The organism is Armatimonadota bacterium (genome assembly GCA_013359125.1).
Lineage (GTDB): Bacteria > Armatimonadota > Fimbriimonadia > Fimbriimonadales > GBS-DC > JABWCR01.
Window position 1 is genome coordinate 56720 of the sequence record JABWCR010000005.1, and the last position, 56164, is coordinate 112883.

Annotated in this window: 58 protein-coding genes (2 of these 58 cut by a window edge); 33 read left to right on the forward strand and 25 right to left on the reverse strand. The window is 58.2% G+C overall.

Annotated features, from left to right (window positions below; translation table 11 throughout):
• Positions 1-368 carry the 5' portion of a hypothetical protein gene (locus tag HUU60_04010; protein ID NUL81874.1) on the reverse strand. 106 nt of this gene lie to the left of the window's left edge, so 368 of the gene's 474 nt are visible here — the first part of the coding sequence; it begins with the start codon at positions 366-368; the stop codon falls past the left edge of the window.
• A gap of 8 nt (positions 369-376) precedes the next feature.
• Positions 377-2380 (reverse strand): NAD-dependent DNA ligase LigA, encoded by a 2004-nt coding sequence (ligA, locus tag HUU60_04015; protein ID NUL81875.1) that lies wholly within the window; start codon positions 2378-2380, stop codon positions 377-379.
• Positions 2381-2459: 79 nt separating this feature from the next.
• Between ligA and HUU60_04020 the strand changes: the two genes are divergently transcribed.
• The 5 genes from HUU60_04020 to HUU60_04040 all read left to right on the forward strand — a co-directional run bounded on the left by HUU60_04020 (position 2460) and on the right by HUU60_04040 (position 7971).
• Positions 2460-3197 carry a nucleotidyl transferase AbiEii/AbiGii toxin family protein gene (locus HUU60_04020; protein ID NUL81876.1) on the forward strand — a complete coding sequence of 246 codons (738 nt, stop codon included), beginning with the start codon at positions 2460-2462 and terminating at the stop codon, positions 3195-3197.
• Positions 3190-3537, forward strand: coding sequence for a hypothetical protein (locus tag HUU60_04025; protein NUL81877.1), 348 nt, complete (start codon positions 3190-3192; stop codon positions 3535-3537). Before HUU60_04020 ends, HUU60_04025 begins: the two co-directional genes overlap by 8 nt.
• A gap of 90 nt (positions 3538-3627) precedes the next feature.
• The gene (locus tag HUU60_04030) at positions 3628-5337 is read left to right on the forward strand and encodes an SBBP repeat-containing protein (GenBank protein NUL81878.1); all 1710 of its coding nucleotides are present in this window, start codon (positions 3628-3630) and stop codon (positions 5335-5337) included.
• A 59-nt stretch (positions 5338-5396) separates the two neighbouring features.
• Positions 5397-6950 (forward strand): hypothetical protein, encoded by a 1554-nt coding sequence (locus HUU60_04035; protein NUL81879.1) that lies wholly within the window; start codon positions 5397-5399, stop codon positions 6948-6950.
• Positions 6951-7032: 82 nt separating this feature from the next.
• Complete coding sequence (locus HUU60_04040) at positions 7033-7971, forward strand: hypothetical protein (GenBank protein ID NUL81880.1); 939 nt, start codon at positions 7033-7035, stop codon at positions 7969-7971.
• Here HUU60_04040 and sucD read toward each other — a convergent pair.
• The gene (sucD, locus tag HUU60_04045; GenBank protein ID NUL81881.1) at positions 7957-8835 is read right to left on the reverse strand and encodes a succinate--CoA ligase subunit alpha; all 879 of its coding nucleotides are present in this window, start codon (positions 8833-8835) and stop codon (positions 7957-7959) included. The two genes, HUU60_04040 and sucD, sit on opposite strands and share 15 nt — an antisense overlap.
• 66 nt (positions 8836-8901) lie before the next feature.
• Between sucD and HUU60_04050 the strand changes: the two genes are divergently transcribed.
• Positions 8902-10242, forward strand: a complete 1341-nt coding sequence (locus tag HUU60_04050; GenBank protein ID NUL81882.1) for an MATE family efflux transporter — start codon at positions 8902-8904, stop codon at positions 10240-10242.
• Here HUU60_04050 and HUU60_04055 read toward each other — a convergent pair.
• Genes HUU60_04055 through HUU60_04065 form a run of 3 tightly spaced genes read right to left on the reverse strand, consistent with a single transcriptional unit; the run spans position 10232 to position 12262 of the window.
• Positions 10232-10777, reverse strand: coding sequence for a hypothetical protein (locus HUU60_04055; protein ID NUL81883.1), 546 nt, complete (start codon positions 10775-10777; stop codon positions 10232-10234). The genes HUU60_04050 and HUU60_04055 overlap by 11 nt on opposite strands.
• Positions 10767-11204 carry a hypothetical protein gene (locus HUU60_04060; protein ID NUL81884.1) on the reverse strand — a complete coding sequence of 146 codons (438 nt, stop codon included), beginning with the start codon at positions 11202-11204 and terminating at the stop codon, positions 10767-10769. Before HUU60_04060 ends, HUU60_04055 begins: the two co-directional genes overlap by 11 nt.
• On the reverse strand, positions 11201-12262 hold the full coding sequence (locus tag HUU60_04065; GenBank protein NUL81885.1) for a M42 family metallopeptidase: 1062 nt from the start codon (positions 12260-12262) through the stop codon (positions 11201-11203). Before HUU60_04065 ends, HUU60_04060 begins: the two co-directional genes overlap by 4 nt.
• A gap of 69 nt (positions 12263-12331) precedes the next feature.
• Between HUU60_04065 and HUU60_04070 the strand changes: the two genes are divergently transcribed.
• Both HUU60_04070 and HUU60_04075 read left to right on the forward strand, forming a co-directional pair.
• Positions 12332-13153 carry a GTP cyclohydrolase I FolE2 gene (locus HUU60_04070; protein ID NUL81886.1) on the forward strand — a complete coding sequence of 274 codons (822 nt, stop codon included), beginning with the start codon at positions 12332-12334 and terminating at the stop codon, positions 13151-13153.
• Between the two features lie 14 nt (positions 13154-13167).
• The gene (locus HUU60_04075; protein ID NUL81887.1) at positions 13168-14676 is read left to right on the forward strand and encodes a carboxypeptidase M32; all 1509 of its coding nucleotides are present in this window, start codon (positions 13168-13170) and stop codon (positions 14674-14676) included.
• Here HUU60_04075 and rsmA read toward each other — a convergent pair.
• Positions 14664-15533 carry a 16S rRNA (adenine(1518)-N(6)/adenine(1519)-N(6))-dimethyltransferase RsmA gene (gene rsmA, locus HUU60_04080; protein ID NUL81888.1) on the reverse strand — a complete coding sequence of 290 codons (870 nt, stop codon included), beginning with the start codon at positions 15531-15533 and terminating at the stop codon, positions 14664-14666. The two genes, HUU60_04075 and rsmA, sit on opposite strands and share 13 nt — an antisense overlap.
• 27 nt (positions 15534-15560) lie before the next feature.
• Between rsmA and argB the strand changes: the two genes are divergently transcribed.
• Genes argB through HUU60_04165 form a run of 17 tightly spaced genes read left to right on the forward strand, consistent with a single transcriptional unit; the run spans position 15561 to position 30925 of the window.
• Positions 15561-16415, forward strand: coding sequence for an acetylglutamate kinase (argB, locus tag HUU60_04085; GenBank protein NUL81889.1), 855 nt, complete (start codon positions 15561-15563; stop codon positions 16413-16415).
• A 48-nt stretch (positions 16416-16463) separates the two neighbouring features.
• The gene (locus HUU60_04090; GenBank protein ID NUL81890.1) at positions 16464-17033 is read left to right on the forward strand and encodes an NYN domain-containing protein; all 570 of its coding nucleotides are present in this window, start codon (positions 16464-16466) and stop codon (positions 17031-17033) included.
• Between the two features lie 9 nt (positions 17034-17042).
• Positions 17043-19391 (forward strand): primosomal protein N', encoded by a 2349-nt coding sequence (gene priA, locus HUU60_04095; protein NUL81891.1) that lies wholly within the window; start codon positions 17043-17045, stop codon positions 19389-19391.
• Between the two features lie 22 nt (positions 19392-19413).
• Positions 19414-20352 carry an LD-carboxypeptidase gene (locus HUU60_04100; GenBank protein NUL81892.1) on the forward strand — a complete coding sequence of 313 codons (939 nt, stop codon included), beginning with the start codon at positions 19414-19416 and terminating at the stop codon, positions 20350-20352.
• A complete protein-coding gene (locus tag HUU60_04105; protein ID NUL81893.1) occupies positions 20349-21746 on the forward strand; it encodes a phosphodiester glycosidase family protein in 1398 nt (465 codons plus the stop codon). The genes HUU60_04100 and HUU60_04105 overlap by 4 nt, the downstream gene beginning before the upstream one ends.
• Entirely contained in the window at positions 21743-23194 is a 1452-nt protein-coding gene (lnt, locus tag HUU60_04110; GenBank protein NUL81894.1) for an apolipoprotein N-acyltransferase, read from the forward strand. The genes HUU60_04105 and lnt overlap by 4 nt, the downstream gene beginning before the upstream one ends.
• Positions 23178-24500, forward strand: coding sequence for a signal recognition particle protein (gene ffh, locus HUU60_04115; GenBank protein ID NUL81895.1), 1323 nt, complete (start codon positions 23178-23180; stop codon positions 24498-24500). The genes lnt and ffh overlap by 17 nt, the downstream gene beginning before the upstream one ends.
• Positions 24501-24549: 49 nt before the next feature.
• Positions 24550-24816: a 30S ribosomal protein S16 gene (rpsP, locus tag HUU60_04120; GenBank protein ID NUL81896.1), complete on the forward strand. Its 267-nt coding sequence runs from the start codon at positions 24550-24552 to the stop codon at positions 24814-24816.
• On the forward strand, positions 24816-25076 hold the full coding sequence (locus tag HUU60_04125; protein NUL81897.1) for a KH domain-containing protein: 261 nt from the start codon (positions 24816-24818) through the stop codon (positions 25074-25076). The genes rpsP and HUU60_04125 overlap by 1 nt, the downstream gene beginning before the upstream one ends.
• Positions 25063-25605 (forward strand): 16S rRNA processing protein RimM, encoded by a 543-nt coding sequence (gene rimM, locus HUU60_04130; GenBank protein NUL81898.1) that lies wholly within the window; start codon positions 25063-25065, stop codon positions 25603-25605. Before HUU60_04125 ends, rimM begins: the two co-directional genes overlap by 14 nt.
• Positions 25595-26350 (forward strand): tRNA (guanosine(37)-N1)-methyltransferase TrmD, encoded by a 756-nt coding sequence (gene trmD / locus HUU60_04135; GenBank protein ID NUL81899.1) that lies wholly within the window; start codon positions 25595-25597, stop codon positions 26348-26350. The genes rimM and trmD overlap by 11 nt, the downstream gene beginning before the upstream one ends.
• Positions 26347-26715 (forward strand): 50S ribosomal protein L19, encoded by a 369-nt coding sequence (rplS, locus tag HUU60_04140; GenBank protein NUL81900.1) that lies wholly within the window; start codon positions 26347-26349, stop codon positions 26713-26715. Before trmD ends, rplS begins: the two co-directional genes overlap by 4 nt.
• Before the next feature lie 5 nt (positions 26716-26720).
• The gene (gene lepB / locus HUU60_04145) at positions 26721-27485 is read left to right on the forward strand and encodes a signal peptidase I (protein ID NUL81901.1); all 765 of its coding nucleotides are present in this window, start codon (positions 26721-26723) and stop codon (positions 27483-27485) included.
• Between the two features lie 2 nt (positions 27486-27487).
• Entirely contained in the window at positions 27488-28222 is a 735-nt protein-coding gene (gene rph, locus HUU60_04150; GenBank protein NUL81902.1) for a ribonuclease PH, read from the forward strand.
• Entirely contained in the window at positions 28219-28821 is a 603-nt protein-coding gene (gene rdgB, locus HUU60_04155; protein ID NUL81903.1) for an RdgB/HAM1 family non-canonical purine NTP pyrophosphatase, read from the forward strand. The genes rph and rdgB overlap by 4 nt, the downstream gene beginning before the upstream one ends.
• 28 nt (positions 28822-28849) lie before the next feature.
• Positions 28850-30094 carry a hypothetical protein gene (locus HUU60_04160; GenBank protein NUL81904.1) on the forward strand — a complete coding sequence of 415 codons (1245 nt, stop codon included), beginning with the start codon at positions 28850-28852 and terminating at the stop codon, positions 30092-30094.
• Between the two features lie 60 nt (positions 30095-30154).
• On the forward strand, positions 30155-30925 hold the full coding sequence (locus HUU60_04165) for a prepilin-type N-terminal cleavage/methylation domain-containing protein (protein ID NUL81905.1): 771 nt from the start codon (positions 30155-30157) through the stop codon (positions 30923-30925).
• A gap of 201 nt (positions 30926-31126) precedes the next feature.
• Here the strand turns inward: HUU60_04165 and HUU60_04170 are convergent, their stop codons facing one another.
• From HUU60_04170 to HUU60_04210, 9 genes are all read right to left on the reverse strand, one after another.
• The gene (locus tag HUU60_04170) at positions 31127-34249 is read right to left on the reverse strand and encodes a hypothetical protein (GenBank protein NUL81906.1); all 3123 of its coding nucleotides are present in this window, start codon (positions 34247-34249) and stop codon (positions 31127-31129) included.
• A 174-nt stretch (positions 34250-34423) separates the two neighbouring features.
• Positions 34424-35800, reverse strand: coding sequence for a sugar ABC transporter substrate-binding protein (locus HUU60_04175; GenBank protein NUL81907.1), 1377 nt, complete (start codon positions 35798-35800; stop codon positions 34424-34426).
• A 4-nt stretch (positions 35801-35804) separates the two neighbouring features.
• Positions 35805-36164 (reverse strand): phosphoribosyl-AMP cyclohydrolase, encoded by a 360-nt coding sequence (gene hisI, locus HUU60_04180; GenBank protein ID NUL81908.1) that lies wholly within the window; start codon positions 36162-36164, stop codon positions 35805-35807.
• Positions 36165-36167: 3 nt separating this feature from the next.
• Positions 36168-37028 (reverse strand): PKD domain-containing protein, encoded by an 861-nt coding sequence (locus tag HUU60_04185; protein NUL81909.1) that lies wholly within the window; start codon positions 37026-37028, stop codon positions 36168-36170.
• Between the two features lie 59 nt (positions 37029-37087).
• Complete coding sequence (locus HUU60_04190) at positions 37088-37420, reverse strand: hypothetical protein (protein NUL81910.1); 333 nt, start codon at positions 37418-37420, stop codon at positions 37088-37090.
• A 1-nt stretch (position 37421) separates the two neighbouring features.
• Positions 37422-37934 carry a CHAP domain-containing protein gene (locus HUU60_04195; GenBank protein ID NUL81911.1) on the reverse strand — a complete coding sequence of 171 codons (513 nt, stop codon included), beginning with the start codon at positions 37932-37934 and terminating at the stop codon, positions 37422-37424.
• A gap of 13 nt (positions 37935-37947) precedes the next feature.
• Positions 37948-39507: a calcineurin-like phosphoesterase C-terminal domain-containing protein gene (locus HUU60_04200; GenBank protein ID NUL81912.1), complete on the reverse strand. Its 1560-nt coding sequence runs from the start codon at positions 39505-39507 to the stop codon at positions 37948-37950.
• Between the two features lie 113 nt (positions 39508-39620).
• Positions 39621-40508 carry a PEP-CTERM sorting domain-containing protein gene (locus HUU60_04205; GenBank protein ID NUL81913.1) on the reverse strand — a complete coding sequence of 296 codons (888 nt, stop codon included), beginning with the start codon at positions 40506-40508 and terminating at the stop codon, positions 39621-39623.
• Positions 40509-40591: 83 nt separating this feature from the next.
• The gene (locus tag HUU60_04210) at positions 40592-41581 is read right to left on the reverse strand and encodes a hypothetical protein (GenBank protein ID NUL81914.1); all 990 of its coding nucleotides are present in this window, start codon (positions 41579-41581) and stop codon (positions 40592-40594) included.
• Between the two features lie 87 nt (positions 41582-41668).
• Here HUU60_04210 and HUU60_04215 point away from each other — a divergent pair, with 87 nt between their 5' ends.
• Positions 41669-42400, forward strand: coding sequence for a class I SAM-dependent methyltransferase (locus HUU60_04215; GenBank protein NUL81915.1), 732 nt, complete (start codon positions 41669-41671; stop codon positions 42398-42400).
• 105 nt (positions 42401-42505) lie between these two features.
• On the opposite strand, the gene HUU60_04220 is transcribed toward HUU60_04215, so the two are convergent.
• The 4 genes from HUU60_04220 to HUU60_04235 form a co-directional block, all read right to left on the reverse strand.
• Complete coding sequence (locus HUU60_04220; protein NUL81916.1) at positions 42506-43000, reverse strand: hypothetical protein; 495 nt, start codon at positions 42998-43000, stop codon at positions 42506-42508.
• A 1-nt stretch (position 43001) separates the two neighbouring features.
• The gene (locus HUU60_04225; protein ID NUL81917.1) at positions 43002-43337 is read right to left on the reverse strand and encodes a VOC family protein; all 336 of its coding nucleotides are present in this window, start codon (positions 43335-43337) and stop codon (positions 43002-43004) included.
• Between the two features lie 8 nt (positions 43338-43345).
• Complete coding sequence (locus HUU60_04230; protein ID NUL81918.1) at positions 43346-44794, reverse strand: hypothetical protein; 1449 nt, start codon at positions 44792-44794, stop codon at positions 43346-43348.
• A gap of 412 nt (positions 44795-45206) precedes the next feature.
• Positions 45207-47960 (reverse strand): valine--tRNA ligase, encoded by a 2754-nt coding sequence (locus tag HUU60_04235; protein ID NUL81919.1) that lies wholly within the window; start codon positions 47958-47960, stop codon positions 45207-45209.
• A gap of 114 nt (positions 47961-48074) precedes the next feature.
• Between HUU60_04235 and HUU60_04240 the strand changes: the two genes are divergently transcribed.
• The 5 genes from HUU60_04240 to HUU60_04260 all read left to right on the forward strand — a co-directional run bounded on the left by HUU60_04240 (position 48075) and on the right by HUU60_04260 (position 51832).
• Positions 48075-49715: a CTP synthase gene (locus tag HUU60_04240; protein NUL81920.1), complete on the forward strand. Its 1641-nt coding sequence runs from the start codon at positions 48075-48077 to the stop codon at positions 49713-49715.
• Positions 49712-50836, forward strand: coding sequence for a radical SAM family heme chaperone HemW (hemW, locus tag HUU60_04245; protein ID NUL81921.1), 1125 nt, complete (start codon positions 49712-49714; stop codon positions 50834-50836). Before HUU60_04240 ends, hemW begins: the two co-directional genes overlap by 4 nt.
• Before the next feature lie 46 nt (positions 50837-50882).
• Positions 50883-51035, forward strand: coding sequence for a hypothetical protein (locus tag HUU60_04250; GenBank protein NUL81922.1), 153 nt, complete (start codon positions 50883-50885; stop codon positions 51033-51035).
• Between the two features lie 24 nt (positions 51036-51059).
• On the forward strand, positions 51060-51395 hold the full coding sequence (locus tag HUU60_04255; GenBank protein NUL81923.1) for a hypothetical protein: 336 nt from the start codon (positions 51060-51062) through the stop codon (positions 51393-51395).
• 98 nt (positions 51396-51493) lie between these two features.
• Positions 51494-51832, forward strand: a complete 339-nt coding sequence (locus HUU60_04260) for a helix-turn-helix transcriptional regulator (protein ID NUL81924.1) — start codon at positions 51494-51496, stop codon at positions 51830-51832.
• Here the strand turns inward: HUU60_04260 and HUU60_04265 are convergent.
• The 3 genes from HUU60_04265 to HUU60_04275 are packed head-to-tail and all read right to left on the reverse strand — an operon-like array spanning position 51823 to position 54848.
• A complete protein-coding gene (locus tag HUU60_04265; protein NUL81925.1) occupies positions 51823-52929 on the reverse strand; it encodes an anhydro-N-acetylmuramic acid kinase in 1107 nt (368 codons plus the stop codon). The two genes, HUU60_04260 and HUU60_04265, sit on opposite strands and share 10 nt — an antisense overlap.
• A complete protein-coding gene (locus tag HUU60_04270) occupies positions 52913-53896 on the reverse strand; it encodes an NAD(P)-dependent glycerol-3-phosphate dehydrogenase (GenBank protein NUL81926.1) in 984 nt (327 codons plus the stop codon). Before HUU60_04270 ends, HUU60_04265 begins: the two co-directional genes overlap by 17 nt.
• On the reverse strand, positions 53889-54848 hold the full coding sequence (locus HUU60_04275) for a stage 0 sporulation protein (protein ID NUL81927.1): 960 nt from the start codon (positions 54846-54848) through the stop codon (positions 53889-53891). Before HUU60_04275 ends, HUU60_04270 begins: the two co-directional genes overlap by 8 nt.
• A 47-nt stretch (positions 54849-54895) precedes the next feature.
• On the opposite strand from HUU60_04275, the gene HUU60_04280 reads away from it, so the two are divergent.
• Positions 54896-55276, forward strand: coding sequence for a hypothetical protein (locus HUU60_04280; GenBank protein NUL81928.1), 381 nt, complete (start codon positions 54896-54898; stop codon positions 55274-55276).
• Positions 55273-55902, forward strand: a complete 630-nt coding sequence (locus HUU60_04285; GenBank protein ID NUL81929.1) for a protein-L-isoaspartate(D-aspartate) O-methyltransferase — start codon at positions 55273-55275, stop codon at positions 55900-55902. Before HUU60_04280 ends, HUU60_04285 begins: the two co-directional genes overlap by 4 nt.
• Here HUU60_04285 and HUU60_04290 read toward each other — a convergent pair.
• Together HUU60_04290 and miaB are read right to left on the reverse strand one after the other, a co-directional pair.
• Positions 55899-56081 carry a hypothetical protein gene (locus HUU60_04290; GenBank protein ID NUL81930.1) on the reverse strand — a complete coding sequence of 61 codons (183 nt, stop codon included), beginning with the start codon at positions 56079-56081 and terminating at the stop codon, positions 55899-55901. The two genes, HUU60_04285 and HUU60_04290, sit on opposite strands and share 4 nt — an antisense overlap.
• A gap of 62 nt (positions 56082-56143) precedes the next feature.
• On the reverse strand, positions 56144-56164 hold the 3' end of the coding sequence (gene miaB, locus HUU60_04295; protein ID NUL81931.1) for a tRNA (N6-isopentenyl adenosine(37)-C2)-methylthiotransferase MiaB. 1311 nt of this gene lie beyond the right edge of the window; 21 of the gene's 1332 nt are visible here — the last part of the coding sequence; its start codon lies off the right edge, out of view; its stop codon occupies positions 56144-56146.

A 56164-nucleotide genomic window follows, 5' to 3' on the forward strand; every position in this document is an offset into this window, starting at 1 on the left:
TTGGCGTCCTCCGTCCGCATCAGCGCGGCATCGAAGATGATCGGAGCGCCGGAGACCTCTACAACGTGGGAGGGCCAAGAGGCCGAGGGCAGCGAAACGTCGCGAATTGCAGCATAGGGCAGGAACTCTCTGGGTTGGTTGGCGCCCTCGAGGATCAAGCCGAAATCGAGAAACCGCGCCTCCCAATAGGGCGAATCGGGCGACGGACCAAGGCCATACACGAACCACAGCCTCTGGCCGTCCGGCGCATAGAGGCGCACATCGGGCGCGGCATAAAAGGCGGCGTATCGTCGGCACGACGGCTCGCACCAGCGGTAGAACTTCTGGCGCAAATGGCACAGTACCGATCGCCACGGGTGATGCCGCATACCCTTTATTATAAGCCGATCATGGCGAAGAACTCCTGCTCGGTCAGCACGGGCACGCCCAATTCTTGGGCTTTGAGAAGCTTGCTGCCCGCGCCCGGCCCGGCCACCAGATGGGTCGTGTTCTTGCTGACGCTGCCAGTCGTCTTGGCACCGTATCGTCTGGCCAGTTCCTCGGCCTCTTCTCTGTCCATGCGCTCCAACGTGCCTGTGAAGACGAAGGTCAAGCCTTCTAACTGGTTGCCTGCCGGTTCGGGCTTGCTTGAAATTCCCACAACACCATGCCGCATAAGCCTTTGGACGAACTCCTGGTTGCGATAGTCGGCAAAGTAGGCGGTGATCTCGCGCGCGGTCTCGGGGCCAACGCCGTCGATGGCGATCAACTCTTCTTCGCGCGCTTGCATCAGGCGATCCAAGGATCCGAAGGCCTGCGCCAATAGCCGCCCGCCCTGTTCGCCCACCATGGGGATGCCCAGCGCCATGATCAGCCTTTCCAACGGCGCGGTTTTCGACTCTTCTATGTTCGTTAGCAGGCGGTCGGCCAGTTTGTCGCCCATGCGATCCAAGGAGATTATTTGATCGCGCTTCTCGCTCAGCGCATACAGGTCGGCGGCGTCTCGGATCAGGCCTTCTTCGAACAGGCGTTTGATCCACTTGGCGCCAAAGCCCTCGATATTCATCGCGTTGCGGCCGACAAAGTGATGGATGCGCTCCACGGCTTGGGCCGGGCAGTCGCGATTGGGGCATTTGACCACCGCGTATTGCGGATCGCGCTGAACCGGCGTATCGCATACCGGGCAGTTGGGCGGGGTTCTGACGGGCTGTTCTTGTCCGGTGCGGGCGGAGAGGACGACCTCGACGACTTCTGGAATCACCTCGCCCGCGCGCTGGACGACCACCGTATCGCCGACTCGGATGTCCTTGCGGCGGATCTCGTCCTCGTTGTGCAGGGTCGCCCTAGAGACGACGACGCCGCGCACCTCGACCGGTTCCATCTCGGCCACAGGCGTCAAGGCGCCGGTTCGTCCCACTTGCCAGGTTACCTCTCGAATGCGCGTTGTAACTTGCTCGCTGGGATATTTGAAGGCTACCGCCCAACGAGGAGCGCGGTTGGTAAAGCCCAACTCGCGTTGTAGCCCACGGTTGTTGACTTTGATCACGACGCCGTCGGTCTCGTAATCCAGCTCGTGCCGCCGATCCTGCCAGGCGCGGCAATAGTCCAAAGCGCCCGAGATGTCGGTTACTATTTGGCTGTGCGGATTGACCGGGAAGCCCAGAGCCCGCGCATGCTCCAACATCGCCATGTGCGTGGCAAACTGGTCGCCTCCCGCGATCCCATAGGTCCAGAATCGCAACTGTCGCCGTGCAGTAATCCGGCTGTCCAGCTGGCGCAAGGAGCCTGCCGCACAGTTGCGCGGATTGGCGAAAGGCGGCTCGCCCGCCTCCTCTCGCTCTCGGTTGATGCGCCTGAACTCCGAACGGCTTAGATAGACCTCGCCCCGCACCTCCAGCATCGCGGCCTCATTGATGTGGAGCGGAATCTGTCGAATGGTCTTGATGTTGGGCGTTACGTCCTCGCCCTGCTCGCCGTCGCCCCTTGTCGCGCCGACCGCCAATGCGCCCTCTTGATAGGTGAGCGATATGGCCAGGCCGTCGATCTTCAGCTCGCACAGGTATTCGATCGGCTGCTCGGTCGGCATCGACAAGAAGCGGCGAACGCGCTGATCGAAGGCGACAAGCTCCTCCTCTCCAAAGGCGTTGTCCAGGCTGAGCATGGCCTCCCGATGCCGATGGGTGGCAAAAGCCTTTAGCGGCGGCGCGCCGATGCGCTGGGTGGGCGAATTGGGAGAGGCGAGATCGGGATGCTCGGCTTCGAGCTCGGCCAGTTCGCGAAACATCCGGTCGTACTCGGCGTCGGGGATTTCGGGCCGGTCGAGCACATGATATAGATAATTGTGCCGTTCGATCTCTTTGGAGAGTTCTTCGATGCGAATCTTGGCCGCCTCTCGATCCATCGGTGGATATTCAGGTTCGTGGGCGGGGCGGGGAATCCTGTCGTACCAATTGCGGTACCATTCAAGCTGGCTGGCAACTATGAAGAACTCTTCCGACAACGATAAAAGGCCGGACCCAACGCGACCTGCTAGCCTGCCACCGATCGCCGAGGCCATTTTGCAGGAACTCGCGCGCTTGATTGCTTCCGACAACATCGTTATCGGCGGCGGCATCGCGCTCAAACACTACGTCGATCATCGGCCAACACAGGACATCGACGCATGGTGGAAGTCCGCACGAGAGGAAAACGACTTGAACCTTGTTCGCGAAGCGATGAAGCGAACGGCAAAAGCGCACAACTTGTCGTTGCGCGAGAAGCGGTTCGGCGCTACCGATTCCATCGAACTCGTCGACGACAAGAGCCGCAAGGTCTTCAGCTTTCAGATCGCCGTTCGAGACAAGGCTCTCGACGAGCCTATAGACAGCGCCTGGCCCCCGCTTAAGATCGAGACTCTGAGAGACAACATTGGGTCTAAAATGAACGCCCTGGTGCAACGAGGCGCGCCAAGAGACTTTGTGGACATCTACGAATTGGTCGCCTCCGGACTAACGACCGCAACCGAGTGCTGGGAGTTGTGGGCCATGAAGAACGATGAAGCGAACATCGAAAGCGCTAAAGCTCTTGTCGCCGCGCACCTGCGTCGGTTGGAGGGCCGAAGGCCCCTCGATTCGATTCTTAACGACGCAGAACGATCCAAGGCAGGATTAGTAAGACGATGGTTCAGCGATGCGTTCTTGCGCATCGATCCGAACAGTTCGGGATGCCAGAATGCTTGACCAGTATATCGACGGATCGCTCTATCCAGACGTCGAGGATCCGTCCCAGGTTCCAACCCGTTTGGAAACGGACGAGGAGAAGGCAGACTATTTGGAGCGGGTCTGCGGGGCGTTCGATTTCGACATTCTGCCGGACAAGGAGACCTTTGAGATGCTAAGAGGCTGGAAAGACATCTTCGATCGGTTTCCGCTGCCTCACTCTCCGGCCTATCACGCCTTCAGGCTTATTTTTGGCTGGGATCCGGTCGAACAAACTCCGAACCCCTCTATTCGATTGACCTGGGAGATCCTCGACCGGCTGGAAGAGAGAGACTTCGACCCGTGTTTTTATCAGATGTAACTTTGCCTGGAACTTTTGCCCGACATTTGCCGTCTCATAGATCGGCGGATGCGGTTCCCTCACATCTCGTATAATACAGGAAGTCTCGCCATGAGCCAGTATGCTTGCGGTTCGGTCGTCTATCGATGCTCACGGGGGGGTAGAATCGTCCTCACCGCCTCGACCTTCGCAGTCTCCTTAGTCTTCGCTTGGACACAGTCCTGCAATCCGCCGACAGCTTCCGCGCGATTTGCATGGGACAAGACCGATGCGACGGCTTACAACGATCTTGCGGCCAAAGCAGCCGTGGACAGCCAACGGAACGTCTACATCGTTGGAACCGACGTAAAGGACGGCGAATCGGACATCGTCGTGACTAAGTACGACAAGGCCGGCACCCAGCAGTGGAGGGCGGCGTTCAACGGCAACTCCTCCAACCCCGGCGTGGACAAGGGGTACGGCATCGCGGTAGACGGTCTGGGCGCGGTCTATGTGTGCGGCGCGGCTACGCGCTCCAGCGGCATCGGCCTAGACTACGTCGTTGTCAAGTATCCGTACAACTATCAATCTGGAAACCCAGCATGGGTTCGATACTTCGACGGCGGACACGGAGACGACGAAGCGCGCGCGATCGCGCTGGACAGTCAGCAAAATGTGTATGTTACAGGCCGATCGCTGGCCTCTAACGACAAGTTTGATGTGATTACGCTCCGATTAAACGGAAACGATGGGGAATTCAGCAATACCTGGGCAGAGCTGAACGAGAATAATCCCGTAGGCACGCGCCGGTACAACAACAACGCCAGCGGCCACGACGAGGGACTCTCCATCACGGTAGACGCAGATGGAGATCCCATACTTACAGGCAGAGCTCAAATCTCCGTATCGCCAAGCAACTATGATGTACTGACCGTAAAGTATGTTGGAGATGGCGGATCAGTAGACTTTGCCGAGGTCTTCGATGCCAGTTCCAGCACGACTGATTCAGCCGGAGTATCGGTAACGACGGACCCCTCTAAGAACGTCTACGTGGCGGGCCGCTTTGCCGGCCAAAACTCGACCGGCGCCCTCATCAAGTATCTGCCCGACGGCACGCTCTGTTGGTACGACGACCCCTATATCGGTAAGTCCGAGTTGGAGCAAGTCGTCTACGACTCGAACGGATTTGTCGTTGCTGCAGGCTACTGTGTGCCTCAAGGCGAGGATAAGGAGGCCTACTTTGTCGCAAAGTACCATCGGAATTTTCGTGCAACGGGCGTTGACCCGGAGAACGAGCGCTCCATTGCCGATCCGCCGCAGCTGATCGCTCTTCCCATCTGGGAAAATGCATACGATGGCGGAGGCGATGGCGATGCAAAGGATTTTGCGCGCAGCCTTGCGGTCGATTCACACGGCTACATCTTTGTAACAGGCGAATCGGACGGCAATGAAGGGGAGGAGGATTTTTGGACCCTCAGTCTGCGCCCTAACGATGGCGCTATTTGCTGGCAAGCGCGCTACAAGGGCAACCTGACAGGCGACGACATTGAGAAGGGCGTTTGGATGGCCATGGACAGCGGCGGCAACCTCGCCATCGTCGGCACGGCCACCGGCGCCGAAACGGGCACAGACATTGCCGTGATCCGGTATTGCAGGCTTCCCGGCGACGTCAACTCCGACGGCGTTGTCGACGATACCGATCTGGCGATCGTGCTGGAATGCTTCGGCAACAGCGCCGATGCCTGTTCGACGCTCGATCTTGACCGTTCCGGAACAGTCGACGACCCGGATCTTGCCATTGTGCTGGAGAATTTTGGCAAGTATTGCGGTACAGACTGGTAGCGATCGACAAGTCCGGCGGGCGACACTGAGTCCGCCGGACATCTTGAGGAGTTACGAAAATGTCATTGCCCATTGTTCGAATGTGTCTCATCGCAGTAATGATCGGCTCTACTTTCAGTCTGGCGTTCTGCCAGAGAGCCACGATGGACTGGTGGCGACGATTTGACGGCCCCTTTCACGGTAGCGACATTCTGACAGACATGAAACTGCATCCGTCGGGCATCGTTTTGACTGGCCGATGGTCTGGCAATCCTGCTGGTTCCGATACGGGCACAATACTCTATCGGCCCAACGGTCAGATCGCCTGGATCGCTCACAAACCGCCGCTGAACTGTTGCCTCAATCATGCTATCGCGCTCGATGTGGACGACGCGGGCCGAGTCCTGGTCGCCGGGTATCAGGACAACGCAGACCGCGTCAGCGACCTGTTCATCGTGTCCTACGATGCCGAAGGCCGAGAGGAATGGCGGACCGTTTATGATTCGCCCTACGGCTTTCACGAGGTCGTCCACGACCTTGCGCTCGATTCTTCGGGCGCCGTCTATGTGGCGGGCGAAGCCTACTACGACATCGAGGGTCGCCGCGCCTGGCTGGTGGCCAAGTTCGACCGGCAGGGGCGGTTGCTTTGGGAGCAGATCCGTCTGCCGTCGCCGCCAGTTACTATTAGCTCGAACGCAATGCAGCTAGCTGTGGATAAGGTTCGGGACAGAGTCTACGTCTCCGGCTCTTTCACCAACGGATTTGACGACGAGTTTGTCGCACAAGGGCGCACGCTCTCCGTCGTCCGCATCGACCCGAGCAACGGTAGCATTATCTGGGAGAACCGCGATGCTGGGCCGACCGGTCGGGGCGGAAGCCCTTTCAGAATTGCAGTTGCGAAGGACGGCTCGCTTTATGGCTGGACGAGCATTTTCGTAATCTACAACAACGGATGGCAAAGAACTGGCGGTCTTGCCACACGCTGGACCGCCGAAGGAGATACCGTTTTCTACCGTCTTGACCAATCCGAAGATCCTCGACGACATTCAATAGGCTACCCAAACGCGACTCTATCAGAACAAGGTTCGTTAGTATTAGGAGGATTTCACAGAAACGATACGCTGGTTTCAAAAATTGATCAATCTGGCGTTTTTAGTTGGAGAAACATATACTACTTCAGCACGTCGGACAATTACTGTCAAAGCGTCGCTACCGACATCGCCGGCAACGCCTTCATTGCAATCAACGTCCACTCCGACGAAGAGATCGACGCCGGCGCCGCTCGACTTTATCCGGACGGACGTCTGGCCTGGTACCGCGTCTACCGCGGCGCCGCCCGCAACGTCGACAATGCGAATCAAGTCGTCATCGACGGCAAAGGCGGCGTCTACATCGGCGGCTCCACAGTGCACCAGTGGTCTAGCATCAGCGATTGGCTACTCATCCGATACTGTGATCCCATCGCAGACGCGGACGGCAACGGCCTAGTCGATATGCGCGACTTGGAGATCGTGCTCGAGACTTTCGGCACTGCGGACGCGCGGGCAGACCTGAACCAAGACGGCATCGTGGACGACCTCGACCTCTCATGGGCGCTCGCCTTCTTCGGATCGCATTGCGTTCCTGAAAACTGACGGATCGGCGCCAATCCGGGACTTTAGTCCCTTGTCTTTTGGGGCGCGACGACCGTAGATTATATTGAGGAACCCCGCCCCATTGAGCAAGACAACCAACGCCCGCGAACGATGCAACCTGGTCGCCGTGCAGATGGCCTGGCAACTAGAGGATTACGCCTCGCCGGAAGCCTTTTGCGCCCGCATCGACGCGCTGGGCGAACAGATCGCCAGAAGCGCGGCCCAAAAAGCGATCGTGGTCTTCCCCGAAGACGTCGGCCTTGGCCTTGCGTTCACCCAACACTTTGATCTGGTCAAATCAGCCTCCAGCGCGATGGAAGCAGGCTCGCGCATGATCGAAGCCGAGCAGGAGAGGATCCAGCCGCTACTGTTGCAGGGCGATCCGCCCGTGCGGGCGATGCTGCGACTGCTTTCGCCGTTCATCCGGCAACACTACGAAGCGGCTTTCTCTCGTTTAGCCGCTCGGCATGGTTGGTGGGTTGTCGCCGGCAGCGCGCCCATCAATCTCTTCGGTTCGGTCTACAATGCCTCCTTTGTATATGATTCCAGCGGCGAACTTGTACAGATTCAATGCAAAACGCGCCTGGTGGACGAGGAGAGGGAGATCGGTCTACAACTGTCCGAAGCGCCGCTGGACAGCCTTGGCGCTGTCGATACGCCTTATGGCGTTTTGGGCACGATGATCTGCTACGACGCCTTTCACGAGGAAGTCAGTCGCCTCATCACCGATAAGCTTCACGCCACGATCTTGGCTCAGCCTTCGTGCAACCTGCCGCCATGGACGCCGCAGGAAGCCGCTGGATGGCGATTGGGGTTGGCCAAAGTCGTCGAGAACGCTCGCGGCGCAGTCGGGATCAACCCGATGATGGTCGGGAAACTGTTCGATCTAACGCCTCAAGGGCGCAGCACAATCTTGGCGCACAGCGATTTTGCCGGGCAAGACAACGTTCTGGCAGCCGCCAATAGCCACGATCAGGAAGAGATCGTCGTCTACGAGTACGATCCGTCAGAGTTTCGATAAAGCCTGCCGCACCAGATCGGGGATCTCGGACGGCGTATCGGCCACGGGCGCTCCCGCATCTTTGAGCGCGGAGACCTTTGAATCGGCGCCGCCCTTTCCGCCCGTAATGATCGCGCCCGCGTGTCCCATGCGCTTGCCAGGGGGCGCAGTGCGGCCCGAGATAAACCCAACGACCGGCTTCTTCATCTCGCGCTTGATGTAATCCGCCGCGATCTCTTCGTCGGCTCCGCCGATCTCGCCCACCATCACCACGACTTTGGTCTCTGGATCGGCTTCAAAAAGCGGCAGCACGTCGATGAAGGTCGTGCCGATGATCGGGTCGCCGCCGATGCCGACGCAAGTGGTCTGGCCGATGCCCGCTTGGGTGAGTCCGTGAACGATTTCGTAAGTGAGCGTGCCGCTGCGGGAGACCAATCCGACGCTACCCGGCGAAAACAGCATGGCGGGCATGATGCCGACTTTGCACTGCCCCGCCGTGGTCAAACCGGGACAGTTAGGGCCGATCAGCCGGGCTTTGGTGTGCCGCTTGATATAGTTGACCGTGCGGATCATGTCCTGTACGGGGATGCCCTCGGTGATGCAGACGATCAGCTCGCATCCGGCTGCACCGGCTTCCAAAACGGCGTCGGCGGCGAAAGGCGCGGGCACAAAGATGCAGGAGACGTTCGCGCCGGTCTTATCGACAGCCTCGGCGACTGAGTCGAACACGGGCACGCCCAGAGTCTCAGCGCCGCCTTTTCCGGGCGTTACCCCTGCGACGACTTGGGTGCCGTATTCCAGCATCTGTTGGGTATGAAACTCGCCCTCGCGACCCGTGATTCCTTGTACGACGACGCGAGACGAAGCATTGACTAAGATGGCCATCCGTGAGCTCCCTGCCGATTCATGAGGCGGCTCATTATACCTTCCGAGTATAATCTGACCCTTCCTATGACCGTCGCGCCCGAGCCCTCGATCTCCAGCCGGATTTGGCAGATCGCATGGCCCGCGATGGTGATGTCCGCGCTCCAGACGGTCAACGTCTTTATCGACCGCAAGTTCATCGGCATGTTGGGCACCGATCAATTAGCGGCTGCTTCGCCCGGCAGCCAGATGATCTTTTTGATGGTAACCGTGGCGATGTCGATTTCGATGGGCACGACGGCGATCGTCGCTCGCATGGTCGGCGCTCGGCAGTGGGATCAGGTGATCAAGTCCTCGCGCCAATCGATCGGGTTGGCCTGCCTCTTGGCGATAGGCGGCACCGCGCTAGCCTATGTCGCTTTGCCGCTGTTGGTCGGATGGTACCAGTTAGAGCCAGCGCCCGAAAAGTATGCGCGGGAGTTCTTGGCCGCATCTCTCTTTGGCGCCCCGGCTATCTTCCTGGGCAATATAGTCGGCGGCGTGTTTAGAGGCTTAGGCAAGACGAAGCCGACGATGTACGCGATGATCGTGATGAACGTCGTGCACGTGCTGTTTGCTTGGTTGCTGATCTTTGGTCATCTTGGCTTTCCACGCTTGGGCATGTTCGGCGCGGGACTGGCGTTTGCGATCTCGGTTTGGGCGATGGCTGTGCTGCAGTGGTGGTTCCTGCGCCAATCGGAGCTTCCCGAATGCGGCGACCCCGAGATGCCGGAAAAGGAGTGGACGCTGCGCACTCTTCGTATCGGCATTCCCGCATCCATGCGGAGTCTGATCTATGTGGGCGGCAGCGCGATTTTTGCGCGTTTGTTAGCAGGCACGCCGGAAGGCACGGCCGCTATGGCGGCGCTACCGATTGGCATGACCTCGGAATCGATCGCCTTTATGCCGGGGTTTGCCTTTGCGATCTCTGCGTCGGCTTTGGTGGGTCAATATTTAGGCGCAAAGGACGAAACCCGCGCCGAGAGGAGCGGCTGGATCGCGTCCGCGCAGGCATGCGCGGTCATGACGACGATGGCTGTCGTCTTCTACGTCTTTGCCGACCAGTTTGCGGGCTACTTTACTTCTGATCCCGAGGTCAAGCGATTGGCTGCCAATTACCTGCGCATCAACGCGATCACGGAGCCGCTTTTGGCCTTTGGCATGACCTTAGCGGGCGCATTGCAGGGCGCCGGATACACGATACAGACGGCGCTGAGCGCGGCGTTCACCCAGTTGGTTCTGCGGGCTCCGGTTACTCTGTTGCTAGCCTACTCCCTCGGCATGGGAGCGAACGGCGCATGGTGGGCGATGGCGCTCTCGTCCGGCTGTTCCGGCCTGGTGATGATCGCCATCTTCCGCCACGGCGGTTGGAAAAAGGCTAAGGTTTGACATCGACAGCGCCCTTGACCTTGCCTCGACTTTGCTCGAAGGGCTGATCTTGCACGACCCGCGTGTATCGCCTTCCATCTTTCTTGAAGATGAGAATGTGCGTTTGGCTGAATCCTTCCACGCCGAATCCGATGTTGATATCGAGCGACATACCAGGCTCGGATCGAATTACAACGGTTTCGTCTGGATCGGTCGGCTTGGGTTGAACATAGACCATCTTGATGGGCTTGCCCGGCTCAATTTCGATCGGCTTTAGTTCTTCAGGCTTCAGGTATTTGGGCGCCAGATCGGCCAGCTGCTTAGGAAACTCGCCGTTGTGTTCGCTTCGATAGGACGAGATAGCGTCCGTTACCGACACAAAGTAAGTATGGACCGGTTGGAACTTCTCAGCTTCCTCGCCGATCTTGCCCATTTTCTCGGCCAACGGCTTCAAGAACACTGCCGCCAGCACCACGCCCAAAATCGCGACGCCCAGACAGCCTAAACCGCCCACTAGCCAACAGGACGTTTTTCCAGCCAGTCGTCTATTTGCCATCCTTTCCCCCTCGGCGGACTTTGCCGTCAGCGTCCATGCTTACAGAGACTTTGCGATTGCCGACTGCGTGCCGCTCGCACTGCAACAAAATTGTACCTGGCTGATACTCGTAACTGAACCTTGCGCCGCTCTCATCGAGCGGACATTTTTTGATCGCTTTCTCTTGGAGAAAATCGGGCACGAGGTCGTCCAATGCCTTTGGATAGTCGTCGTGCCGCACTCGATACCGCTGTATAGCCTCGAAGATTGGTTTCATACCCTCTTCGGCGCACTGTGAGATCAGCGCGCGCTGTTGCCGGACTGATTGAAACTCCTGTGTGCGCGAGAGGCGGTAGGCAAAGATGCCCACGGTCGTCATCACGCCGATAGTCAGCGCGACCAAAGCGGTCAGCGCCCATCGCCACGGCATCGGCACGGCCTTGTTCATCTTGGGATGAAGTCCGTTTCCTCGGTAACCGTCCTACAAAACGCGGCGATCAGTTGGGCCGATTGCTCCACATCGGACAGTTGAAGCACCTCGCACGGCGTATGCATATAGCGCAGAGCGACAGAGACCAATCCGGTGGCCACGCCCGCCCGGGCGGCATGGATCGCGTCGGCATCGGTACCCGTCCCGCCGCCCGCGACTTCGATCTGAAACGGGATGTTCTCCTTCTGAGCGGCGTCGATCAGCATCTTGAACACTTGGTGATTGATTTTGGAGCCGCGGCAGATAACAGGGCCTCCGCCCAGCTTCATGTCGCCGACGCGCTTTTTGCTGATGTCGGGGTAGTCGGCCGCTTGGGTAACGTCGGTCGCTACGGCCACCTGGGGGTCGATGCCAAACGCGCCGGTCGCCGCGCCGAACAGTCCGATTTCTTCTTGCACGGTCGCCACGGCATAGACGGCAGCCCTCGGCCGATTCTCGGACAAGAGGCGCGCTGCCTCGGCAACGATGAACGCGCCCATTTTGTTGTCAAAGCTCTTGGCGGCCGCTCGTCCATTGTGCAGGGCTTCGTACTGATCGGCATAGGTGATCGGGTCGCCCAGGCTGACCAACTTTTCGGCTTCGTCCTTGTCCTTTGCGCCGACATCGACCCAAAGATCGTGCAGTTTGGGCGCTTTTCCCCGGTCGTCAGGGTCGATCAGATGGATCGGTTTGCGGCCGATAACGCCTGGGATCAGGCCCTGATGAGTGCGAATCGTAACGCGCTGACCGGCCGGGATCACGGGGTCGTGGCCACCGATCGGGCCAAAAAAGATCAACCCTTCTTCCGAGATATATCGAACGATAAAGCCGATCTCGTCCACATGGCCGGAGAGCATGATTCGGGGCGAGCCGCCAGGATTGACAACGGCGGCGACGTTGCCGATCACGTCGCGCATGACATCGTCGGAAAAGGGCGAAACGTAATCGACAAAGAGGGACGAAGCGGGCGCCTCGTAGCCCGAAGGCGAAGAGGCATTGACGAGGCGGATCAAAAAGTCGAGCGATTCTGAACGCATGAATGCAACTCCTTAGAGATGAATGCGACCGAAGGGCCGCCCTTGCGGGGTCTGGGGTATCTTACATCGGTGAGCGTAATGAAGGACATTTCTAGACAAGACCCAGCGGGATTGCCCGATGTGGCCATGGACGAGGACGCTAGGGGCATTGCCCTGCAAGCAGTCGGCATCCGAGGCCTACGGTTTCCCGCTCGTTTATTGAATAATACCGGAAACGAGCAATCGGTAGTGATGACTGCCGATCTGTCCATTGGGCTTCATGCCGATCGGCGTGGAGCGCACATGAGTCGACTGGTCGAGGACCTTTACGACTGGGGGGCGATGCCGCGTCGTCCAGCGGACGCATTGGGCCTGCTCCAAACCGCGGCGGATCGGCAGGAGTGCGACGAAGCGCAGGCGATTTTGCGGTTCGACTGGTTTCTGGCTCAGCCGGCGCCTGTAACCGGCGCATTCGCAGTGCTCGACATCGAGGTCGAATGGCACGGCCAGTTGTCGATCGACGGCGCGGCCTATACGACTGTGCTGACTCTGCCAGCCATGACGCTGTGCCCTTGCAGCAAGGCAATCTCGGACTTTGGAGCGCACAATCAAAGGGCTTATTTGCGTTTGGAGTTGGAAAGCCGATCTGGCGAACCGCTCTTGCCGGACGATTACCTGCCTTTGGTCAACGCAGCCTCCTCCATGCCGGTTTTCCCTGTTCTGAAGCGGCCGGACGAACGCGCCGTAACAGAGGGTTCCTACGAGAATCCTCGTTTTGTCGAGGATGTTGTGCGGGAGTTGGCGCTGGCTTTGCGCGAGCGACCGGAATTGGCCTACTTTAAGATCGATTGCGAATCGGTGGAGTCGATTCACAACCACAACGCCTTTGCAACCTACGAAGAATCTCGATAGGTATACTTGCCCCCATGACGGCACGAGAGGCGTATGATCAACTAAGAACCCACCATCGCGAGGCTGTGCTGTTCGGCTCGATGGGCGCATTGATGGGCTGGGACCAGCGGGTGATGATGCCCAAGAACGGCAGCAAGTTTCGCGCCGAACAGATGGCGACGCTGGCCGGGTTCCTGCACGATAAAGAGACCGACCCCCGTTTGGGCGATTGGCTGGCGCGATGCGAAGGCAGCGAACTGACGACCGACCCGACATCGGTCGAAGCGGTCAATATCCGATGGTGGCGCAGAGAGTTCGACCAAGCCACCAAGATTCCCAAGTCGCTAGCGGTCGAAATGGCGCGCGTTACTTCGTTGGCCGAAGACGAGTGGGCCGAATCGCGAGCGCAGTCCGACTTTAAGCGGTTTGAGCCGTGGCTGTCGCAGATCGTCGACCTGACCAAACAGGCTGCCGAGTGTCTGGGTTACGAGGACGAGCCTTACGACGCGCTGTTAGACCGGTTTGAGCCGGGGATGACGGCGAAGGAGATTGAACGGCTCTTCCAGCCGTTGCGCGAGTACACGCCCAAACTTGTTCAGCGCATCCAGGACGCCCCTAAGAAGCCCAACACATCAATCCTTAACAGACACTTCCCTGTTCAGGATCAAGTGCAATTTTCGAGAGAGGCGGCCGCGGCGCTCGGGTTCGATTTCGATTCGGGTCGGCTCGATCCGACGGTGCATCCCTTTGCTTGCCGCGTAACACCGGGCGACACGCGAATCACAACTCGATATTATGAGGATCAGTTTAATCCCAGTTTCTTTGGCACCATTCACGAGACGGGGCACGCGCTCTACGAGATGGGGCTGCTTGAGGATCACTTTGGCGAGCCGATGGGCGAATCGGTTTCTCTGGGCATTCACGAAAGTCAATCGAGAATGTGGGAGAACGTGGTGGCTCGAAGCCGGCCGTTTTGGGAGAAGTTTTTCCCAATCGCTCAACAGAGGTTTTCCGCTCTGTCCGATGTCTCTCTCGACGACTTTGTGTTCGCCGTCAACGCCGTCAAGCCGAGCGCTATTCGAGTCGAGGCGGACGAGGTTACCTATAATCTCCACATCATGCTTCGTTTTGAGTTGGAAGTTGCCTTGATCCGCGGCGACATCGCGGCAAGAGACATGGCCGAAGCCTGGAAGGACAAGTTCGAAACCTACATGGGCTTCAGGCCGCCGAACGACAAGGAAGGCGCGCTGCAAGACGTGCACTGGTCGGGCGGCATGATCGGCTACTTCCCCACCTATTCGCTGGGCAATCTCTATGGAGCGATGTTCTACAACCAGGCATTAGAAGACCTGGGCGATCTCGATTCGATGTATCGCAGGGGCGAGTTTTCTCCGTTGCTGGATTGGCTTCGCAAAAAGATACACAACCAGGGCTGTCGATACGACGCCAAAAAGTTGGTCGAGCATGTTACAGGCAAGCCGCTCTCGCCCCAGCCCTTGATCGATTATATGGAAGCGAAGTTTTCGGCGCTTTACGGACTGTAAGGCGGTCGGCTTAATTGCCGGCCGCTGAGGGCCTTGGCCAAGCGTTTGTATTCGGCCAAGGTGAGCGTTTCGCCGCGCCTTGCCGGGTCAATGTCTTGCGATCTCAAAAAAGCCGCGGCCCTATCGGGATCGCCGATCAAGCCCGCTAGATTGTTGCGCAGATTCTTGCGCCGCATTGAGAAAGCCGCCTTGATCAGTTTGAACATGCGCCGTTCGACGCTAGGCGACAGATCCGACTCTTTAGGCGTCAGTTTGACGATGGCCGAATCGACTTCGGGCACAGGATAGAACGCGCGATTAGCCACCCGCCCACAGTATTTAACGTCCGCGTGGTACTGGACAAAGAGGCTTAGAGAGCCGTACTCGGGCGTATCGGCATCCGCGCTCAACCGTTGCGCGACTTCCTTCTGGATCATCAAAAGAATTGTCGAGAAGCGATCTTTATGGTTCAGAATCTTGGTTATCAGCGGCGAGGTGATGACATAGGGCACGTTCGAGATCAGTTTGCCGACCGGCTCGTCTTGCAACAAATCGTCGATCGAGAGGTCCAGGACGCTCGCGCTGATCAATCGGACGTTCGGCTTTCTCTCAAATCTCAGCTGTAGCGAGGCCATCAACCGCGTATCGACCTCGACCGCAGTCAGGGTACGGCACTGCTCGGCCAGTTCGATCGTCAACGCGCCAAAGCCAGGTCCGATCTCGACTGCTGCATCGTCCGGGTTTAATTCCAAAAGATCGATCATTCGCTTCCGAATGCTCTTGTCGACCAGAAAGTTTTGCCCTCGCCTCTTGGACGGGATTAGCCCAAACTCCTGGATCAGTTGCTTGACGGCAGAGGTGGAAACGGGATCGATCATGGCGGATTCGGGTAGATTCGTAGTCGCATGAGCATACCCGACCCGCAGATTCAGGCCGAAATTCTGGCGCAAGCCTTGCCCTATATACAGCGCTGGCACGGTCGCGCAATCGTGATCAAATATGGCGGCGCCGCCATGACCGACGACGACCTTTGCGGCAAGGTGATGCAAGACATCGTGCTGATGCAGTTTGTGGGCATCCGGCCGATCGTCGTGCACGGCGGCGGGCCAGAGATCAACGAAGCCATGAAAAAATTGGGCAAGGAGCCCGTCTTTCACAACGGCCTCCGCGTTACCGATGCCGAGACGATGGAGATCGTCGAGATGGTGCTATCGGGCAAGACGAACAAGCGATTGGTGGGCGAAATCGGGCGATTAGGCGGAAAAGCAGTCGGTCTGAGCGGAAAGGACGGCCTTACGATCCTCGCACGGCAGCTATCGCCCGAATTGGGATTGGTGGGAGAAATTTTGCGCGTCGATGCAGGACTTTTGGAAGTCTTGACGAATTCGGGGTATATTCCTGTTATAAGCACGATCGCAGCAGGAGAATCGGGCGAGACGTATAATCTAAATGCAGACCACGCGGCAGGCAGCGTGGCGGCCGCGATTGGAGCGGCCAAACTGATCGTGCTGACCGATGTGCCCGGAGTACTTGCGGATTCCGACGATCCGAGCAGTTTGATAACAGAATTTAGCCGCGACGAAGCGGCGCGAGTGGTTGCGGAAGGCCATGCCAAGGGTGGCATGATTCCCAAAATAGAAGCCTGTCTAACGGCTTTGGACGGAGGAGTAGAGCGCGCGCATATCATTGACGGACGCGCCCCCCGTTCGCTGTTGATCGAGTGCTTCACGGATCACGGGATCGGCACAATGGTTCGATAGCCCCGCAACGCACGAGCGCCGCGCATTGCGCCCGCTCAGGAGGCGATAATGGATCGCGTTGCGATATTTGTGGACGGAGCCAACATGTACTATGCCCAAAAACGTTTGGGCTGGTTTATTGACTTCCGAAAGCTGCTGACTTACTTTCGAGCGCACTTGGGTATGAAGGTCGCCGAAGCCTCTTACTATACGGCGGTGGACCCGGCCAACAGAACCCGGGACATAACCTTTCACGACTACCTGCTCCATTCGGGCTATGTGCTGCGCACACGACCGATGAAAGGCGGCGGCGAGTACATCGACGAACCGCCGTGGGAACGGGTATCTTTGGCGGTAGACATGAGCATCGATATGCTATTGGCCATGCCCCATTACGACGTGTGCGCCATTTTGAGCGGAGACGGCAACTTTGAGCGAGTAGTCGAGACCCTGCGAGCCAAGGGGAAACGAGCCTCGATCATTGCCCACCCGGAGATGACCTCGCGCGAACTGCGAAACGTGATCGGGCTGAACTTTTCCGATCTGCGAGATTTGGAGACTTACATCTCGCGCACGGATAGAACGCCCGAAGAAAGAGGAGCGGCGGCAGAGGCGGCGGCGACGAAACAGGGGGCCTAAAGCGGACGAATGCGCATCGTCGTCGCCTTTGATTCGGGCGTCCCCGAGAGCGCAAACCTACTGACCTATGCCGTACCGGAACGCCTCCAATCCGAGGCGAAAATCGGCGCCGTCGCGCATGTGCCGTTGCGCTCCGGCTCATCGCTGGGCGTGATCGTCGACGCGATCGCCGAACCGCCCGCAACGACCGACCGTCCAGCGTTCGACCTCTTTCCGTTCGTCTCGGCCGAACTGGTCGAACTGGCGCGCAATCTTCAACAAGAGACCTTCTGTTCCTTCCGAACCGCGCTCTACACCGTGGTCCCGCCCATCTCTATGGCCAAACTTGTCGAGTATATTAAAATCAAGGAAAATGCCGTTATTAAAGGTAAAAATCAGCAAAAACTAGCTGAAGCGATCGGGCCCTCCTGGCGAGCCGTTTCGATGGAGGAGATCAAGAAACTCTTGCCAGCCGGCATCTATCGACCCGCCATTCGATCGCTGGCCGACAACGGATCGCTGATCAGAAAGTCAAGACTGGAAGTTTCCGAAGTTAAGTACAGGCGCTTCGTCATAGAATTGATCGGAACGCCAGATGAGATCCAAACGTTGCTCTCGCGGCCTTTGACCGGCGCGCCGACCGGTCGCATTATCGCGCGACTCGCGGTAAGCCCCAGCGAAAGCATGGCGCGGGCCGAACTGTTGGAAGAGGCCGATGCGGGAAATGGCACGTTGATAAGGCTCGAAAAGGCCGGCATCGTCCGATCCAGGTGGGAGGGCGACGATATCGAGCCAAAGGAAGCTCCGATCCGGCTCAACGCTCTCCAGAAAGCTGTCGTAACGGATCTTTCAAGACAGATCGCATCGGGACAGCACGCGGAGCGACTGATCTACGGCATAACGGGCAGCGGCAAGACCGAGGTCTACTTGCGCGCGATTGCCGAGGCGCAGAAGCTAGGACGAAACGCTATTGTCCTGACTCCCGAAATCGGCCTGAGCGCCCGACTGTTCGAGGCTGTGCGAGAGAGGTTTGGTCCCCGAGTTGCGACCATCCATAGCCAATTGGCCCGCCAAGAGCGACTGCGCCAATGGAACAAGTGCCGAACGGGCGAAGTTTCCATCGCGGTCGGCCCGCGCTCGGCCGTGTTTGCGCCGTTTGAAACGATCGGCCTCATCGTAGTGGACGAGGAGCACGACTCAGGCTACAAACAGCGCAACAGTCCAACCTATAGCGCGATCCAAGTGGCGCGGGCCCGTGCGAGAAGGCACGGCGCAACGCTTGTCTTGGGCAGCGCGACGCCCTCCATCGAATCGTTCTTTAAGCATAAGGAGGCCCTGCTGAGATTGGACGAACGGGCCGCGGGGGGCGAACTGCCCAGCGGAGAAATCGTCGATATGCGCGGACAGGGCAGCCTCATAAGCCGCGAACTGTTGGCTGCGCTAAAAGATACGATAGGCAAAGGCGAGCAGGCGCTTTTGGTGCTGAATCGGCGCGGTTACGGTCGCGCTTTGGCCTGCCAAGATTGCGGACATGCGCTTAAATGCGATTATTGCGCCTCGACTTTGGTCTATCACCGATCGCCCGAGCAGATGAAGTGCCACATCTGCGGTCGCAAGAGCGAAAGACCAAAGCAGTGCCCTTCGTGCGGCGGCCCAAATCTTAAGACCCACGGCGCAGGATCGCAGAAACTGTTGGAAAAGGTCTCGGAGCTGCTGCCCAATGCGTCGGTTGCTCGGCTAGACGGCGATATCGGCCCTGTAGAGTATTTGGAGACCGTTCGAAAGTTCCTTATGCAAAAAACGGACGTATTGGTCGGCACTCAAGTTATATCGAAAGGCTTGGACGCGGCCAACGTCGGACTGGTCGGCGTGGTCAGCGCCGATTCTTCGCTCAATATGCCGGACTTTCGATCTTCGGAGCGCACGTTTCAACTGTTGATGCAAGCGGCCGGTCGCGCAGGACGACGAAAAGGCGGCTCAAGGGCGATCTTCCAGGCGCTGGCGCCCGACCATCCGGCCGTCGTTTGTGCCGCCCAACACGACTACGACGCATTTTATGCGCAGGAGATCGAGAATCGGCGCGAGCTCAACTATCCTCCGTTTTCGCGCTTGGTTCGAGTTGTAGCACAATCGCCCGAGGAAGCCTTAGCGTCGCGCGCTTGCCGATCGGCGGCCAAGAATCTGTCAGAGAACCTTGATGTGCTCGGCCCCGCGCCGGCGCCCATCGAGCGCGCAGACGGCCTCTACCGCTATCATGCGCTGGTGCGATTGCAACCCGACGCCCAGCCTTGGGAGGCGCTTTCGCCTATCCTCGACGCGCTGCCCGACGAGGCGCGAAAACTGATTACGGTCGATGTCGATCCCACCGACCTGATGTAGGGGCTGGGTAGAATCGAGGGCGATGAGCCTTCTTAAACCCCGACGCATCGCTCCCGGCGCCACCATCGGCATCGTTTCGCCCTCCAGCCCTATCGACCCCGAAAAACTGGAGAAGGGCCTTCAGCCTTTCTATCAGCGCGGCTATCGCATCGTGATGGCCGACCACGCATTGGACAAGCGGGCCTATCTGGCCGGCACGGACAAAGACCGCGCCGCCGACCTGATGAAGATGTTTGCCGACCCGAAGATCGACGCCATCGTCTGTTCGCGAGGCGGGTACGGCGCCGCGCGCCTGGTTCCTTATCTCAATGCCCAGTTGGTTCGCGACAGTCGAAAGTTGTTGGCGGGCTACTCCGATATCACGGTGCTCTTGCTTTGGATGCTGAAGCAGGCCGGTTTGATGGGCTTTTATGCGCCGATGCCGCTCACCATGTCTCGGCACATTCCCGATCATGCTTACGAAGTGATGTGGCGCGCGTTCGAGGGCGATCAGCCGCTTGGCTGCTTGCCGACTTGGGATCCGCCGTTCAAGACGTTGCAGCCGGGCGTGGCGGAAGGTCGGATCACGGGCGGGTGCCTTTGCCTGGTGGCAGCGTCGGTCGGTACGTCTTACGAAATCGATTCTAAGGACTCTATCGTAGTAATAGAGGACGTGGACGAGCCGCCCTATCGTCTGGACGCCTTTGTGAACCAGTTGAAACTTGCAGGCAAATGGGACGACTGCAACGGTGTAGCGATCAGCGAGGACACGAACTGGGAAAGCAAGGTGAGCGAAGGGGACGACACGCTGACGCCCGACGAAGTTTGGCAAGATTACTTTGCCGATCTGGGCAAGCCAGTGATCACCGGCTTCCCGTTCGGCCATATCGCCGATCCACTGACCTTGCCTTTTGGAGCGCTCGCCCGGCTGGACGCGGCTACAGGCAAATTGGAAGTTTTGGAAGAGGCGACCAGCGCATGAGAGCGCTCGTCGTTCTTCTGTTAGTTTGGGGCGCTGCATGGTGCCAGGTCGAGCGAATCAGCAAGCGCCTTACGCCGAACGTAGAGTTGGTTCAAGAAATCTCCTCGCAACCGCCCGTGATAACCACGGCACTGATCGTTCAGCCAAAACCATCGGTGCGCGTTCAGGCGCATGTGAGCAATGATGTTATCTCTTCGGACGGCGAAAGTCGCGGACGAGAAGCGACCTCTCGAACGGCGCGCCGACATCGAGCGCTGGCTGCTGTGAATGCCGACTTCTTCCCTTTTACGGGCGATCCGTTGGGATTGTGCATTGTGAAAGGCGAACTGGTGAGCGAACCCTACCCGGGCCGGCCCGCCATTGGATGGACGACCGACGGCAAATTCGTGCTGGGCGCCCCTAAGTTCGAAGCAACCCTCACTCTGCCAGACGGATCGAAACAACCCGTCCATGGCGTAAACCGGGCGGCCAAGCCTGGCGAGATCGTTTTTTGGAGCGGAACTTGGGCGAGAAGAGGGAACGCGGAAGCATCGAGCAAGATCATCGTCTTGGAGACCGTGCAAAAGCCCATTGCTACCGGTCGGAAAATTCGCGGCATAGTGCGAGAGACGACCGAGGGCAACAATGTTGCCCTGCCCAGCACGGGCGGAGCGATCTTCTTTTGTAGCGTCGGCACAGCGCCAAACCTTGTGAGCGGCGATCGCGTTACATTGGAATTCGCGCTGAGCGACGCGCCGAGCAATCAATGGAACCGAGTCTACGAGGCGGCAGCCGGCGGCCCTTGGATATTGCGCAACGGATTTCCTGCCGACCAAGCGACCTTTGAGGCGGGAGGATTTAACGCCGCATTCTGGCGAAACCGCCACCCGCGCACGGCAGTCGGCGTTTCCGACAAGGGCGAACTGATCATGGCTACTGTCGATGGCCGACAGCCTCAGAGCCAGGGCGCTTCCCTCCCCGAACTCGCTTCGATCATGAAACGTCTGGGCTGCAAGGACGCGATCAACCTGGACGGCGGCGGCTCGACCACCTTCGTCGCGCTCGACATGATCCTAAACAGCCCGTCGGACGGCACCGAGCGACCTGTTGCCAATTCGATCTTGGTGTTCGATGATTCGGTGCGGCTGATTCCAGACGGACACGAGGCCGAACTGATCCCCGAATCGATCGTCCTAAAATCGGGCGACCAGGCGGAGTTCAAGCTGATGGTAGACGGCTCGCCTACAATCCCAGACAAGGCGATTTGGGGAGCGACGGTCGGTTTTATCGATCAAAAGGGACGATTTACAGCTGTGAAGCCGGGCCAAGGTACGGTAACGGCATTCTATAACGGCGGATGGGCATCAGCGACAGTCGTTGTGCTTTCGCCCGAGAACGAACCGCCCAAACCATGATCGCGCCGCTGATCGTCAGCGCGCTGATCTCGGCCAGCAGCCATGCGCCGCTCGACCTTGGTTGGGCGATTCTGTTCGGACCCGCGATCTTCTGGCGCCAATTGATCGGCGCTCGCGCCAAAACCGCCTTCTTATCCACTTGGCTTTGGTGCTTCCTTTACGGGTGCTTTTTGGGCTGGCCCATAGCCTATCTAATCAAGGATCAAACGAACAGCTGGTTTGCAGCGATCGTCGGTCTGACGCTGATCATCGGTCTTCAGGCCCTTTTCTTGGCGCCCTTTGGCCTGATAGCAGTCCGAATGAGAGGGATTCTGATACCTATCGGCTTTGCAGCGGCCTGGACAGTGGTCAATTATCTTCGCGGCCTTGGACCGACCGGCTTCGTATGGGGACACTTTGGAGTCGCGCTGCACGATCTGCCCTTGCTGGCTCTGCCTATTCGATGGATGGGAACCTGGGGTCTGGAGTTCCTGATCGCGCTTCTAAACGCTACGATCGCTTTGGCGTTCTGGAAGAGGCGCTTCTGGCCATTGCCGTTTGCCTTGCTCGCGCTTTGGTTTGGTCTCGGACTTGGCGTTCGAAGTTCTCTGCCTCAACCGGACGGATCGCTAAAAGTTGCGGTTTGCCAGCCCAATGTTGAACTTAATCGTCACTTTGACGACTCGGAGCAGGACACCGTTCGTGCGATCTTGTTCGATCAGATCGAAGAAGCGGCAGCGAAAGGCGCCCAGCTCGTCATCTTCCCTGAATCGATCGAGACCGACGACGATGCGTTCGACATCTACCAATCGATGGCCGAACGACTCCAAATCACTATCATGCTTGGGGCGCCTCGACGCACCGATTCGGGTTCGTTTGGAACCGTTTTCAGCTTCATGCCGAACTACGAGATCGACTTCTATGATAAGGTGAGGGCGGTGCCTTTTGGCGAGTTCATCCCATTCAGGCCGGTTCTGGGTTTTGCCGAATCGTTGGGAGCGGTTGGGGGGGACCTGCTCATTGGCGCCGAAGCGAGACCGATCCAAAGCGGCCATAGAATTTTGGTCGGCGCGCCGCTCTGCATGGAAAGCACATACCCCTGGATCGCCGCCGAGATGTCGCGCCGGGGCACTCAGCTCTTTGCGCTCGGATCGAACGAATCGTGGTTCGGCCGCACGCCCGCGCTCGATCAGCACGCCGCCTTCACTGCCCTTAGGGCCATGGAAACGGGCAAAGTCTGGGCTCGCTCGGCCCCGCAGGCGGTCAGCGGCTTTTGGCATCCAGACGGCAAGAAAGCGGCCTTTTCGAAATTTGTAGCACAAGTTTCAGTACAAAACGCGCCCCTGTTCAACGCTCCGACCCTTGCGTCGCGCCTGGGCGATTGGCCGGTTTGGGCAATGGCCGCGCTGCTCGTTCTGCTCCTTCTGCGCCCGGCGGTATACTTGCCCAACGATGTTCGACAGCCTTAGCGACAAACTCCAAAGCGTTTTCGACAAGCTCCGCGGTCGCGGCACATTGAGCGAAAAGGACGTTGACGAAGCCCTCCACGAAGTGCGCATGGCGCTCTTGGAAGCCGATGTCAACTTCAAGATCGCCAAACAGTTCGTCGCTGCCATCCGCGATAAAGCCGTCGGCGAAGAGACGCTCAAGAGCCTGACGCCGGGCCAACAGGTCGTCAAGATCGTGCACGACGAGTTGGTCGAACTGTTGGGCGGCGAACCTCTGCCTATTAACTGGGCGTCGGACGGTCCGACCACATTTATGCTTTGCGGCCTTCAAGGCAGCGGCAAGACCACGACCGCGGCTAAGCTGGCGCTGTGGGCAAGATCGCAAGGCAAACGCCCCCTGATGGCCGCCTGCGACGTGAAGAGACCCGCGGCCGTCGCCCAACTTCAGGCGCTCGGAAAGCAACTGAACATCCCGGTCCACTCGGTCGAAGGAGGATCGGCGGTCGATGCGGCCGCCTCGGCGATCGAAGCGGCGCGGGCTGCCCATTGCGACCTAATTATTCTCGATACCGCGGGGCGTCTGCAGATCGATGACGACCTGATGGCCGAGGCCGAGGAGATCAAGCGCAAGACGCGACCGAACGAGACCTTCCTTGTACTGGACGCGACGACCGGACAAGAGGCGGTCAATGTCGCCAAAGCGTTCGATGAACGGGTTGGCATCGATGGCGCCATCATCACCAAATTGGACGGCGATGCTCGCGGCGGTGCAGCGCTTTCGATGCGAGCGGTTACCGGCAAACCCATCCGATTTATAGGCATAGGGGAGCGCCCCGATGCGCTGGAGCAGTTCCATGCCGACCGGATGGCGGGCCGCATTTTAGGCATGGGCGACATCATGACCCTTATTGAGAAGGCCCAAGCCGACAGCGACATTGAGGAAGAGAAGCTCCTGCAAAGGAAACTAAGAGACGCCTCGCTCGATTTCGAGGATTTTCTGGCTCAAATGAAGAAGATTCGCAACATGGGACCGTTCGACCAGCTCCTCAAACTGATCCCCGGCTACTCGCAGATGCGCAAACAGTTGGCAGGGTTCGAGCCGGACGAAAATCAGCTTCAGCGAATGGAAGCGATCGTTCTCTCGATGACCCGGTACGAGCGCAAGCATCCCGAAGCGCTCAACTTTAGCCGAAAGAAGCGGGTGGCAAAGGGCAGCGGCACCAAGATCGAAGAAGTGAACGAACTGGTCAAGCGCTTTATGGAGATGCGCCAAATGATGAAGCAGTTTAACAAGATGCAAAGCTTGGTCAAGAAGCGGCGCCGCTGAACCCGTAGGGTATAATGGCCTTTCGCTGAACTGGAGGACAGGCAATCGAATGGTTCGAATTGGACTAAGAAGGACGGGCAAGAAGAAGAGGCCCTACTACCGAGTGGTGGTGGCGCCGGGCACGGCTCCGCGCGAAGGCCGCTTTGTAGAGATTATTGGACATTACGATCCGATACCGGATCCGTTGGTGATCGACTTCAACGAGGAGCGCGCGCTCCATTGGCTCCGATGCGGCGCCCAGCCGACCGAAACGGTGCAGAGACTGATGAAGAAGACCGGCATCTGGGCAAAGTTCAAGGGCGGGGCCGAGGCCTAATGGCCGAGCAATTCTTAGAGGCCCTCGTCAAGAATCTTGTCGACAACCCGGACAAGGTCTCGATAACGGCCGAAAATCAACCGGGCGCCGTCAAATATCGCGTGCACGTCGCGCCCGAGGACAATGGCAAAGTAATCGGCAAGGGCGGCCGGATTGCCAACGCCATTCGGACGGTAACAAAAGCCATGTCCAACAAGGATCGACGCCGGGTGTTTGTCGAAATTCGAACCGAAGATCAAGCCGGGGATGCCGAAGAGTGAGCCCCGGATTCCGAAACTCGTTCGGAAATGGGTAACGGTCGGCATCGTCCTTAAGCCGTTTGGGCGGCGCGGCGAAGTCAAAGTCCGCCTCGAAACCAGCTTCCCCGAGCGTTTCTCCCCCAAAAGCCGTCTGTATGCTTGGCGCCCTTCGCCCGATGGCCCCGCCGAAAAGCCGTTCCCTTTGATCGTTCGGTCTGCTAGGGATTCTTCTGGTACGCTTCTGATCGGATTTGAAGGCGTCGAGACTATAGACCAGGCCGACGACCTGCGGGGGGCCTGGCTGATGGTGCCGCGAGAGGAGCGGATGCCGACGACCCAGGACGAGTATTACGTATCGGACCTGATCGGCATCGACGTTTACACTCCTGAAGGCGAACATCTGGGCAAGCTGGCCAACGTGATCCAAACACCTGCTCACGACGTGTACGAAGTTGGAAAACTCCTGATACCGGCGGTCAAGGCCTATGTCCTGAGCGTCGATATGGCGGCGAGACAAATGACCGCACGGAAGCCCGAAGATGCGGATTGACATCGTCAGCCTCTTTCCCGAGTTCATCCGCCAAGGCGCCGATCTCAGCATTCTTAGCCGAGCCCAGAAAGCAGGCGTGGTCGAGATTCATGCCCACCAACTGAGAGATTGGGCGGAGGACAAGCATCGGACTGTCGACGACGAGCCTTACGGCGGCGGCGCGGGCTTGGTGCTAAAGGTCGAGGTGATCGCGCGTTGCGTTCAAGATTTAATGGCGAAAGTTGAACAGAGCGATCTCGCCGTCGTTCTAATGGAGCCGCAAGGCGAACTGTTCGATCAATCCGTTGCCAGAGAGTTGGCCCAGCACGATCGATTGATCATTGCTTGCGGTCGATATGAAGGCTTTGACTGGCGTTCGGCAGAGATTCTGGGAGCGCGAAGGCTCAGCATCGGCGATTATGTGCTGACCGGAGGCGAGCTGCCCGCCTTAGTGGTAACGGATGCGGTCGTTCGGCTGTTGCCCGGCGCGCTGGGAAGCGCAGATTCATTGGATCAAGATTCGTTTCTAGAGCCTCTCTTAGGGTATCCTCAATACACTCGTCCGGAAACCTTTGAAGGATGCAAAGTTCCGGACGTGTTGCTGTCTGGACATCATGCAGAGTTGGCCGCCTGGCGGCGCAAGCAGCAGTTATTATTGACGCGGCGTCTGCGCCCAGACCTGTTCGCCCGAGCCGAGCTCAAACCGAGCGACGTTGCGCTCTTGCGCGAAGCGGCAGAAGAATTGGAAAGAGGTGAGGATCCATGAGCGACATAAAGATTAATCGGGGCATCATCGCGGAGATCGAAAAAGAGCAGATGAAGAGCGACGTGCCGCCCATACGCCCGGGCGACACGGTTAAAGTGAGCGTCCGAGTGCGCGAGGGCAACAAAGAGCGACTGCAGGCTTACGAGGGCGTTGTGATCGCTCGCAAGCACGGCGGCATTCGAGACACCATCACGGTTCGAAAAATCTCTTACGGCGTGGGCGTGGAGCGTACTTTTCCCGTCCATGCACCGATGATCGCGAAGATTGAAGTGTTGCGCAAAGGGCGCGTGCGACGAGCCAAGCTTTACTATCTGAGAACTCGATTTGGCAAGGCCGCCCGCCTGAAAGAAGACATGACCCGATAACCGCCATGATCGAATGGATTGAATATCTGGCACGTCTCAGCGTCAGCACCATCGTTGTCAGCACGCTGATCTTTACGGTTGTTCGGGCTTTGTCATCTCAGGCGCCGGGGCGTTTGGGCCGCTTTGTCAGCGACCTGATGGACGCGCTGATCTACGCGGGCATCTTGGTCTACTTAGTCATCCGGCCGTTTGTCGCGCAGCCGTTCTATATTCCGTCCGAATCGATGGTGCCAACCCTGTTGGTCAAGGATTTTGTGATGGTCGGCAAGTTCAACTACCGGATGAACGAACCTGAGCGCGGGGACGTGGTCGTTTTTCGAGCGCCCGACCATGCTCTTCATCCTGGCCAAGTTCCCGGCAAGACCGACTTCATCAAGAGGTTGATCGGCTTGCCGGGCGATGTGATCGAGATAAAGAGCGGCGAAGGCGTCTATCTGAACGGCAAACTGGTCGAAGAGCCGTATCTCAATTCGCCGCCCAACTACAATATGAAGATTCGCGACGGCCTAGTGTACGAATACGATGCGGTGGGCAACGTATGGAAAGGCGGCGAAGGCATGAAGCACGAGCCGGTGCTGGACGAAGAGGAGGCCAACCGCGCGATGAGCGAACCGTCCCAACCGATACCGTCCGGCAAATATTTGATGCTGGGAGACAATCGGCCAGCCAGCAGCGACGGGCACGAGTGGGGATTGCTAGACGAGTGGCGCGTTGTGGGCAAAGCGCTCTTTAAGTTCTGGCCGCCCGGGCGAATCGGCAAGGTCAACTAGATATGCAGCGCCGCATCGATGGCCGTCAGGCCGATCAACTCAGACCTTTGACCATTACTGCGGGCGTAAACCCAGCTGCCGAGGGTTCTTGCGAAATCAGCATGGGCAACACGCGCATCTGGATCGCCGCATCGGTCGAGGATCGCGTGCCTCCTTTCCTAAAGGGCTCGGGTCAAGGATGGATAACGGCCGAGTATGGGATGTTGCCTCGTTCGGGGCGTCAACGAAGCCAGCGCGAGGTCAATCGAGGCGCGCCGGGCGGACGAACGCACGAGATTCAGCGCCTGATCGGTCGCTCGCTTCGCTCGGTCGTCGATCTAGAAAAGTTAGGCGAAAAGACGATCACGCTCGATTGCGACGTGATCATGGCCGACGGGGGCACGCGAACGGCCGCGATCACGGGCGCGTTTGTGGCTCTTACGGAAGCGTTTCGATGGATGATCGACCAGGGTTATCTCAGCAAGTTTCCGTTTCAGGAGCGGTTGGCGGCCGTTAGCGTCGGCGTCATTGGCGGTCAGGAGTATCTCGACCTATGCTACGAGGAAGATTCTAAAGCTGGCGTCGATATGAACGTCGTCATGACCGATCAGGGTCGATTTGTAGAGATTCAAAGCACAGCCGAGGGCAACCCCTTCACTTTGGAGCGCTTTAACAGACTGCTAGAGGTCGCCAAAAACGGGTGCCAAAAGATCTTCGAAGTTCAATCTTCGATTATCGATGAATTGATGCGGGCATGAGCCTGACAATAGTCGTCGCCAGCCACAATCGCAAGAAATCTGGCGAGATGATCGCGATTTTGACCGAACTGCTCGATTCTCCGAACATCTCTTTATTGGCCGACTTTGAGGGGGCTCCAGAACCGGAGGAGACCGGGCAGACGTTTCAAGAAAACGCCGCGATCAAGGCTCGGGCCTGCGCTCAATTTACCGGCTTGCTGTCGATAGCCGACGATGCCGGCCTTGTGGTCGATGCCTTGGGCGGAGCGCCCGGACTTTATTCAAAGCGGTTTGGAGGCGAAGAGACCTCCTTTGGCGAGAAGATGGCGCTCATCTTGGAAGAGATGAAGGAGGTTGCCGAGCCAGATCGCGCCGCCCGATTCCAATGCGCGGTCGCTATCGCTTGGCCGGACGGACGATTGGAGTCGGTCGAAACGACTTGCGAAGGACTGATCGCTCAAGCCCCGCGCGGAACTTATGGATTTGGCTACGATCCGATTTTCTTCCTGCCTGAACTCGGTTGCACAATGGCCGAATTGCCGCCCGAGTTCAAGAACCGCATCAGCCACCGAGCCAAAGCGCTGAAATTGGCTTCCGAAATCCTCCAAAGCCAAGTATAATATCTGAGTAGAAAAGGAGGATTTCGCCATGCGAATTGCTATGGTTCTTGCATCTGCGCTCGCGCTTACTGCGGCATCGGTCGCTCAACCAAGCTTTACTCATGAAAAGCGCATCGATCTGACGCCGCATTTTACAGGCAACCCTATTGGCGACCTGGTTTCCGACGTGGCCTTTGACGGCACGAACGCTTATGTGATCGGCGCTCGATCGGCCAGCGGTCTTGGCCCGGTCGGCGTGGTCAAGGTGAACAATGTTCTTGGCAGCCATTCGCTTCAAGACCTACTAACTCTCGATCAGGACGGCGTTCGAGACGCTAAGATCGTGTACCACGAAGGCAACATCTACATTGCCACCGGCATGGGCAATGCAACGGGCAATCCGGCCACCACGGGCGTCCGCAAGTACGACACCAGCGGCAACCAGGATGTGCTGTTTTCCACCGACGGCCAGATTATGCCGGCCGAGTTGGATACCAGCGCTCGATTGGACGGCCTTGGGATCGACCCCGGCGTAGGCGGCGGGCCGATGCTGGCCATTATGTGCCGCGGCCGCGGCATTGTATTCCGAGCCGATTTGGCGTCGGGCGCTTACGTAACGGCTAATCGCATCGTTGCGCCAACTAACCCGAACACATGGCGGGACGTTGCTTTCGACCGGTTCGGCCAAATCTACGCGCGAATGGACAACGACGTTTTCTATGGTCGCCGAACATCTGCAACAACGCTCTCTGGAAACACATTTGTGAAGATCATCGACCTGCCCGACTCGACATTGCGCTTCAACATGAACACGGAGTACTTTGAGACCACTCAGGGCGATCGGCTCGTCATCAACAGTCGAGAATTGGACACCAACAACGACGATGTGGTCAAGAAGGCTTTGATATACGCCCACAACGGCACAGCCTGGGCGTTGGAGCAAGAGTTGACCGGTGCCGAGCCGTTGCCCGACAACTCTGTGCCAGAAGCCTTCCGCACAGGCATTCTCAGTTTCACATCGGCCGATGTGGGCGGGCAGAACTATCTGTTCATTGCTCATCACAGCCCTCGGCTGTTCTTACAGGCGGATATCAACGGCGACGGCATCGTGGACGACACCGACTTGGCAATGGTCTTAGAAGCCTTTGGAAACGCGGGCATCGGACTTCCGGAAGATGTGAACGACGACGGCGTGGTCGATGACACCGACCTGGCCATAGTGTTGGAATCGTTCGGGATGATCGAGCCGCCATCGAAGTGGCTGGACATCTATCGAGAGAACATTGACGAGTAAGCGAGATCGAAGCCCCTTCGGGGGCTTCGACTCTCAATAGAATTGGCCATAATAGTTGATATGAAAAAGGGCTTCACGCTGATCGAACTGCTGGTAGTGATCGCCATTATCGCGATTTTGGCGGCGATACTCTTCCCTGTCTTTGCGCAGGCAAGAGAGAAGGCGCGCCAATCGATGTGCGGCAGCAACATCCGGCAGATCGGTATGGCTTCGCAGATGTATCTGCAGGACTTTGACGAGATGTACCCCATGTACCAATACTCGGTCGCCGTTGCGGCGCCTCCGGGATTCTGCCGAAACGAGTTTAGCGGACAATCGATCACCATCGGATTTCTATTGCTGCTTCAGCCCTACTCCAAGAACAATCTCTACTCTCGCTGCCCGACCGCTAAAGAAGCGAACGAATCGACCGCGGTGGGTCGGCGTTTGGCCTGCGAGGGTCGGATTGGGTATGGGATGGCCTATCCGACGCCAGGATGGTTTGCGTTCAACGGCAAGATTGAAAACCCTGCCGGGCATCTCTACCTCATGGACTCGAAGCCGGACGGATCGCAGAGCCTGCCCATCCACGAGAGCACGGGCGCCTACATGAACCACGTTACGACGCCGTTCGGCGCGTATCAGGTGAGCGGCGCGATCTGCGATTGGCACCAGCGTCCCCATGCCCGACATAACGAGATGGTGATGGTCTGCTACATCGACGGGCATGCGGGCGCGTCGCCCTTCCAAAAGGTGTACGGCGTGCGAGAAAGCCAATGCGAGGGGATCAATTGCTGCAACCTGACGCTCAATCCGGCCAACTATCCCGAACTGTGGGAGCTTTGGAAGTAATTCGCACTCAGATTTGTGCTACATTTTGAAAAAATCCCGTTCGTTTGAACCTGTGACCGGGAGGGCGAGCGTCCCCGCGAGCCGAGAAATTAAAGCCTCCACGCCAAACGGCGGGTGTAGAGGCATGAAGTCTTCTTTTGTGGCGGATTCGTACTCAGATTTGTGCTACATTTTGAAAAAATCCCGTTCGCCCTCCGGGATTTATGAGTTTTGGAAGTAAACGGTCAGTCGATCGCCCGCCTTCAGCTGCGCCTTTAGCAGGAGAACGACGACGCCTTCGTTCAACTCCATCTTGCACGGAAGGCTCTTGCCGTTCAAAGCGGCCTTGACGCTTTTTGGTTTGCTGTCCGCTCGAAAACGAAGCTCCTTGATCGATAATCGGCCATAGACGAGATCGACCTGTTCGTTCTGGCCTTTCTGATCGATCTTCTGTTGGAACAGTCCCCAACCTTCCGAACCGACGAAGAAGCTGCTGTGGTCGTGCGGCTGCCATTTGGGAGCAAAGCCCAGGATGCCGGCCGGTCCGTCAAAAAAGAACCCTTGGCTGGCGAGGAGAAGCGAGTAGGAGCTCATTGAGCGCGCGTAGAACTTGCCGCATTCCAAGTCGTTGAACGGGTTGCCTCCCGGACCGGAGTTCAGGCCGTCTCGGCGCGCGCCGTCGTATCTGGCACGAGCGGCCGTAATCAGTTTGCGCGCCTCATCCAACATGCCTTCGCAGGTCAAGAGCGCGGCGACCTCGTACTCCATACCCGGCCAAACCTCGTCCGCATAGATGATGAACGGGTCAGGCCGACCGCCCCTGGGCCAAGTGCAGAGCAACAATCCTTGGTCCGAATCGAGCGCATAGCGACGCGGTCTTTGCACAAAACGCCTGAAATGATCGCGAAAGTTGTGCTTGACGATGGCCTTCAGCGCCGAACGAATCTGATCCTTTGGATAGAGCGCTTCCAATCCCAGCTGCTCTGCCCACCACTGGCCGATCAGTTGATCGGAGTGGCAGCCGGTAAGGTAGTCGTGCGCCGGTCGAGCATCTGGAATCTGGATGAAGTATTCGCCGTTGAAGAGCCGACGGGATTGCAGGCGAGAGCCGGAGCGACGGATTCGACGATAGCGAGAGGCGGACCGGCGATCTCGCGACTTGAGCGCCATCTGCTCCGCTGCCGCCAGCGCGCAGAGGTATTGCGAGCCTAAGAAGGTCGTCTCACCGCCAGTGGCGCAGTCATAGGTGTTCCATTGGTGCCCGCGCAATACGCCCGATTCGTCCGAATCGAAGGTCTTGATCAGCCAATCCATCGCCAACCGGATTCGGGGCCACAGAGCCGTCAAGAACGACTCGTCCGGTGCGGTCAGAGATTCTCGGTAGGCCGCTGTGATCGCTGCGCAATGACCGTCTACGAAGGCATCGTGCGGCGAGTGTTGCCGGTGGGAGGTCTCGCCGTCTTCGTGAAGATAGGTTATCAGATCGGATCGGCGCATGTTTCGTCCAATCTCGGGGAAGAGCCGCGCATGGGTCTGCGCGTAGTTCCAAACATGGGTGCAGTTCAATGGGCAGCAGCCGTACGATCCTTCGAACCCGCCAAAGTAGCCGTCTTCCGACCAATAGCAGGTCGGGCTGCGCGGTATGACCGCCTGAGAGGTGATCGAATCGAGAAACTCGGGCGGGATGTTCGATCGATAGATAGTATCGCGATAGGCTTTGGTCCAACCCCAGAGGCCAGAGAGGTTTTCCCTTACGTAGTCGACGACCGAATCCACCGACGGGAACCGCCCGCAGTAACGATTGCCAAAGCGTCCGAACCGATCCACATTGGGATAGCGCCAGGCGAGCACGAAGGTGAAAGTCGCCGATTGGCCCGGGCGCAGCGAAACGGGCGCTGCAACCCCGCTGTCCTTTTTGGCAGCATTCTTCGCATCGCACCACCAGGCTATCTCTCCGTGCTCTGGATGCCCGCTCTCCAGCCATGCGCCCCGCTCGATTTGGCCGATTTCTCTTAGCAGACGCTCGATCTCGCTATTGTTCAGGTCGCCTGCGAGCGAGACGTAAACCGTGGCGTCCGAACGCAGCAGCGCGCCGACCGGGTTTCCGGCTTGATCGACGTCCAACTCCAGTTCGTCTGAAACTCGCTCGCGCCTGACCGCGGGATTACGGTTGACTTTGGTCCAATCGACTTCGATTCGTCGCAAGAGATCGCGCAGGGCGGTAAGGGAATCTTCGCTTCGCATCTGGGCGGCAGGCGGATCGTTGGAAAACAGGATTCGATCGACGTTTATATGTCCCCAAGGCCCCTTTTGATCGTCAACGATCTCCAATCTCGCCGACTTGCCTTTCAGATCGCGCACATCCCACTCGTGCGGCTCCAATCGCTCGTTGTTGCGACCCGTGGCCGTCCGCGCGACCTTATCATCGACAACCAAATTGATACACGTCTTGCCTGCGTGGGCACCGCCGCCGATCAAGAAACCGATGTAATCGTGCTTTATCTGGAACGACCGAGAGCGCATACGTCCGGTTAGATCGTCGTTATTTCGATAGGAGTTGACCAGACGCTGACCGTGATAGCCTGTTACAGACTGCTGATTGGGGAACGTGCCAGGCGCCGGCCCATCGCCGAATGCATCGCCTGCGACTTCCCAGCCATCGTACTTCTCGCTTTCGAAGTCGTCAAATATCTCCCAGTCCGGCGCGGACTGCAGGACTTCTGGCTGGACGTTTGCCAGTAAGAGCGCCCCCTTCGCGGCGATGCACTCGTTGGCAGCGGCTAACAGCGCGGGGTACTTTGGCTCTTGCGGATGGCTCCAGCCGACGCGATCCAGGTAGACCATGGGCAAACTTTCGGCCAGACTGCCGTCCCGCCGCCGAGCATGCACCGGCCCGGGCAGAAAGCGCGTCTCGTCGCGATACGGGTTGGGCGCGTTCGGCAAAGTCGCAAAGATCTCTCCTCTTGCGGCCTGGCGACTCACATTGGTCAGCGTCCATCGAAAAATGGCGCAAGGCAGCGAAGAGTTCTCGACGTCCAATGGAATGAAGGGATTGAACGCTTCTAGCGTCGCTTTTAGAGGCTGACTATCGAACGTCAGTCGGGCGATGGGGTAACCGCCCTCGAACTCCAAGTTTCCGATCGGCTTTGTCGAACCCTCGCCGACTGATTGCAAGACCCGGGTTTGGCCATTGGCCGTCAGCCCAAAGTAGGCGTTTGGCAGTCGTTCTTCGGTGAAGTTGTTGGCAACCTGCCAGACCGCCAATCGCCCTTGCCCGTCCAGCCACACGGTGCCCGTACCAATGCCGCCAATGGGCATCATGACGTATTCCAGATTCCGGCCCATGTATCGCCTCGGTCTATTGATCAGAGGCAGGTCGTCCTTCTGTCGCCCTATGGGCGGCAGTGGCGCGATGGCTGCCCTCCGTCGAGCAGATGCCGAGGTGAGTCGAACAATCTCCTCGCGGGGCGCAGGCTCTCCACAATTGCCGCCCGAACAGCCGCAGTCTCGCGGCATCGTCTAATTACCTGGCCGGTGCGGGCTGTTGTCTAGCACGGTTTGGATCTCTTTGGCCGCAGTGTCCAGCGCGGCTTTGGGCGCTTTTTGTCCGACAAAGGCGAGGTTGAGCTCGCGCTGGAGGATGCTGAGCATCTCGGAGTAGTCCGGGATGTTCCAAAAATCGCGCGTGAAGGGGATGCTATCTACCACGGCCTTGTTTCGCGAATTGAGCGCGGATTGATACTCTAGAAGGTCTTTACGGCCCGATACCAGCGCGCTGCTCGGATCGTCCAGCATGGCCTGTTGCGTTTCTTTGCTCATTAGCCACTGTAGGTAGAGCCAGGCTTCTTTCTTGTTCTTGGAGAAGGCGCTGATTCCGCTGGCTTGGCAGCCATAGATGGCGGCGCGCCTTATTTGGCCGGTTGCGGGGTCTTTAACGCCAGGCACGATGGTGTAGGCCATCTTGCCCATTACCTTGGACTGCTTGGGGTCTTCCAAAAACGCGCCGAACGTCGCCCAAAACTGCCCCATACCGACTTGACCTTGCGAGAAGGCGTTGAATACTTCCTCGTTGCCCCAGTTGGCGCTCTCCTTGGGCACGATCGCCAAGGGGTTCATCCAGGTGCAGAAGAACTCTAAGGCTCGAACGTTTTCCGGACTGTTGAGTATGCCGTCCGTTCGCCAGGTCTGCGCGTCCCAGATGTCGCCTCCGAAGCTCCAGAGAATGGGCAGGAAGTCTTGGCAGATGTAGTCTCCCGACCGGGATGCATGGGTAACGGCGCCATGAAATCCGGGTTTGGTGATGCTTTTGGCCAATGCGGCAAAGTCTTGCCAGGTCTCTAACTTGGATGGGTCGGTTACCAGGTCGCTTCGATAGAAGAGAATCTGCGCGCCGTTCGACCAAGGGAAGCCATAAACAGGGGTTTCCTTGTAGGCTGTGAACTTTCCTTCGTACAGGTCGCGCTCGTCTGTGGGATACTTGCCCGAACGGTAGGCCCACTGCTCTACAAAGTCGTCGAACGAAATCTTGGCGTCGGAACTGTTTAGATACTCCTCGGTGTCCAGCCGTTCCAGTCCTTTGCCGGCGACGAACGAGCCGAGCCACTGGCTGTCGTAGTGGACGATGTCGTATTCGGCGCTTTGCGATCGCATAACGTTGTTCATCTTGGTCTCGATGTTGTCGTATCGGTTGGTCTCCAAAATGACTTTGATGCCGGTTTCTTTGGTGAATATTTCGTCCGCCAGTCGCTGTTCGACCGTAGCCTGGGGCCAGTTTAATGCGAGCACTTTGATCGTCTTTTGTCCGGTCGTCGATCCGCCTCCGCTTGCGTCCTCTTTCTTGTTGCATCCCACCAACAAAAGTAGCGCGAGGCCTATCCATAGCGCTCCGTTTCTCAATGTTCTAACCTCCCTGTTTCTCCGAGTTGATCTTGAGTTCGTCTCCATCGGCTGTGCGAAAGAAACACGATCGGTAGTTTTCGTGGCACGCCGGGCCGGTTTGGTCGACCATGATTAGCAACGCATCTTGATCGCAATCGATGCGGATTTCCTTGACCTGTTGGATGTGTCCGCTGGTTGCTCCTTTGACCCAATATTCTTGTCGCGAGCGGCTCCAATAGGTGGCGCGGCGGGTCTCAAGAGTGCGGCGAATCGATTCTGCGTTCATGTAGGCCAGCATCAACACATCGCCGTTCTGGGCGTCTTGGACGATGGCCGGTATCAGCCCGTTGGCATCGAACTTGAGACCCTCGATCCAGCCCATTCTTTAGGTGATGGTCATCTTGAGCGTTACCGTTGCGGGCTGCTTTCGCCCGGCGCCGTCCTTGATGGTGAGCGTGATGGTGAATTCGCCCGCCTTTGGGAATCGGTGCCGCAAGGTCGCTCCGGACGCATCAACCTCGGCGGAATTCCCGCTCATCAGGTTCCATTCGTAGACCAACGGCGAAGAACCGCCATCGCCAAATGCGTAGAGCAGTATCTCGTCGTTGCTGGCGACGATAATGCGGGGGCTTTGTCGCGAGTCGTATTGAACGCCGTTGATCACGGCCAGAAAATAGCCCTGAATCGGCGTGGAATCGGTCGCCACGCTGATCTCGCCGATGTAGACGGTCGATCGCGCATCGCCGGATATTCCGATGCGCTTGATAATGCCGTTTGAACGGGCTAGGTCGGGGATCGCGCTTAGCGGAATCGCCATCGGATACCACTGCGTGTTGGCGGCCTTCACCTTGTCGATTGTGTGCAGGCTCTCGGTCAGCTTTCCGTCGGTGGTTTCGATGACGATTCGGATCTTTGATAGGGTCATCGGGCGCGACGAGCCGGACGCTTGCTCGACCGGCAATCGTAGCGCGACTTTCATCAATGCGCCGGGCTGTTGCAAGGCTTGGCTGACGTCTCGGCCGCGCTGAAAAGCGATCCATCCGCCGCCGTGAAGTCCAAAGAACGTCGTCTTGAACGAGTTGCCGTTGAGCGCAACTTCGTTCGTCTCTTCAATCTTGCCCGATCCAAACGATGCGATTTGGATATCGGAGTTGGCCAGCGGCTGGCCGTTGTATAAGTCCTGCGCGCAGGCGGCAATGACCCAAGTCAGGCCAAAGCCGACGGCGAGCGTCTTGATCCAGTTCATTCAAGCAACCTCCGTCAGGTTAGACGTTTCGACGCTCGTTTGCGCTTTCCTGCGTCAGGCTATTTCTTCTTAGGCGCCTCTTCTTTCTTGATGAAGCGTCCGGTCTTGGGGTCGCGGGCGGGGGTCGATTTCTTGGCCGCGTCGTCTTTCTTGATGAATTGGCCGGTTTTGGGGTCGCGGGCCGGCGTTGATTTCTTGGCCGCGTCGTCCTTCTTGATGAACTGGCCGGTCTTGGGGTCGCGGGCCGGCGTTGATTTCTTGGCCGCGTCGTCTTTTTTGATAAACTGGCCGGTCTTGGGGTCGCGTGGTTGCGGCTTTGTCTCGGTCTTGTTCTGCGCCATCGGCGCGGTCAGCAGCGCCAAAAGCGCTACGAGTGCGATAATCAGTCTCATCTTATGCCTCCTTCTTGGCCATCAATGCCCATCGGACAAATCGAATCTTAGGTCCCAACGGTCGGCTGCGCCTGTACACGCCGTCGCCTTCGCGAGATCCGCCCGAGTTGGTATTGCCCTCGATCGTCTTAACCCGAACGATTGTACCCGCCTCGTCTTTGACGACATCCAGCACAAATCCAACGTGCGTCGCATCAAAGGACTGGGGCGTCAGCACTTTGTAGATTAGAAAGCAGTCGCCCTGTTGCGGCGCCGATTTGAGCAGGTTGTTCTTCTTGGCCCAGTTGTGAAACACGTCGCAAGAAGCGGTGTTGGGGATGATCGACTTGCGGCCCAGTTGCTTGGCTGCCTGTTCCTCGCACCAGTTGACGAATGCCATGCACCAAGGATTGCCAGCGGGCAGGCCGGTCGATTTGAGGTAGGCCGTAACTTGGGGCCCGGCGTTGGTGCCCAGTTCTTTGACGCCGACTTGTGAAGCAGCGACTGCCAGCGTGGTCTTCACGATCTCGTTCATGCTTGCTCCTTACTCAGCGAGTAATACGGATGCTGCGATGGTCTTCGTACTTCTTCCCGAACATGTCGGTCGTTCGCACCCTGATCCGCTTGATTCCAGGGCTCATGTTAGCCGGTAGGCGGGCCGCCCAAATGTGGGGCGATTTGATAATTGCCGGCAGTTTTCTGCCGGGCGGCGGAATCGGTCCTTCTTCTATCGCCTTCATTGCTTTGTAGAACGGGTCTTCCATGTCCTTCTTTTCCATTGGCGTCCAGGTATTGCCGTTATCGACCGACATTTCGACTTTGGACTTGATCGACCCGCCAAAAACGTTGGCGACGACCTCGGTGTTGGCCGTCTCGGTAGAAGCGACCGTTTCGGGCATCCAAATGTTCATTTGGTGGCTCTTGGGCCTACGGGCGGCCTTAAACTCCCAGTCGTACTTTGTGCCATCGAAGGTCATGATGGCGTAGCCGTTGGGCGCTCCGTCGCGCATGGTGGTGTGCGGGATGCCGTTCTCGTCCGGCACCCCCGACCACCAACTTCCGCAGGTTGTAACGTTGATTATGTGGTGATGCGGCTCGATGCCTTGCCAGCCGTCCTCTTTCGTGATGAACCGATGCTCTTGATAGTGCGTGTGAGCGGAGATGGAAAGCGCGAAGGGCCTTTGCTCGATGATCCGATAGAGCTCCTGTCGGTCGTTGACATTGACCAATGGGATGTGCATCATCAGCACGACCAGTTGGTTTTTGGGGATCATGGAGAGGTCGTTTTTGATCCAACGCATCTGTTTGGGTCCGAAGGCGCCGTTGTAGTTCTGCCCGGTCCAGTTCACATCGTCTAAGACCATGAAGTGCACAGAGCCGTAATCGAACGAGTAGTAGTTGGGTCCAAAATGGCGGTGGAAGGTCTCGTCGGAATCTTGGTCGTCGGGGGAATCTAAGTTGATGTCGTGATTGCCCAGCACGTTGTACCAAGGGATACCGATCAGGGCGATCGCGTTGATCATGCCGTCGAACACGTCTAAGTTGTCAAAGACGATGTCGCCTAGGGTAACGCCAAAGGAGGCGTTGGTGCCGATCGCCTCGGCGATCACATCGTGCGCGAGCCAATCCACTTCTTGCTGATTGCGCGGCTGAGTGTCGCCGAACATCAGCGCCTTGAACACTCTCGGCTCGCGCTGAGGGTAGAGCGGAAAATCGATCGAACCGGGCAATGGCCCGGTCGGAGGCACACCGCGATACCTTACGGGGCGCGATCCCTGAGGCTTGTGGATATAGAAAAACTGAGGCAGCATCTTCTCGCTGATAGGTGTGCGCCAGCCTTTTGGCTTGACGACGAAGAGGATGGTGTCGTCCGTTACGGGCAATCGGTATCGGCCGTCGCGATCGGTTACGACGATGTCTTCCTGGTTCGAGACTTTGATGCCCGCCAGTCCGCGCTCGCCGGAATCGCGGCGTCCATTGTTATTGGCGTCGTGAAACACGTAGCCTGTAGCGATCTGTGGCTGCTGGAGCGAAGATCGATAGGCGTGGATGCCTTGTGCGGCGAGCGTGAAGGAGAGAACGGCGAGAAAGAGGATCGGCCTTTTCATAACATCGCCTCTTTCGGCGGTGAGGCGGGCTGTCCTGCGTTAAGGATTTGTGAAAACGCCCTGGCGATGAATCACCGCCAGGGCGTAGAAGTTTCGACCGACTTTGCTTGACTTTAGGCTTTTCGGCGTCGGCGGGCCAAGAGAGCAAGACCAGCGCCAAGGCCGAACAGGCTCATAGGCTCGGGGACCAACTCCAGGTAACGTCCGCCGCCCGAATAGACCAGACTGGAGGTGCGCGTCGTTACGTTAAAGACGTGCGCGCCCGAGCCATTGGTCCACATGATGTTGCCGTTGCCCAGCTGAATGACGCCGCGAGCGCCCGATGCGGCAAACGACTCGATCAATGCGCCCGTGTTGACGTCCAGCCGGACTACGTTGTTGGACGAGAAGCCCGCAACCAGCACGTTCCCATCGGCCGCATAGTTCATCTGCTCGGCAAAGTTCAGCGAGGTCGAGTTGTGAAACGCCCCGATCGAACCGCCCGCCAGATTGAATTTGTGGATGTCGTTGTTGCCAGAGCTCGAAGAAACCAAGATGCCGCCTTGATGCGCCAGAATGCCGAACGGACTGGGGGCCAATCCCGTGGTCGTGAACGATCCCATCGGGTTGCCGTTCGTGTCGAACATTACCACCGCATTGCCGGGTGCACCGTTTGCGGTGCCTGCGTTGGTTACGTAGACGGTGCCAGCCACTAACCCCATGCCGCGGATGTTGTCCAGGCCAGCGGTTCCGATTTGTCCCAGCGGCGTGCCCGTCATGGACCAACGAGAAACTCGGTCGCCTCCTTGTTCAGACACCCAGATCTCGTTGCCAACGACCATGGCGTGGATCGGTGTGCCGCCTGCCAAAGCGAAGAGGTTAGGATTCATCACGGAGCCGTCAAACGGATCGAACGTTACGATGCGGTTGTTGGTACTGTCCGGCATCATAATGTACGGTTGTGCCAACGCGCCCGAAGCAAGCAAAGCGGCAGCCATCAAACTTCCAAGGAAATTCCTCATTGTTGTCACCTCGAGAAAAGTATAAGGCAGAATTGCCTGAAACGACCAGGCAATTCTGCCAGTAAGGTCAAAGCGCCTTTGAATTAGCAGCCGACGCCGAAATTCTCTAGAACCAGCGCAAGGTCCGTATCGTCGACGACGCCGTCAAGGTTCAGGTCGGCCTGGACGCCTTCGCATCCCATGCCGAACGACTCCAGGCCGATGGCCAGATCGGTGTCGTCCACACAGCCATCGCCGTTGACATCGCCGGGGCCATTCAGGCGGATCAGTTGGAGGTATCGACCGCCGCCCGCATATATGAGCGCCGACGAGCCCGCAACCACGTCGCGGATGTGCGCGCCCGAGCCATTCGTCCACATGATGTTGCCGTTGCAAAGTTGGATCACGCCGCGAGCGCCCGATGCGGCAAAAGAGTCGATGAGGGCGCCGCTATTTACATCCAAGCGAACGACGTTGTTGGACGAGAATCCACCGACTAGGACGTTACCGTCTGCCGCATAAGCCATCTGCTCGGCAAAGTTCAGCGATGTCGTATTGTGAAACGTTCCCAAAGGGGTGCCTGTCAGCGAAAACTTGTGTATGTCGTCGTTCGCCGAACTGGACGACACGAGTATCCCGCTCTGATGCTCCAGCACGCCAAACGGGCCGGGGGCCAGGCCGACCGTACTGAAAGACCCCAATGGTGCGCCTGACGGATCCAGCATCACGACCGCATTGCCAGGGGCGCCATTGGCAGTACCAGCGTTGGTTACGTAGATCGTGTCGCCAACTCGGCCCATTCCGCGAATGTTGTCGAAGCCTGCTGTACCGATCTGACCCAGAAACGTTCCCGTTAGAGACCAGCGCGAAACACGATCGCCGATCTGCTCGGACACCCAGATCTCATCGCCCACCCGCATGGCGTGGATCGGCGTTCCGGCTGCTAAAGCAAAGTAGGCGCCATTGATCACGCTGCCGTCTTGCGGGTTGAAAAGCACGGTTCGGTTGTTGGTACTGTCAGGCATGATTATGACCGCCTGAGCGAAAGTGCCGACGCATGCAAGCGCGGCAAGAGAAGCAAACAATCCTTTCATGGTAATCACCTCGTTCGATAGTTTACCTCCATCTGTCCTCGGCAACACTGACACGTTTGCGGGGATTGTGGGCTATGATAATGCACTATGGAGTTTGGAGCGTGGGCCGACCAATACGCGGCGTTCAGACCCCGATATCCAGTGGGCCTGTTCGATTTTATTGCCGATCAGGCGCCGGGACGACGCTTGGCCTGGGATTGTGCGACAGGCAATGGGCAGGCCGCGATCGACCTGGCCGAACGGTTCGAGAGGGTCTGCGCGACGGACAAAAGCGAAGAACAGATCAGTCGGGCGACGGCCCATTCGCGTATCGACTATTCGGTGCAGGCCGCCGAAGCGACTGACTTCCCTAATGCCTGCTTTGATGCGATCTGCGCGGCGCAAGCCGTCCATTGGTTCGATGTTGAGCGCTTTTATGCCGAGGCCGTGCGCGTAGCACGCCCCGGCGCGGTGATCGGCATTTGGGGGTACACCGATTTCAACGTCTCTCCGGCGTTCGACTCGGCGTTCAGAGAGCGCGTTTTGGAGCCAGTAAAGGGCGATTGGGCGGGCGGCGTTCGACTATTGACCAACGGTTATCGAGACATTCCCTTCCCGTTCGAACGCATTGAGACGCCTCCCTTCAGCATTGAAGTTACCTGGGATTTGCCTCGGCTGATGGCCTATGTGAACACTTGGTCGGGCGTTCGGCGATATGTCGAACGGACTGGAATCGGCCTTCTGTCAGAGGTCTATCCCCTTCTGGCCGCGGAGTGGGGCGATCCCGCAACCCCGCGCCCTATCGCGATGCCGCTGTATGCGATGATGGGGAGGATCTGACTTCCGACAGATAGAAAAAAGCAAATCGGCGGCGTTGTACGCGAACGGCAAGCACTGGGTGCAGGCTGGAAGGCGTTTGCCAGCGATCCTAACCGTTCGAGCAATCTAATGCTCTAAATGCTTTCTCATCCGCCTCCGAATCGCCCAAATAGAAAGCCCTATGATTAGGACGGTCCCGCCCGAATAACTGACCATGTGCGCGATCGCGACGGCGAACAGTCTACGATCCGCGACTTTCTCATCCCAGCCCAGAACAAAGCCGCCGAACAGATAAATCGCCAACCCTGAGAGCATGGCTAATGCCCATAGAACGGCCAGACACTTCAGCAGCGCGGGTTGAATGTCCCTGGCCTCTAACTTAGGCAGGCGACCCGCCCTGCACGCAGCGCCCATCAACAATCCGCCGAACAGTCCCATCCACCAGGTTGCCCAGACGCCCCAGATCAATGCCAATGCCAACGGCGACTTTGTGTCGATTATCACCGGGTGATGAGGCGGCAAAAAGTAGGCTGGACTGACGTGCGCCGTAACAAGGTCGTGCGCGATTCCATACGCGACCGATGTCCAAACGCCCAGCCAGACGATGCGCCAGTAAGCCACTTTATGGCTTTGAATATCGCGGTTGGTAGAGCTGGATTTTAAGGCCTCCTGGAGCCTCGAAGAAAGTTACCAAGCCATAGCCGTGATCCTCGATATCGCCGGCAAAGACGACGCCGCGCGCTTTCAGCGATTCGACCGTCGCGGCCACGTCGTCGCAGTAGAAGGAGATGCCCGCGCTGTTGCCGTCCGCCTCGTGGCAGCCTACTTCTCCGGCTATCGGATAGATCGGCCAATTGCCGCCCGCGTCGAACCAATCGAGCCCAAGTTTCTCCTTAAAGAACGCCCGCAGCTCGTCGGCTGCGGGCGAATAGAACATTGCGTGCACGCCTTTGATCATGATTCCTCCTAATGGCAGCCTAGACCGAACGATTCGAGCGCGATGGCCAGGTCGGCATCGTCGACGATGCCGTTGCCGTCTATGTCGCTGGCCGGATTGGTAGAGCCAAAGTCCTCCAACACTTGTGCCAAGTCCGCATCGTCCACACAGCCGTTGTTGTTCACATCGGCCGCAGGCTGAAGATTGATGGAGAACACGAACGGCTCACCCGGGCCATTGGTATAGACCATCCCGATGCTTGCTAACGAGCGCGCAGGATCGACAGCGCCGACATACTCGAACAACCGCGCGGCGCGACGAAATTCAAAGCGCCAGGCGGTCTCGATCAGGTTCTTTTGCGCGCGATCCATGCCGCCTAGGATGGTCGGAACGGGCGCCGATGCGTTGAACCAGTCGGGGACGGGCGTTGTTTCCGATCCCGGATCGCCGCTGTCGTAATGTCGCTCTACGGCCAGTTCTGATCCGCCGTTCGCCGATGAAATTACGACGCCGACTCGCTTATATCGTCCCGGCGGCACATCGACGGTAACGGCGTTGAACAGCATGGCGATCGCGTTTTGACTGCGATAGTCGGCCAGCAGATGGCGACCCAGCCCGGTGTTGGTCGAGGTCAAAAGCCGGTCGTTCGGCACCCCCACAGAGGCAAACGAAGCGGTCGGCGCAGTGTAGTTGAAAGTGTTGAACTGATCGAAGAACCCGCCCGCATCGGAGCTTGGGCCCGTACCGTCAAAGACGGCGTCTGTGTTGGCCAAGCTGCTGAGGTCGATCTGGAAAGACGTAGCGCCAACGCGCGCAGTAACCGCGAACAGGCTGGCTGCGGTCCGACCTGGGTTGGACAGGTTCGTACCTTCCACCACAATGTGCGTTATGGTTTGTCCGCCGGTCGGCAGGATGGTCGACTCAAAGAGCCTGCAGGCGTTCGCACTGTGCAGGTTCCATCGGTTTTGGGCTGCGCTCCACTGTACGCGATCGCGTCCGGTTACAGGTGACGGCACGCCGCTGGCCGCATTGAACCAGTCGGGCGCCCGAAAGCCGTTTTCGAACACCTCGGTCGAGTTGTCGGCGTAGTGCACGGTAACTCTCAGAGTAGAGTTGCCGTCGGCCGAGGCGCCTAAGAACCCAATCTCATCGGTAGGCATGTGGATGGGGATCGAGGCGCTATCCCCGGTAAAGAACTTGATCGCGTTCGCGCGCGAATAGTCGCCCAGTTGATAGAAGCCCATAGCGCCGAGCGAAGGGACGATTCTATTGGCGGGCAGTCCGTCTGCCGTGAAGCCAAGACCGTTAGCGATCAGGTTGTAGGTGTTGAGCGCGTCGAAGTAGCCGTCAAAGTCGGCGCCCGTGTCCATGTTGTCAAAAATCGTATCGGTGGTGTAGTGGGTCGACAGATCGGCGCGAACTTGAGCAAAGGCAGGCAAGGTCGCCAGGAATAGCGCGGCAAAAACAATGCGCATCATAGTTCCACCTCCGATACATAGTACAACATTAGTCCGGCGGATTCCTTCATTGTTGAGAGCGCGTCGGCTTGCCGGAGTTTTAGCGCTCGGCTTCTCTTGCGCCGGAACAACGATCTTCATGAGCGTGTTTGGAGTTTACCTATTGGCGTGGATTCGTACTCAAAGTTGTGCTACATTTTTTGCAGATTCCCGTTCCATGATAAACGTGAGCGGCTTTTGAATCGAGAGGTCTGCCTCGAACCTTCCTTAGGGCGCGGTTTAGTCGATTTTGCGAGGTTGGTTCGGTGCGGCGTCCTGCGGAGGGAACAGAGTTCCTCTTTTTGGGGGCGTCCCCGGCGGATTTGTACTCAGATTCTCAGCCTCCACACCTACGGGCGTGGAGGCATCGCAACCTCGCAGCGCACATTAATCCTCACCCCTTTATATCCTCCAGCCTTGCGGAGAGTTTGCGCAGGCGGTCGAGGAGTTCCTGTTCCCAGTCGCGCTCTTTTTGGACGATCTCGGGGTTTGCTTTTTCTAGGAACTGGGGATTGCGGAGCTTGCCTTGGGTTCGTCTGAGGTCGGCCTCGGCTTTAGCGATTTCGCCTTGAAGGCGCGCGGCTTCCTTTTCCAGATCGATCATGCCTTCAAGCGGGATTGCGATCTCGATGCCGCCGATCACCTGCGCCACGGATTTGCCTTGGGGGGCGCCGATCTGTGCCGATTGCATCCAGGCCAGACGTTTGATCAGGTCGAGGTCGTTGTGAATGCACTGCCGCATCGTCTCATCGTCGGTCTGCAGGTAGGCTGTGCCGGTTACGTTGCCGGGCGAGACGCCCATCTCGGCGCGGAGGTTGCGGATCGTGCGGATCGCTTCGAAGAGGCGTTCTGCCGAGTTCTCGCTGTCTGGGTCGCGCGGCAGTTCGTTTGGATCGGGGAACGGCGCTTGCATGATGCTCTCGCCTTGGTGCGGCAGCGCTTGCCAGATCTCCTCCGTAATGTGCGGCATGAACGGGTGCAACAGCCTCAGCGCTCGGTCGAGCACGAAGACCAAGACCCGTTGCGCATCCCGCCGCGTCAAGGGCTCTTGCAGCCTTGGTTTCACGGCCTCCACATACCAGTCGCAGAACTCGTTCCAAATGAACTGGTGCAGGGCGTCCGCTGCCTCGTTCAGTTGGTAGCTCTCAAATCCCTCGCGCACAGCCTGGCTGGCCGCTGCCAACCGGCTCACCATCCAGCGATCCATCAGAGTGAAGGAGCTCGGCAGATTGTCATCGTACTCGGCCAGGAACTCCGAATCCAGGTTCATCAGCACAAATCGGGCGGCGTTCCAGATCTTATTGGCAAAGTTGCGGGCGGTGGTAACGCGCTCTTCGTGAAATCGGATGCTTTGTTGCATCCCCGCCTGGCTCAGTAGAGACCAGCGCAGAGCGTCCACGCCGAACTCTTCAATAAGGTCTAACGGATCGACCCCGGTGCCCAGCGATTTGGACATCCGTTTGCCCTCTTTGTTCAGCACTGTGGCGTAGATATAGACCTGATGGTAGGGGATTTCGCCCATGTGGTCCATGCCGGTCATGATCATGCGGGCGACCCAGAGGTAGAGGATGTCGCGCGCGGTGATGAGCAGGTTGGTCGGGTAAAAGCGCTCTAGCATGGGGGTTTGCTTGGGCCAGCCCATGACGGCGTGGGGCCAGATGGCGGACGAAAACCAGGTATCGAGCACATCGGGGTCTTGGATCAGTTCGCTGCCGCCGCATTGCGGACAGACATCCGGTCGGTCTCGCTGAACGATGGGGTTGCGGCGGCGAACCAAACGCCACGGCTCGTGCGGGTCGCTCGTCGCCTCAAAGTCGTCTGGATGACAGGTTCGGCAATACCAAGCGGGTATCTGGTGCCCCCACCAGAGTTGTCGGGCGATGTTCCAATCGCGAACGTTGCGCATCCATTCCAGGTAGATTTCGCGATACCGTTCGGGCACGAACGTTACTCGATCCTGCTCGACGACCTCAATGCAGGGTTTGCTGAGCTCGCTCATTCGGCAGTACCACTGCTCGCTCAGAAGCGGTTCGATCACGCTGTGGCATCGCTCGCATCGGCCTAGGGGCACTCGATAATCCTCGACCGATTCGAGCAGTCCCTGTTCTTCTAAGTCAGCGACGAGCGCTTTTCGGGCTTCGAATCGATCTAGGCCGTGGTATTTGGTCAAAAAAGGATGCTCAGGTTGTCCCAGTTCTTCGCGGATTGCCAATGTATCGACCGTTGCGTCCTCGGCCAGCATCACGGGGCGCGGCAGATTGTGCCGGACGCCGATTTCGTAGTCGTTCGGGTCGTGCGCGGGGGTTACTTTTACGGCGCCGGTGCCAAATTCGGGATCGGGATAGTCGTCGGCGATCAGTTCGACTTCCCTTCCGACCAGGGGCACGGTCAGGCGCGCGCCGATCAGACCGGCATATCGCTCGTCCTTAGGATTGACAGCCACGGCCACATCGGCCAAGATCGTCTCTGGGCGCGTGGTCGCGACCACGATATAGCCTTCCCGCCCGACCAAGGGATAGCGCACTTTATAGAGCTTTGCGGCTTCTTCTTCGGTTTCGATTTCGATGTCCGATATGCTGGTGCGGCATCCCGGGCACCAGTTGGCAATTCGCTGACCTATGTAAAGGTGTCCGTCGCGCCACCATCGTTCAAAGGTCTCGTAGACGGCGCCGGTGTAGTCGTCATCGCGGGTGAAACGGGTAAAGCGCCAGTCGAACGAGCAACCCAAACGGCGAAACTGATTGAGAATGGCGCTACCGTACTCCTGGCGCCAAGCCCAGACGCGGCGCACAAACTCCTCGCGGCCGATCTGTCGACGGTCGATGCCCTGCTTTCGCAGCTCGCGCGAGACCACGTTTTCCGTGGCGATGCCGGCATGGTCGGTGCCGGGCACGCACAGCACGTTGTCGCCCATCATTCTTCGCCAGCGTATAATCAGGTCGTGGATTCCATAGCAAAGGGCGTGGCCCATGTGCAGCGATCCGGTGATGTTGGGCGGGGGGATGGCGATGCTGTAGCGCGGGCGGGCGTCGTCCTCGATGTCGGCGTCGAACAGGCCCTTGTCGGTCCACCAGGCATAGGTTCGCTGTTCGACCGAGGCCGGATCGTACGTCTTGGGCAGCTCTTGCGACGGATCGAATTCGCTCATTGGGGCGGTTATTGTACCTTCCGCACAGGTTGACGGTTGGGGTATAGTTGATGAAGGCAGAAGCAGTCGATCCCCCTATCGATTTTCGTCGGGCATTATTCATGGAGGATCGTCATGGGCAAGTACATTTTTGTTACGGGCGGCGTCGTTAGTTCTATCGGCAAGGGCATCGCCACCGCAAGCATAGGACGGATGTTGCGCAACCGGGGCTTTAGCGTGGCTCCGATCAAACTGGACCCCTACATCAACGTCGATGCGGGCACGATGAACCCCTACCAGCACGGAGAGGTGTTCGTTACCAACGACGGCGCGGAGACCGATCTTGATTTGGGGCATTACGAGCGCTTTATGGATGTGGACTGCGTTCGGGATTCCAATGTTACAGCCGGTCGGGTTTACAAGGCCGTCATCGATAAGGAGCGCAAGGGCGACTACCTGGGCAACACGGTTCAGGTCATTCCTCACATCACCAACGAGATCAAAGAGCGCATCCTATTGGCTGGGCGATTGCAAAATGCGGACGTGGTGATTGCCGAGGTGGGGGGCACGGTGGGCGACATCGAGGGTCTGCCGTTTCTAGAAGCTATCCGGCAATTGAGAAAGGACGTCGGTTCGGAAAATTGCATGTACATTCACGTTACGATGATCCCTGGCGTAGGGCCGTGGGACGAACTGAAGACCAAGCCGACCCAGCACAGCGTCATCAAGCTGCGCGAGATCGGAATTGCGCCCGATGTGCTGATTTGTCGTAGCAAGAAGCCGCTGTCGGAAGAGATGCGGGACAAGATATCGATGTTTTGCGATGTGCAGCGCGCAGGCGTGATCGAAGCTCTCGATGCCGAGACGATCTATGAGATTCCCTTGATGTACGAGCGTTCGGGATTGGGCGATCTGGTGGCGGATCGGCTTGGCTTGCCGCGAACAGAACCGGCGAACATGATGGAATGGGAAGAGATCGCGCGCCGCGCCAATGCGCCGTCCAAGTCGTGCCGGATTGCCATTGTAGGCAAGTACATCGAGAATCGCGACGCCTATCTCTCAGTTCAAGAGGCGCTGATTCACGCGGGCATCGCGCACGATTGCCGAGTGCATCTGGATTGGATCGATTCGACTACGGTTGAAGACCAAGGCGCGGAACGTGCCTTGGCGAATGTTGATGGAGTGGTAGTGCCGGGCGGATATGGCAGCCGCGGCGCCGAGGGCAAGATTTTGGCGATAGAATATGCTCGAACTCGAAATAAGCCTTACTTGGGATTGTGCTACGGGCTTCAAATGGCCGTTATTGAGTTTGCGCGCAATGTGCTCGGGCTGACCGACGCCAACACCGAAGAGAACGACCAGCAGACGCCTTATCCGGTCGTTCATTTACTGCCCGAGCAGCGCAACATTGACGACAAGGGCGCCACGATGCGGTTGGGCGTTTATCCGTGTCGGCTGGAGCCCGGATCTTTGGCCGCGCGCGCCTACGGCGATGCAGTGGCCTATGAGCGCCACCGACATCGGTACGAAGTGAACAACGAGTTTCGCGATCAGTTGGAAGCCGCCGGCATGAGGCTGTCGGGCGTCAGCCCCGATGGAAAACTGGTCGAGATCATCGAACTGATCGATCACCCGTATTTCATTGCCAGTCAGTTCCATCCTGAGTTCAAGTCGCGCCCGAATCGACCGCATCCGTTGTTCTTTGGGCTGGTGCAGGCAGTCTTGGAGCCGAGCGATCGGGCGGTCGTTCAGAGCGCGCAAGCTTCGGCCGTGTGATCATGCCGCTTTCGGTCTATGTGCACGTGCCGTTTTGTCATGTCAAGTGCGGCTATTGCGATTTCAATTCGTTCGCCCTTTCGGGCGAGATCGTCGATCGATTTGTCGATGCTGTGATTCGTGAGATTTCAACTTCGGAGTATAAAGGTTCGAGAGTTGAGACGGTTTTCTTTGGCGGGGGGACGCCGACTTTTCTCTCTGGCGAGCAGTTGGCGCGAATTTTGGCCGCAGTTTGCAGCGCGTTTGAGGTCGAGGGAGAGATCACCAGCGAGGCGAACCCGGGCAGCGTTACGTTGGATCAGTTGCGGGTCATGCGCTCGGCAGGCTTCAATCGCATCAGTTTTGGCGCGCAGTCGTTCGATAGCGGCGAGCTGAAGATTATGGATCGGATTCACTCTCCCGACGAGATCGGTCAGGCGGTCAGATGGGCTAGGGGGGCTGGTTTTGACAATCTGAATCTGGATTTGATCTATGCGCTGCCCGGCCAGGCGATTCAGCGTTGGCGATCGAATCTAAAAGCCGCGATGGCGCTCGAACCTGAGCATTTATCGCTCTATTGTCTGACTTTGGAGCCTAACACTCGTTTTTATCACGACTATCAGAAGGGCTTGCTGACGGTACCGGACGACGATGTTCAGATCGAGATGCAGCGCCTGGCGGAATCGATGACTTTGGCCGCCGGATATCGGCAGTATGAGATCTCGAACTATGCCAAGCCTGGATTCGAGTGCGAGCACAATTTGGTCTATTGGCGCAATCAGGACTATGTTGGGTTTGGTCCGGGAGCGGTTTCTGGCGTCGATGGGTGTCGGTGGATGAACATCAAGCACCCAAGAGAGTACGTTGCTCGCGTTGAAAATGGGGAGAGCCTTGTGCTTGATACCGAGAAGTTAGGGGGTTGGGCGAGGGTCGGCGAGACGATCATGCTGGGATTGCGACTGAACGACGGAATCGATTTGGAGGCGTTGGAATCAAGGTTCTGCCTGCCCGTGCGCGAGAGATTTGCGGAGACTATTCAAATCCTCGCGGCTCAGGATCGGGTCTGCGTTGAGAGTTCCAAGTTGCGCCTGACGGACGAGGGTCGATTATGGGCATCTGAGATCGCTCAGCATTTCTTGTAGACTTGCCAAGAATCGGGGTATAGTTTATGTCTAAGGAGGCCTCTCGATGAGATTGTTGTTTCCCATCGTTGCAGCCGCCTTCCTATGCTTGGGATTCCAAGGCCAGAAGGCGACGGAATCGGACGTGATGATCGGTAAGAGGGCGCCCGCCTTCGATGTAAACGACATCAAGTCCGGCAAAGAGATGTGCTACGTCTGAGTTAACCCGCGAAAAGCGCTGGTCTTGACCTTTGGCAAGACGAGCGATACAAACTGGACCCGTGCGGTTCAGAGAACTCAGAAACTTCAAGAGACGTTCAAAGGCAAACCCTTCTTCGTTGGCGCCGTTGTCGACGACTCCGATTCGAAAATCGTCAGTCAATGGATGACCAAGAACAAGCTGTCGCTCCCTGTTGGCATGGAGTTGAAGGATAAGCAAGGCCAATCCAGATACTCCATCAAGAGCCTTCCCTGCACTATCGTCATCGATACAAGGCGAACGATCGTCTACCGATTTGACGGGGTGAGCGAGGCCATGGAGCGCAAGATGACCGAAACGGTCAAGAAGAGCCTCGAGTAAGTAGGCTCAGAATCTGCGGCATCGGGTCGCGGGCTGAGCCTGCGGCCCTTTTTTTGTGCGAACCGAATCGGCCTTGCGAAGGTATATAGAGTAGGAGAATGAAGGGAGTTAAGAGCAAGATTCTGCGCGGCGACGAGTTTTGCCCGGCCCAGGCGACTATGGAACTGCTGGGTTGCCGGTGGACGATGCAGATCGTCCGAGCGCTGGAGCCGGGAGTCATGCGGTTCAATGAACTGGCAAAGAGTGTCGGCGTCAATCCAAGGACGCTCTGCACCCGATTGCGACGATTGGAGCAGGACGGCATCGTCGAGCGGCGCGTGGTGAGCGCGATGCCTCCCAATGTTGAATACGAATTGACCGCCAAAGGCAGGGCCCTAAACGAAGTCCTGCAACGCTTGATCGATTGGGGCGCGACGTGGATGACCGATCACCAGTAGATCGCGCCTAAGCGCGTCGGTTCGGACACGCCGGTCGTGCCTGGAAAGGAGACGGGCGCATCTCGCAGTCTTGCATCGGCCAATACGGCGAATAGGATCGCCTCTTTCGCGTCTGAATCGATCCCTAGTTCGGAGTATGGATGGAGGCGGAAGCCGTGATTTTCAATCCGTCTGACTAGTTCCTTGTTGTGCAGCCCGCCGCCGGAAATGTAGAGTTCCTTTACATCGTTCGGCGCCCAGCGTTCGATCGCCTGGGCAATGGACCGTGCGGTTAGTTCGGTTATAGTTGCAATGTGGGCCAACGGGTCGGCCACAGCACTCTCTCCTAGGAACTCTTTGTTGAACAGTTCGCGGCCGGTCGACTTGGGCGGCGGTTTACCAAAGTAGGCAAGGTTGAGATAGGCAGCGAGCGCCCCTTCATCCACCTGCCCTAAGGCTGCCAGTCCTCCATCACGGTCATATTTCTCGCCCGTTGCCCGAGCGACCAAGAGATCGATCAGGCAGTTGCCCGGGCCGGCGTCAAAGGCGATCATCTTCTCTGGACCGCCGGGTTGCACGATCGTCAGATTGGCGATGCCGCCGATGTTCAGGGCGATTGCGGGGGCGCGATCTTTTAGCACGAGCCAATCGAGATAGGGGACGAGGGGCGCGCCTTGGCCGCCAGCCGCTATATCGGCGGTACGAAAGTCGGCGACCACGGGCGCTTGCAGTCGCCGCGCTATGACTGCGGGCGAGCCGATTTGCACAGTGTTGGCAAACGGTCCGTTCGGCTCGTGCCAAACCGTTTGACCATGACTGCCGACGACGTCCACAGCCTGTAATCCGGCGGAACGGATAGCCTCCGTTCCAGCGTCCGAGAAAAGTTCGCCTAGTTCGCGATCTAACTTAGCGTAGAGCGCGAGCGAACCGTTATCGATCAAGTCGAACAGGGCGAGCCGGGTGGATTCGGAATAGGGTTGACATACGCTTGACAGAGTTTCGATCGTTGGCGGATCGCCGCTCAATCGGACGACCGCCGCGTCGATTCCGTCCATCGAAGTGCCTGAAATCAGCCCAAGCGCGATTCGCTCGGCGCCCAAGTCAAGCAAAAGTCTCATTCTCTTCCTTTGGTGGGCGCGACATGAGCGATGCCAGCGCTTGAGCGGGGGTCGTCTCGCCGCGAAGCGTTGCGGCGACGACGCTCATGATGGGCGCTTCTGCGCCGACCCTTGCGGCCAGTTTCTCGCCCTCCATGGCCGTGTTAAAGCCTTCGGCCACCTGGCCCAACTCGTTCAACGCGGTTTGAGGCGGCGCGCCCTCGCCGATTGCTCGACCCAGCCGATAGTTGCGAGAAAGGCGGCTGCAGGCGGTCGCGATCAGGTCGCCCACGCCGCTGAGACCGGTGAAGGTTTCTCGTTTGGCGCCGCACGCAACTCCCAACCGGGTCATTTCTGCCAGCCCTCGAGTAAGCAGCGCGCCTTTGGTGTTGTCCCCAAAACCGAGGCCGTCGCTCATGCCCGCGCTGATCGCATAGACATTTTTGAGACCGCCGCCTAACTCGACGCCTGCCACATCGGAATTGGTGTAAACGCGCAGACAGGCAGACATGAACATGGCTTGCACGGATTTCGCCGTCTCTCGATCGGGCGAGGCGGCGACGGTGGCGGTCGGGACGCCCTGGGCCAATTCTGTCGCCAAGTTTGGGCCCGAGAGAGCGGCGAACCGAGCCGAACCGACGACCTGTAACAGAGTCTCGGAAGGTCTCAATCCGGTGCCCATTTCTAATCCTTTCGAGGCCAGCACATAGATGGGGCTGTCGAAGCGCGCGCGTTCCAACACCTCGCGCGCGGCCGAACAGGGCACGGCTACCACGACGACGGGCGACGGCGCGGGCTCTGTTACGGGACAGAGCGTATCGGGAAACGGCGCATTGGGCAGGTACCGCCCGTTAGCTCGATCCCGCTTCATCTGTTCGATCTGTTCGGGGTCTCTTCCCCAAAGATCGACCTTCAGCCCCTTCTGGGCCAACAGGATCGCGAGCGCTGTACCCCAGCTTCCCGCGCCGAGCACCAAGGCGTCAGCCATCGGTCAGGCTCTCGTCGTCAGGTTCGATCGGGCTGAATCGGGTTCGGCATCCGCTGCCGTCGCCCAATCCATAGTCGCCTACGGGCGAATCGGCGCTGGATCGATACTCGTGCCGGCGGCTGCACGATCCGCATCCACCGGTGGGCTTCTCGTCCCAATGCACCTCGCTGGCATGGAAAGTTGCGGTTTCGCGGGACGGCTCCAGTTCGACATGGATGAAGCTCTTGAGGACAGCCAATTCCATCACGCGCCCAACGCCTTGGGGGGTGCGAACCATCATGCCGATCTTGGGCAGCGCGACCCGCATATCGACATACGTGTCGTACTCGTACTTTAGGCAGCACATCAGTTTGCCGCACATGCCGGAGAACTTGACCGGATTGAGGAAGAGGCTTTGATCCTTGGCCATTTTCATGGTTACGGCGGCAAAGTCTTTGAGAAATGTGCTACAGCAGGTGGTCAGCCCGCAGGGACCGATGCCGCCCACGATTTTTGCATGGTCGCGCGATCCGATTTGATAGAGCATCACCCGGCATCGCAACGTGCGCCCGAGGTCTTTGGCGAGTTCGCGAAAGTCGACGCGGCTCTCTGCTGTGAACAGGATCGTCGCCTGCGTGCCTTCCAAGTTGTATTCGGCATGGGCGACTTTTATCGGAACGTTGTGTTTTTTAGCCCTCTCTCGGCAGAGCGCGAAGGCCTGTTTTGCTTTTTCGATGTTTTGCTGCTCCGTTCGCAGATCTTCGGCGGTCGCCTTTCGCAATACGGACTTGAGGGGAGGGTCGATGTCCGACTCTGAGATCAGTTGCGGCGGGAAGGAGACGTCCGCGATCTCGTAGCCTGAGGCGGCCTCGATGACAACGCGGTCGCCCACCTGGAGATCGAGCAGGTTGCCCGGGTCAAACCAGTAAGCCCGCGAAACTCGACGAAAAGCGACGCCCACGCAAAGCGGCATTAGTTGAACGCAGGGAAGATGCGCGCCTGCTCGAAGAAGTTTACCGCATGGCGATCTGGCTGTTTAACGCCCCAATGGGTTGGCACGAAGCCGCCGACGCGCTGGAAAAGGCGGGCATTGAGGTTCTCGGCCTTTGGCGGTCGGGTTCTGGGTGCGTCGGCGCATCGGCGGAGGAGCCCAAAATCGAAGGTTTTTCTGCGATCGAATCGACGGACCGGCGCGCTCGCGCTTTGGGATTGGTGCGGTTAGAGCGCTCGGTTGCGATGGGCGAGTTGCCCGATCTGCCGGTAGAAGCAATGCGAATTGCGTCCGATCGGACCACGGAGACCCTGCTTGTCGCTGGATCGCCTCAATCGGTCGAGGAGTTTGCCCGCTTGATCGGCGCGGACGATCATTCGACCATCTTTTTTGTGAACGCGGCGCCATGAACGAGCAGGAGGAGTTGATCAGGGAGATCGAGCAGAAAGGCGTGCGCGATCCTCGCGTTTTGAAGGCGATTGCCAACACGCCTCGCCGCCTCTATGTGCCCGAGGAGCAGGCGTCCCTCGCGCTCGTCGATCGGGCTTTGCCCATTGGGTTCGATCAAACCATCTCCCAGCCCTCGTTGGTGGCGCTGATTACCGAGCTAGCGGAGATCGAACCAGAAAGCGTCGTATTGGAGGTCGGTGGAGGGAGCGGCTATCAGGCTTCGATATTGGCAAAATTGGCCAGGCGGGTTGTGGTCATCGAACAATGTACCGAGTTGGCGCTACGGGCGCGGCAAGCCTGGAAGAAGGAGGGTTTGACAAACCTTGTATCGGTGATTGGCGATGGAAGCCTTGGGTACCAGCCCTATGCTCCTTACGATGCGGTCGTCATGAGCTGCGCTGCGCCCTCGCCGCCGACCGCGCTAATGGACCAACTCTCGACGAATGGCGGGAGGTTGATCGCCCCTATCGGCGGGCGCGAATCTCAGCGTCTGACCGTATATACCAGGCAAGGCGACGAACTGTCTGTCAGGCATTCGGTCGAGTGCGCTTTTGTGCCTCTTTTGGGCGAAGGCGGATATCGTTAATCGTTTAGACGTTTATCGATTTCGCGCCTGATCTCGTCCCAGGTCGCGTGTCGTCCCGTTGCAAGCTTAGAGTAGACCAATTCTCCGTCAATGGCGAATTCGAACTTGCCTTTGCTAGCAGGGATAATCTCGAACGACTCGATGTACCAGCCGTAATTAGAAAGGAGCTTGTCGGTCAAACTGACCGCTTGCGGCGAGTAGTCTCAAGGCACGCAGTATTCAAGGCTCAAACGGAGTTTTCTCACGAAACCGCCTCCCCATA

What these genes read in the sequence shown, in the direction of transcription:
- ligA (NUL81875.1), bottom strand. Translation starts at nt 2,380, where the DNA reads ATGGATCGAGAGGCGGCCAAGATTCGCATCGAAGAACTCTCCAAAGAG.
- HUU60_04020 (NUL81876.1), top strand. Translation starts at nt 2,460, where the DNA reads ATGAAGAACTCTTCCGACAACGATAAAAGGCCGGACCCAACGCGACCT.
- HUU60_04025 (NUL81877.1), top strand. Translation starts at nt 3,190, where the DNA reads ATGCTTGACCAGTATATCGACGGATCGCTCTATCCAGACGTCGAGGAT.
- HUU60_04030 (NUL81878.1), top strand. Translation starts at nt 3,628, where the DNA reads ATGAGCCAGTATGCTTGCGGTTCGGTCGTCTATCGATGCTCACGGGGG.
- HUU60_04035 (NUL81879.1), top strand. Translation starts at nt 5,397, where the DNA reads ATGTCATTGCCCATTGTTCGAATGTGTCTCATCGCAGTAATGATCGGC.
- sucD (NUL81881.1), bottom strand. Translation starts at nt 8,835, where the DNA reads ATGGCCATCTTAGTCAATGCTTCGTCTCGCGTCGTCGTACAAGGAATC.
- HUU60_04050 (NUL81882.1), top strand. Translation starts at nt 8,902, where the DNA reads ATGACCGTCGCGCCCGAGCCCTCGATCTCCAGCCGGATTTGGCAGATC.
- HUU60_04055 (NUL81883.1), bottom strand. Translation starts at nt 10,777, where the DNA reads ATGGCAAATAGACGACTGGCTGGAAAAACGTCCTGTTGGCTAGTGGGC.
- HUU60_04060 (NUL81884.1), bottom strand. Translation starts at nt 11,204, where the DNA reads ATGAACAAGGCCGTGCCGATGCCGTGGCGATGGGCGCTGACCGCTTTG.
- HUU60_04065 (NUL81885.1), bottom strand. Translation starts at nt 12,262, where the DNA reads ATGCGTTCAGAATCGCTCGACTTTTTGATCCGCCTCGTCAATGCCTCT.
- HUU60_04075 (NUL81887.1), top strand. Translation starts at nt 13,168, where the DNA reads ATGACGGCACGAGAGGCGTATGATCAACTAAGAACCCACCATCGCGAG.
- rsmA (NUL81888.1), bottom strand. Translation starts at nt 15,533, where the DNA reads ATGATCGATCCCGTTTCCACCTCTGCCGTCAAGCAACTGATCCAGGAG.
- argB (NUL81889.1), top strand. Translation starts at nt 15,561, where the DNA reads ATGAGCATACCCGACCCGCAGATTCAGGCCGAAATTCTGGCGCAAGCC.
- HUU60_04090 (NUL81890.1), top strand. Translation starts at nt 16,464, where the DNA reads ATGGATCGCGTTGCGATATTTGTGGACGGAGCCAACATGTACTATGCC.
- priA (NUL81891.1), top strand. Translation starts at nt 17,043, where the DNA reads ATGCGCATCGTCGTCGCCTTTGATTCGGGCGTCCCCGAGAGCGCAAAC.
- HUU60_04100 (NUL81892.1), top strand. Translation starts at nt 19,414, where the DNA reads ATGAGCCTTCTTAAACCCCGACGCATCGCTCCCGGCGCCACCATCGGC.
- HUU60_04105 (NUL81893.1), top strand. Translation starts at nt 20,349, where the DNA reads ATGAGAGCGCTCGTCGTTCTTCTGTTAGTTTGGGGCGCTGCATGGTGC.
- lnt (NUL81894.1), top strand. Translation starts at nt 21,743, where the DNA reads ATGATCGCGCCGCTGATCGTCAGCGCGCTGATCTCGGCCAGCAGCCAT.
- ffh (NUL81895.1), top strand. Translation starts at nt 23,178, where the DNA reads ATGTTCGACAGCCTTAGCGACAAACTCCAAAGCGTTTTCGACAAGCTC.
- rpsP (NUL81896.1), top strand. Translation starts at nt 24,550, where the DNA reads ATGGTTCGAATTGGACTAAGAAGGACGGGCAAGAAGAAGAGGCCCTAC.
- HUU60_04125 (NUL81897.1), top strand. Translation starts at nt 24,816, where the DNA reads ATGGCCGAGCAATTCTTAGAGGCCCTCGTCAAGAATCTTGTCGACAAC.
- rimM (NUL81898.1), top strand. Translation starts at nt 25,063, where the DNA reads ATGCCGAAGAGTGAGCCCCGGATTCCGAAACTCGTTCGGAAATGGGTA.
- trmD (NUL81899.1), top strand. Translation starts at nt 25,595, where the DNA reads ATGCGGATTGACATCGTCAGCCTCTTTCCCGAGTTCATCCGCCAAGGC.
- rplS (NUL81900.1), top strand. Translation starts at nt 26,347, where the DNA reads ATGAGCGACATAAAGATTAATCGGGGCATCATCGCGGAGATCGAAAAA.
- lepB (NUL81901.1), top strand. Translation starts at nt 26,721, where the DNA reads ATGATCGAATGGATTGAATATCTGGCACGTCTCAGCGTCAGCACCATC.
- rph (NUL81902.1), top strand. Translation starts at nt 27,488, where the DNA reads ATGCAGCGCCGCATCGATGGCCGTCAGGCCGATCAACTCAGACCTTTG.
- rdgB (NUL81903.1), top strand. Translation starts at nt 28,219, where the DNA reads ATGAGCCTGACAATAGTCGTCGCCAGCCACAATCGCAAGAAATCTGGC.
- HUU60_04160 (NUL81904.1), top strand. Translation starts at nt 28,850, where the DNA reads ATGCGAATTGCTATGGTTCTTGCATCTGCGCTCGCGCTTACTGCGGCA.
- HUU60_04165 (NUL81905.1), top strand. Translation starts at nt 30,155, where the DNA reads ATGAAAAAGGGCTTCACGCTGATCGAACTGCTGGTAGTGATCGCCATT.
- HUU60_04170 (NUL81906.1), bottom strand. Translation starts at nt 34,249, where the DNA reads ATGGGCCGGAATCTGGAATACGTCATGATGCCCATTGGCGGCATTGGT.
- hisI (NUL81908.1), bottom strand. Translation starts at nt 36,164, where the DNA reads ATGGGCTGGATCGAGGGTCTCAAGTTCGATGCCAACGGGCTGATACCG.
- HUU60_04185 (NUL81909.1), bottom strand. Translation starts at nt 37,028, where the DNA reads ATGAACTGGATCAAGACGCTCGCCGTCGGCTTTGGCCTGACTTGGGTC.
- HUU60_04190 (NUL81910.1), bottom strand. Translation starts at nt 37,420, where the DNA reads ATGAGACTGATTATCGCACTCGTAGCGCTTTTGGCGCTGCTGACCGCG.
- HUU60_04195 (NUL81911.1), bottom strand. Translation starts at nt 37,934, where the DNA reads ATGAACGAGATCGTGAAGACCACGCTGGCAGTCGCTGCTTCACAAGTC.
- HUU60_04200 (NUL81912.1), bottom strand. Translation starts at nt 39,507, where the DNA reads ATGAAAAGGCCGATCCTCTTTCTCGCCGTTCTCTCCTTCACGCTCGCC.
- HUU60_04205 (NUL81913.1), bottom strand. Translation starts at nt 40,508, where the DNA reads ATGAGGAATTTCCTTGGAAGTTTGATGGCTGCCGCTTTGCTTGCTTCG.
- HUU60_04210 (NUL81914.1), bottom strand. Translation starts at nt 41,581, where the DNA reads ATGAAAGGATTGTTTGCTTCTCTTGCCGCGCTTGCATGCGTCGGCACT.
- HUU60_04215 (NUL81915.1), top strand. Translation starts at nt 41,669, where the DNA reads ATGGAGTTTGGAGCGTGGGCCGACCAATACGCGGCGTTCAGACCCCGA.
- HUU60_04225 (NUL81917.1), bottom strand. Translation starts at nt 43,337, where the DNA reads ATGATCAAAGGCGTGCACGCAATGTTCTATTCGCCCGCAGCCGACGAG.
- HUU60_04230 (NUL81918.1), bottom strand. Translation starts at nt 44,794, where the DNA reads ATGATGCGCATTGTTTTTGCCGCGCTATTCCTGGCGACCTTGCCTGCC.
- HUU60_04235 (NUL81919.1), bottom strand. Translation starts at nt 47,960, where the DNA reads ATGAGCGAATTCGATCCGTCGCAAGAGCTGCCCAAGACGTACGATCCG.
- HUU60_04240 (NUL81920.1), top strand. Translation starts at nt 48,075, where the DNA reads ATGGGCAAGTACATTTTTGTTACGGGCGGCGTCGTTAGTTCTATCGGC.
- HUU60_04250 (NUL81922.1), top strand. Translation starts at nt 50,883, where the DNA reads ATGAGATTGTTGTTTCCCATCGTTGCAGCCGCCTTCCTATGCTTGGGA.
- HUU60_04260 (NUL81924.1), top strand. Translation starts at nt 51,494, where the DNA reads ATGAAGGGAGTTAAGAGCAAGATTCTGCGCGGCGACGAGTTTTGCCCG.
- HUU60_04265 (NUL81925.1), bottom strand. Translation starts at nt 52,929, where the DNA reads ATGAGACTTTTGCTTGACTTGGGCGCCGAGCGAATCGCGCTTGGGCTG.
- HUU60_04270 (NUL81926.1), bottom strand. Translation starts at nt 53,896, where the DNA reads ATGGCTGACGCCTTGGTGCTCGGCGCGGGAAGCTGGGGTACAGCGCTC.
- HUU60_04275 (NUL81927.1), bottom strand. Translation starts at nt 54,848, where the DNA reads ATGCCGCTTTGCGTGGGCGTCGCTTTTCGTCGAGTTTCGCGGGCTTAC.
- HUU60_04280 (NUL81928.1), top strand. Translation starts at nt 54,896, where the DNA reads ATGGCGATCTGGCTGTTTAACGCCCCAATGGGTTGGCACGAAGCCGCC.
- HUU60_04285 (NUL81929.1), top strand. Translation starts at nt 55,273, where the DNA reads ATGAACGAGCAGGAGGAGTTGATCAGGGAGATCGAGCAGAAAGGCGTG.